The sequence below is a fragment of the Pseudarthrobacter sp. genome, from assembly GCF_036675385.1.
GTDB lineage: Bacteria > Actinomycetota > Actinomycetes > Actinomycetales > Micrococcaceae > Arthrobacter.
Genome location: NZ_JAKFFD010000146.1, coordinates 1 through 41525, shown reverse-complemented (window position 1 = coordinate 41525; position 41525 = coordinate 1). Strand labels below are relative to the sequence as shown.

The window sequence follows — 41525 nt, the reverse complement described above, 5'->3', positions numbered from 1 at the left end:
TACGGTTTCCAGACGTCATCGGCCATGGCTGAGCTCGCCGCCGCGCAGATCCTGGCCGGACAGGGCACCGGGCACCGGGCGGCCGCTCCGGCCCACGATCCGGCATCCCGGACAGTGGAGGCGCTGGCCGCCACACGCTGGTCCGTCCGGCGCTGAACAATGGAACCCATGAGCACCCTGATCACCAACATCGCCGAGCTGATGACCCAGGACCTGGAACACCGCGTCCTGAAGAATGCCGCCGTGGTGATCGAGGGCGAACGGATCGCCTGGGTCGGTTCCGCCGCGGATGCGCCGGCGGCCGACGACGCCGTGGACGCCGGCGGCCGGGCCGTATTGCCGGGCTGGGTGGATTCGCACACGCACCTGGTCTTCGCCGGCGACCGCACGGCGGAGTTCGAGGCGCGGATGGCAGGGGAGTCGTATTCGGCCGGGGGCATCGCCGTCACCATGGACGCCACCCGGCGCGCGTCCGATTTCGACCTCACCCGGCTGGCGATGGCACGTGTGTCCGAGGCCGTGTCGCAGGGCACCACCTACCTCGAAACCAAGACGGGCTACGGGCTGGATATTGAGCACGAGGCCCGGAGTGCCCGGATCGCCTCGACTGTCGTGGACGAGGTCACCTACCTGGGTGCCCACCTTGTCCCCGCGGGCACCGATGCGGAGGCCTACACCGATCTCGTCTGCGGGCCCATGCTTGACGCCGTCCGGCCGTACGTCCGGTGGGCGGACGTCTTCTGCGAGGAAGGCGCCTTCACGGCGGAGCAGTCCCGCCGTGTGCTGGAGGCGTGCCGGGCCGCCGGACTGGGGATCCGCGTCCACGGGAACCAGCTCGGCGAGGGTCCCGGCGTGGAGCTGGCGGTGGAACTCGGGGCAGCCAGCGTGGACCACGTGAACTACCTGTCGGCCCGTGATGTGGCGGTCCTGGCGGAAAGCTGGTCGGGCTGGAACCCGGGAACCGGCACTGGTGCCCGCGGCACCGTGGCAACGTGCCTCCCCGCGTGCGATCTCTCCACCCGGCAGCCGCTGGCCCCGGGGCGTGAACTGTTGGACGCGGGCGTGCAGGTGGCGCTGGCTTCCAATTGCAATCCGGGTACCTCCTACACCAGTTCCATGGCGTTCAACGTGGCGACGGCCGTGCTGCAGATGCGCCTGAGCGTCCATGAAGCGGTGCGCGCCGCAACGTATGGCGGCGCGCTGGCGCTGCACCGGGAGGCAGGGCGCGACGCCGACGGCGAACGGGCGGTGGGTTCGCTCGCCGTCGGGCATCGTGCGGACCTGCACATGCTGAACGCCCCCTCGGCAACGCATCTCGCTTACCGCCCGGGCATGCCGCTCACGTACGCCGTGTGGCGGGCCGGTGTACGGGCACGCTAAGTACAGACGCACTTAGTGATTGCGAGGTGATCATTTGTGCCTGTTATGATCAGATAACGTCATATATTGGTGACTGTTTGATCGCTGAGAGGCCCCCATGACCCGCACCGACCGCCTGACGGCCATCCTGGACATTCTCGCCAAGACCGGCCAGGTGGAGGTCGAGGAGATTGTCTCCCAGCTTGCGGTCTCGCCGGCCACGGCGCGGCGGGACCTGGACAGCCTGGCCAAGCGTCGGCTGCTGACCCGGACCCGGGGCGGGGCCACCACCGGCGCCCTGGCCTACGACCTCCCCGGGCGGTACAACCGTGACGACCACGCCGAAGCCAAGGAGCAGATCGCCCAGGCCGCCTCGGCGCTGATTTATCCCGGCGCGGTGATCGGTCTCTGCGGCGGCACCACCAGCACGGCCCTGGCTCAGATCCTGGCCACGCGCGAGGACCTCAACGCTCCCGGCCACCAGTCCACCCTGACGGTGGTCACCAACGCCATCAACATCGCTGCGCAGTTGGCTGTCCGCCCCAACATCAAAGTCATGGTGACCGGCGGCATCCTGAACCCCCGTTCGTACGAACTGGTGGGCCCGTACACCGACATCATCATGCAGAAGGTGGTCATGGACATCGCCTTCATCGGCGTGAACGGCATCGACGCCGAGGTCGGTCCCACCAATACGGGGGAGGGCGAAGCGTCAGTGAATGCCCTGCTGGCCAGCCGGGCCCGGATCTCGTACGTGCTGGCCGACTCCTCCAAGGTGGGCGTCAGAGCCTTCGCCACCATGGACGGTTACGCGTTCACCCGCCTGATCACTGACTCCGGGATCTCCGCCGAGGATAAGGCAGCGTTCGAAGCCAATGGCACCGAAGTGATCGTGGCCCCACACTAGGCGAGCAGCAACAACCCCTAGAAGATCACCGGCGGCGCATTCAGGACGGTCTCGTCCACCCGGCGGTCCACCCATTGGCTGAACGGAATGTCGAGTTCGTACTTGCCCAGGTCCGTGCGCAGGAGGGTCCGCACCGCGGCATTGTCCGGGTTGTTGAGCGATTCGAAATACTCCACCGACCAGTGGAACCAGCGCATGCAGAACAGGCGCATGGTGAGCCCGTGGGTGACCAGCATGGTGTTGGGGGCGTAGTCCGGTTTGGACCAGTGCCGGTACAGCGTCTCCATAAAGGATGAGATCCGGTCGTAGACGTCGGAGCCGGATTCGCCTTCCCTGAACCGGTAGAAGAAATGGCCGTAGGCGTTGCGGAGTTCCTTCTGGTCCTCGATGTCGCCGGTGATCTGGAAGTTGGCCCAGTCCTGCTCACGGAGGCGCGGCTCTTCGATCACCCGCTCCGTGAGATTGCCGAGGTTGAGTGCCTCCAGGGTCTGGTGAGCCCGCAGGTACGGGGAGACGTAGACGCAAACCTGCCGGCCGTCCAGCTCGCGGCGGATCCGTTCGCCGGCCGCCGTGGCCTGCGCCAGGCCCAGGGGTGTCAACGGAATCCGGTAGTCCGGGACCCTGTTGTAGATGGACGTATCGACATTGGCCGCGGACTGGCCGTGCCGGATCATGAAGATTTTCCCTGGCGCGCTCATAAGCCCCAAGCATAGGTGCCGCCCGAAGGACGCTCCCTCACTTTTGGTGCGTTTTCGGCGGACGCTCTCTCACTTTGGTCAGCCCCGGCGAGCTGGCCACCCCCGAATCAGCGAAGAACCAGAAACTACAGGCAAGATGGAACCATGTTGGTTCCCTCCCGCCGTCGGCTGCGGATTGAAGTCTGGATTGTGCTGGGTCTGTCCCTGGGGCAGTCCGCCGTCTACTCGGTGGTGCAGCTGCTGGACAAGATGACGCGTGCACCGCTGGCCGAGGGTACGTCCACGCTGAACCGGTCACAGAGCCCCCGCGAATACTTCGACCTCACCTACCAGCTGCTGGACATCATTTTCGCCCTTGTGCCCGTGCTGCTGGTCATCTACTTCCTCACGGACCAGCGGCAATCCGGCGCCGGAGTGAGCCCCCAAGGCTGGTCCGCCTTCCGGAAGCTGGGGTTCAACTTCGCCCGGCCGGGCCGTGACCTGCTGCAGGGCTTTGGCCTCGCGGCGCTGATCGGGATCCCGTCGCTGGGCCTCTACGCAGCGGGACGTGCCCTGGGGATCACCACCGCCATCATCCCCAGCGCGCTCGACTCGTATTGGTGGACGGTTCCCGTCCTGATCCTGTCCGCGCTGCGGCACGCCGTCGTGGAAGAAGTCATTGTGGTGGGCTACCTCCTGGACCGCTTCGGCAAGTTCGGCTGGAGCATGCCCCTGGCCATCTTCACCAGCTCGATGCTCCGCGGCAGCTACCACCTTTATCAAGGCTTCGGGCCGTTCATCGGCAACGCAGTGATGGGCGTGGTCTTCGCCTGGCTCTACACAAAGACCAAGCGGGTGATGCCGCTGGTTGTCGCACACGCGCTGCTGGACATCGTTGCCTTCGTTGGCTTCAGCCTCTTTGGCAGGGCTGTGGGCCTGGGGTAAGGCAGCCGTGGTTCCCGTGCCGCACAGGTGAACTGAACCGGGTCCGGCCTTAAAGGATTCGGCCACCATCGGTGGGTGGCATCATTGGCACCCGCTGATGGCGGCCGAAGCTATTGAACGTGCAATCAGATGGTGACTGCTCCGGTAGCGGTTTCGAAGGTTACGGACAGGATGCCCGGGGTTCCATGCGGAGCCACCCAGTCAACGGCCACATCCTCCAGCGGCTTCTCGACGGGCTCGCCCAGCCATTCCGTCACGCGTTCGGCGGAACCGGCTATGGTCAGGCAGCTCATCTTGACGTTGCTCTCATAGGCGTTGGACGGGTGCAGGGCGGGGTCACCCTCCCACTTGAGCATGTACGGGACCTGGGGGTCCGCGATCAGGCCCAGGATGCCGATCTGCTTCCAGACCAGCTCGCGGCCGTCCGGGAACTTGCGGTTGCCGTTGACGGCGGCGCGGCCCAGGCGGTTTTCGAACGGAGCGAGGTCGTCCACTTCGACGCACCAGCCCATCCAGCCGCCGCCGGCCTCGGACCGGGCCCGGACGGCCTGCCCGAAGGGAGCCTTGTCCGATGCCGGGTGGTTCAGGACCTCCACGACTTCCAGGTATTTATGGCCCGCGAGGGGAATAATCATGTTCCGGGTTCCAAACCGGGGGTGCACTCCACCCTTCACGGCTTCAACGCCGAGGGCGGACGAAATACGTTCGGTGGTGGCAACGAGGCCATCTTGTTCACAGGCGTAAGAGACGTGATCCATGCGCATGCCATCATCTTGGCACTTTGTGATCCGGCTCTCAGCTAAGGGTAGCCTTACCGGAATCCTGATGCGTCACGAGTGGACATTCCGCCGGGAAGCAGGAGAATAAACGGCCCGCTGACCACGTCCATCACAATCCTGTTCGCGTCAGGCAAGGCTTCCCGCACTGAACGCAACCGAGCAGCGCCACACCACATCAAGGAGCCTTGAACGTCGAACGGATGGTCTTTAGAAACCCGCCAGATCCACGCTGGCCAGGAGCCGGACAGCGCCACCGGCGCACGGGCGATCCAACCCCACGCAGGATGCCGTGGAGCAGAGGATTGCCAGCCGGGAGGGCGGACTCGCGGGGCCGCTGCTGAGCTCGGGACAGGCCGCTGGAACCTTTGCGATCCTGAACATTTCCCCCTGCAAGGACGCGGCCGGCCAGCCGCAGTAGGCCTCCCGCGAAGTCATAACCAGTCACACGCTTAGCAATAGACCGGGGCTGTTCGTACACTCAAAGCAGGTCATGAGTGCCAGCGACAGCCCCGGCTTGCTGGCCGGCAACCCTCTTTTGCGGTGGGGTGCCCCGGGTGAGGACCTGGCCTGCCGGTCAATTGACGGTGGGCAAGCGCATAGAAAAGGTCCTTCCATGACGATTACGATTTCCCGTACTGCAGCACCCGGAAACGGGGTGGTCCGTTACGCCAGCATCGGCGGACTCGAGCTCGAAGCCGGCGGTTACCTCCCGGAAGTCACCCTCGGCTATGAAACGTGGGGAACCCTCAACGCGGACGGCTCCAACGCCGTCCTGATTGAGCACGCCCTGACCGGAAGCACACACGTGACGCGCGGCGACAGCGACGAGCCAGGCTGGTGGGAACAGCTGGCCGGGCCCGGTGCGCCGGTGGACACGGACCGGTTCTTTGTGGTCTCCATCAACATCGTGGGCGGCTGCTACGGCTCCACTGGGCCGTCCTCGGATGCCCCGGACGGCAAGCCGTGGGGGTCCCGCTTTCCGTTGGTAACGCTGCGGGACACCACCGCGGCCGAGGCCAGGCTGGCTGACCAGCTGGGAATCCCGAGCTGGTACGCCGTGCTGGGCGGTTCCATGGGCGGCGCGCGGGCCCTGGAATGGGCGGTCACCTACCCGGAACGGGTTCAGCGGTGCGCCGTCATCTCGATCGGTGCCGCCAGCACGGCCGAACAGATCGCATTCGCCCAGGCGCAGACGCTCGCCATCCGCCAGGACAGCAATTTTAACGACGGCGACTACTACGGCGGTCCGCTGCCGGAGGACGGACTGGCCCTGGCACGGCGCATCGCGCACATCACCTACCGCTCCGCCGAGGAATTCCATGGCCGCTTCGGCCGGTCGGCCCAGCACCCCGAATCGCCGTTCCAGGCGGCAGCGCTGGGGGAGCGGGGCCGCTACCAGGTGGAAAGCTACCTGGACCACCAGGGCAAAAAGCTGGTGCGGCGCTTTGATGCCAACAGCTACATCGCCATCACCGACGCCCTGATGAGCCACGACGTCTGCCGCGGGCGGGGCTCGCTGAACGAGGCCTTGGGCCGGGCCACCGCCAGGTTCTTCGTGGCTGCGGTGAACAGTGACCGGCTGTACTTCCCGTCCCAGTCCCGTGAACTGGCTGACGCGCTCCCGGGCGACGTGGACGTGCACGTTATTGAGGCCCCGATCGGCCACGACGGCTTCCTTACCGAGATCGGCCAGCTCGGCGTTCAGCTCCGAGACACCTTCCTCATCTAAGCGACAGAGGACACTTGAGCCCCTGCCCTTAAACGCGAGAGGACACTTGAGGCCCTGGAATCAGTGCCTCAAGTGTCCTCTCGCGCTGACTAAGCGATCAGCCGTTCATGATGTCGGAGCGGCGCTTCATGTAGTCCTCCATGGCCAGCTCGCCGTTGCTGTACTGCTGGTCGAGTTCGGCCAGTTTCCGGGCACGGTATCCCTGCGGGCCCGACGGCGGCAGGGGAATGCCGGGGGCGGCAGGCTGCTGCGGTGCTTCCGCGCGCTGCTCCGGCATCCGCTGCTCCGGCACCGGCTGGCCGTTGGGTTGCGGCTGGCCGTACGGCGGGAACTGCTGATCCGCAGAAGGAATCGGCTGCATGGGCGGCAACGGCTGGCTCGGCGGCAGGGGCTCCGGGCTCATGATCTGCCGGAAGCCGCCACTCATGTAATCCTGCTGCGTGTAGCCGTCACGGGGCTGCTTGTTCTGCGGCCCCGGGTACTGATCGCTGCCCGGGTACTGCCCGCCGCCTGGAAACTGCTCGGGGTAGCGCCCGGAAAAGCTCTGCTCCTGGTTCCGTTTGTTCATGGATTTCCGGTACATCCGCATCGCCATCGGTATTACGAACGACAGAATGATGATCCAGAAAAACAAGCTGTTCACGGTGTAGCGCCTCTCATATGTGTCCTTCCAGCTTAACCCCGGAGCCCACACGGACGGCCGGGATGCCCAGGAAGGCCCCGTACCGGTCCACGGCGTCCTGCACGGCATCCTCCACAGCCGGCCCCGCGGCAGCGGACAGCCGGATATCCAGCTCACAGCGGCCGGAGAACATGGTGTGCCGCCAGCAGCCGGCCATCCGCCCGTCCAGCAGCACCACATGCATCGGATCCCCGGCGACCGGGAACGCCGGAGCGCTGCCGCCCAGGTAGTGCCGCGTTGCTGAATAGCCCATCACGTATTCGTCGTAGCACTGGATCAGGTCGATCCGGGGCCCGGCCGCGGCCGCGGCATTGCCGGGTTCCGAACCGCCCTCCGCGCGGGCGTCGAAATAATGCTCGACGCCGTCAATCACCGACGTTGCCAGCGTTTCGGGAGCAGCCGCCAGGGTCTGTTGGAGGCCGAGCCGCACGTCGGCCATGGTGAGCCCGGACCAATCGGCGCAGTCCTTGACCGTGGCCGGCCCGCGGCTGGTGAAGTAGCGCCGGACGAGCTCGCTGAGCGCTTCGGCCCGGGTGGGCGGCATGGCCGGACCGGCAGGTACACGCTCGTCAAAAAGGGCGTAGGTCTGCTTCAGGGCCCCGCCCCGACTGCGCACTGGCGACCCGCTGGTCAGGATCCCGCTGATCTCGGCGTGCATGATCAGGTAGGCCAGCCCGAAGCCGGTGGCTGCGAACCCTTCGTCCTGCAGCCGCGCAGCCAGCTGTTCGCGGGTCAGGTGTGGCCCGCCCCGGACGGCTTCGGCCAGGACCTGTCCGCTCCGGCCAGCGGCGGCGGCATCAATCCCGGACTGCCTGTACATGCCCGCGTTGCCCTGGTGAAGCCGCGGCGCGGACAAGGCCGTCAGCCAGCGAAGATCCTCGCGGTGCACAAAATGCCAGGTGGGCCGCAGGATATGGGTGCGCAGGATGCGCCCGTCGGACACCGCCTCCTCCACCTCCGGGGCTGTGGCCACCGCAGCCTCCGAAGCACCACGACGAGACGGGGCCCCGCCGGCAGGTCCAAGACTGCCGGTCCTTTGCGCCAGGCTCCAGCGGGCGTAAGGAAACTCCTGCGCCTGGACAGCCAGCAAGTGCCGGACGGCGTCCTCCGGGGCGCCCAGGCCGGGCCCGCGCAGCCGTTGGGCGTGAAGCCGCCGCCGCACCACCTCGTCCGGATCCATGGCTGTCCGGGAGAGCTGTCCCTGGCTCACGCCGGGCCGCCGCTAGTGCCGGGCGTCGGTGGTGCCCAGCGGCCCCTCGCCGGATCCCAACGGAACGCCCGGGCCGAACACGGGTCCCGGCGTCGGGCGTTTTGCGGTGATTCCGTCGCCGGAGGAGCGGTGGCGCAGCCGCCGCACCACCCACGGGACAAAGTACTCGCGGGCCCACACCAGGTCCTCGGAGCGGGCTGCCCGCCACGTGCGGGCGGGCAGGGGCTTGGGCCGGAGCGGCTCAAGCGTGTGGTCCACGTTCAGCGATTCCAGCACCATGGCGGCGATGGTGTGGTGTCCCAGCGGCGAAAAATGCAGGCGGTCCTCGTCCCACATCTGCGGATCGTTCAGCTGCTTAAGCGACCACATGTCGGCGATGATGGCGTCATGGCGGGCGGCCACGGTGCGGAGGTTCTCGTTGTAAATGGCCACCTTGCTGCGGATCCGTCCCAGGACCGAGGAACCGGTATCCGGACCGTTGAACAGCACCACCGTGGCGCCGCCCATGGCCAGGATCTGGACCACGGAATCAAGTTTTTCGGCGAGGGCGTCGGGGTCGCCGCCGGGCCTGATGAGATCGTTGCCGCCGGCGGAAAGGGTGATCAGGTCCGGCTTCAGCGCCAGGCACGGAGCAAGCTGCTGGTCCACGATCTGCTGCAGCAGCCGGCCGCGGACGGCCAGGTTGGCATAGGCGAAGTCGGCCTGGCCCCTGCCCAGTTCCTCGGCCACCCGGTCTGCCCAGCCGCGGAAGCCGCCGGGGCTTGTGGGGTCGGGGTCGCCGATGCCCTCGGTGAACGAATCCCCCATCGCCACATAGCGGCTCCAGGGGTGGGCTTCCGTGGCCCTGGGCGGGCTCTGCATGGCTTTTGCTTCATTCACGGTCCTATCCTGCCTCCTTGCTCACAAGCTACGCCACCGTAGGTAGTTACCGCTGGGTAACTGTAAGAATGGAAACCATGACTGACGCCCAAGTATTTCCCGCCCCCGTTGTTCTGTGGTCCCGGCCGGAGGACCAGCGCTCCGGAAAGCCGCTGCTGGTGCTGCTCCACGGCTACGGCGCCAACGAACAGGACCTGCTGAGCCTGGCGGATTTGCTTCCCGAAGACTTTGTTGTTGCCTCACTCCGGGCGCCACTGGCCACGGGCCCCGGGTTTATGTGGTTCCCCCTGACGGCCTCCATCGAGTACACGCTCGACGCCGTCAAGGCTGGAGCCGGTTACGTACAGCACTGGATCGACACCGTCAAAGCCGACCACCCGTCGGTGACGCTGCTCGGCTTCTCCATGGGAATGGCGATGGCCACCACGCTGCTCCGGCAGCGCCCCGCTGACTACGCCGCCGTCGTCGGGCTTTCCGGTTTTGTGGTCAACGCGGACGGGGACCCTACGTTCAAGGATGGCGAGCTGGACGGTACAGTGCCGCTCTTCTGGGGCCGCGACCAGCAGGACCCCGTGATCACGCCCGACAAGATCGAGTACACCATGGGCTGGGTGCGCGGACACGTCAAGCTCACCAAGGTGCTCTACACGGGCATGTGGCACGGCATCAACCAGCAGGAAATCGGGCACGTCTCCGAGTTCCTGACGCACGAGGTGCTGAACAAATAAACGTACGACGGCGGCCGGCGGCACAGTGCCGCCGGCCGCTTACGCTGTCCTCACCGTCTGAGGCTGAGCCAGGCCTGTTAAATCAGGCTTCCGGTGCCACAACCTGCACGGTCTGCCCGTTGACGGTGACGGTGTCGCCGTTGTGCAGCTGGCGTCCGCGGCGGTCCTCGATCTCGCCGTTGACCTTGACGAGTCCGTTTTTGATCAGTTCGGCGGCTTCCACGCCGTCCTCCACCAGGCTGGCGAGCTTCAGGAGCTGGCCAAGACGGATCATGCTGTCGCGGATGGGGATCTCTTGAATGTCCTGGTTGCTCATACAAGCAATAATGCCTGACGTAAGGTGAATCCAATGACCCCCACCCCACGGCTGCCGCGCTTCGCGGGGCTCCCGCTGGCCGTCGGCGCGGGACTGGCCATTCCCGTCCAGGGCCGGATCAACGGGGCCCTCGGGGTACGGCTCAACGACGGCATCGCCTCGGCCGTGGTGGGTTTCAGCACCGGACTGGTGGTGATGATCCTGATCTCCCTGATCCTGCCCAGCGGCCGCGCCGGCCTGGCCAGGATCCTGCCGGCGGTCCGGACCCGGGCTTTCCCGCCCGTGTACGTGCTGGCCGGCGGCATCGGTGCCCTATTTGTCTTCGCGCAGTCCTTCACCGTGGGCATCCTGGGCGTGGCACTGTTTACCGTGGCCGCCGTGACCGGGCAGACCCTGAGCGGGCTGCTGGTGGACCGGCTGGGCATCGGACCGGCCGGCAAGAGGGCCGTGACTCCCATGCGGATCATCGGCTGCGTGCTGACGGTCGCCGCCGTGGCGTGGGCGGTTTCGCCGCGGCTGGCTGTCTCGCCGGGCTCCCCGGGCGCTCCTGGCGCTCCTGCGGACGGAGCAGGCGGGCTGGAAACCTTGATTCTGCCGTTGATCCTCCCTGTCCTGGCCGGGTTCCTGATGAGCTTCCAACAGGCCATGAACGGGACCGCCACGGTCCACTACGGTTCGCCCGTCGCCGCCACGCTGGTGAACTTCGTGGCCGGCTCCGTGTTCCTGTGGATTGCCTTGGCCGTCAAGGTGGCTGTATTTGGGCCGGGCAATCCGTTGCCGGCCGAGTGGTGGTACTACCTGGGCGGGCCCATGGGCTGTGTGTTCATCGGTCTGGGTGCGCTGCTGGTCCGCAGCCTGGGAGTGCTGGTGACCGGGCTCGGCATGATCGCCGGACAGCTCCTTGGCTCCCTGGGGCTGGACCTCCTGGTGCCGGCCCCGGGAAGCATCGTGGCCCCGGCCACCGTCCTGGGCACACTGCTGACGCTGGCCGCCATCATCCTGGCCACACTGCCGTGGCCGAGGGGCGCCTTCCGGAGGCAGCGGCCGGTAGGCTAGGACACGCAGTTCTCTGCATCTCGTTCCTTCGCCCGCCCCGCCCGCACCCAGCGGTGATGCACCCACGTGCAGCGGGGCCAGATACCCGCGGACCGCACCCAGCGGCCCTGTAGAAATTGGAGTCCACCATGGCAGCAAAATCCGTACTCGACCAGGTCATTTCCCTTTCCAAGCGAAGGGGTTTTGTGTTCCAGGCCGGTGAAATCTACGGAGGCTCGCGCTCTGCCTGGGACTACGGACCCCTCGGCGCCGAGCTGAAGGAAAACATCAAGCGCCAGTGGTGGCAGTCCATGGTCCGCGGCCGCGAGGACGTGGTGGGCCTGGATTCCTCCGTCATCCTGCCCCGCCAGGTATGGGAAGCCTCCGGCCACGTTGATGTCTTCTCGGACCCGCTCGTGGAGTGCCTCTCCTGCCACAAGCGCTACCGTGCCGACCACCTCGAGGAAGAGTACGAGGAAAAGAAGGGCCGCCCCGCCGAGAACGGCCTGAAGGACATTGCCTGCGTCAACTGCGGCACGCGCGGCGAATGGACCGAACCCCAGGAGTTCTCCGGCCTGCTCAAGACCTTCCTCGGCCCGGTGGCCAGCGACGAAGGCATGCACTACCTGCGCCCCGAAACGGCCCAGGGCATTTTTGTGAACTTCAGCAACGTCCTGACCACCTCCCGCAAGAAGCCGCCCTTCGGCATCGGCCAGATCGGCAAGTCCTTCCGCAACGAGATCACACCGGGCAACTTCATCTTCCGCACCCGTGAGTTCGAGCAGATGGAAATGGAGTTCTTCGTCGAGCCCGGCACGGACGAAGAGTGGCACCAGTACTGGATGAAAGAGCGCATGTCCTGGTACACCGGCCTGGGCATCCGGGAAGAGAACCTGCGCTTCTTCGAGCACCCGCTGGACAAGCTCAGCCACTACTCCAAGGGCACCACGGACATCGAATACCGCTTCGGCTTCCAGGGCTCCGAATGGGGCGAGCTCGAAGGCATCGCCAACCGCACCGACTTCGACCTCACCACGCACTCCAAGGCCTCCGGCCAGGACCTGAGCTACTTCAACCAGGCCACCAACGAGCGCTACACCCCGTACGTGATCGAGCCGGCCGCGGGCCTCACACGCTCTTTCATGGCGTTCCTGGTGGACGCGTACACCGAGGACGAGGCACCCAATGCCAAGGGCGGCGTCGACGTCCGTACCGTCCTGCGCCTTGACCCGCGCCTGGCCCCCGTCAAGGCTGCGGTGCTGCCGCTGAGCCGCAACGAGGACCTCTCGCCGAAGGCCAAGGACCTGGGCGCGCAGCTGCGCAAGAACTGGAACATCGACTTCGACGACGCCGGCGCGATCGGCCGCCGCTACCGCCGCCAGGATGAGATCGGCACCCCGTTCTGCATCACCGTGGACTTCGACACCCTCGAGGACCAGGCCGTGACCATCCGCGAACGCGACACCATGAGCCAGGAACGCGTCTCGCTGGACAAGGTGGAAGGCTACCTGGCCGCCCGCCTGATCGGCGCCTGAGCATGGCCATCGAATACCGCGAATGGCTTGAGGGCGATGACCTGACGCTGCTGGAAGTCTGGGGCGGCCCGGAGACCGAGCAGGCCCGGCAGTTCCGCGGTGCCCTGGCCGTCTCCTCGGCCGGCACGGACGGCACCCCGTGGCGCCGCTGCATCGTGGCCGAGGACGTCATTGACGGCATTGGCATTCCGGTGGCGGCGGGCGTTGTCTACGAGGCCTCGCTGCACCCGGAGCGGCTGTGGACCTACATCGAGGTGGCGCGCGATCACCGCCGCGCCGGCATCGGTGCCACGCTCCTGACCATGCTGCGCCGTGAAGCCGAGCAGGCGCCGTCGGGCGTTACCAGGCTGCGCGCGAAAGTGCAGCCGGGCAGTCCGGGCGCCGCGTTCGCCGAGGCGTTCGGGCTCGCGCCCATCCAGCGTTCCCGGCTGGTGGTAGTGGAGCCGGGTGCCCTCAAGCTGCCCGTGTTCCCTGCGAAGAACGACGGCGGCGGGCTGGCCAACGACGAAAACGCCGGTTCCGACGTCGTGATGGACCTCGCCACCGGCTCGGTTGAGCTGACCGACGTCGTGGGGCGGTATTACACGTCGATCCACGGCTGGGATTCGCCGGGGGTGCTGTCGGTGGGGCAGGTGCAGAAGCTGTTCCTGGATGATCTCACCGGCGCCCACGGTGCGCTGGTGCTGCGCGCCGAACCGGGATCCGCCTTTGGCGCCGGGGTTTCCCCCAGCAAGAAGGGCCGGATCCGCGCCTTTGCGGTGAGCTACGCGGAGGCAGCCCAGGACCCGACGGCGGATGCGTCGGCCCAGGGCGCGAAGGCCACGGATGTGTTTGTGGGCCACGAGCCCGCGCTTGAGGCGGACGACGCCGCAGCCGCCGTCCGTGACCTGCTCTCACTCCTCGCGTACCAGCACCCGGTCATGCTGGAACTGGACGATTCGATGACAGCGCTGCGCGCCGCCGTCGAGCCCTTGCTGGAAACCGGCAAGGCGCGCCAGGCCGGTGCCGAAACGCTGATCGTCTCGGACTGACCCCACCACCCCCAACTGGGTCGCAGCAGGTGTCGTTATGAGCCGTCATAACGACACCTGCTGCGACCTAGTTTTGCTTGGGGAGGTCACCGGCGTTTGGGCAGCCACGGGATGAAGCCGCTGGTGGCCTCGACATATTCCCGGTAACCGGGCCGTCCGGACATCGCCTTTTCCGTCAGGGGCTTCCCGGTCTTCGCGGCGAGCGTCCACACCATCAGTGCCGGGGACAGGATGGTCAGGGTGCCCGGCCAGGAGTCCGCGGCAATGAAGAAAAGCCCCGTCCAGACGGCCGCATCGCCGAAATAGTTGGGATGCCGGGTGTACCGCCACAAACCGGTATCCAGCACTGTGCCGCGGCGGGACGGATCCTTCTTGAACCGGGCCAGCTGCCAGTCGCCCACAGTCTCGAACACAAACCCCGTGACCCACAGCAGGACGCCGAGCACGGCCACCCACCCCACAGGCCCGGTGGCGAACATCCCCACCTGCAGCGTCACGGACACAAAAAACATAACCACGCCCTGCGGCAGGTAGACACGGCGGAGCGCAAACGCGTTCCTGGATCCGGGCGCCGGGTCCAGCAGGGCCTTGTAGCGCGGGTCTTCATGTCCGTCGCGCGCCCGCCACCCAATGTGGGCTCCGAGCCGCAACCCCCAGACCGCCGTCAACAGAAGCAACAAGGCTCGGCGGGTGTCATCGCCCGATCCGGCCGACAGGAACCAGGACACCACGGCCACCGCAACGAAGCCGGGGCCCCACGCGACGTCCATCACCGAGTGCCGGCCTTGCCGGACGGCCACGCCGAACGTCAGCGCCAGGACCGCCAGGACTGCCAGTGCTGTCCAGGGTAATGACGCGGCGAATGCCGCCCAGGGAAAAGGGCTCACAGGGCCACTTCGGCGGCGGACCCGGGCACCAGTTCAGCCAGCGTGCGAGCGGCCTGGTGCGTGAATCCGGTGCGAACGGCGAAAGCCTTCATCACAAAACTGGTGGCCAACGTGTGCCACAGCCGGCCGCGGCGCACCATAAAATGCCCGGCACCGCGCAGCGAAACATACTGCATGGAAGCTGCTGTCCCGCTGGCCCGGCGCGCAAACGCCAAGGACTGGGACGGGCTGGTCATATGGTCTCCGGCACCGTGGACAATCAGGACCTTGCGTCCGGCGAGCGGGGTGGCGGGTGTCTCCGGGCTGAGCCACGGGGCCAGCGCCACCACGGCGTCCACCTGCGGATGGTCCGCGGCGGTCACAGCGGTGAGGCCGCCCATGGAATGCCCCACCAGATACACGGGAACCCCAGGGTGCTCCGCACTGATTTGCTGGAGGGCCCAGCGGGCATCCTGCAGTGCGGACCTGTCCGGCCCGTTCCAGCCACGCACGCTGTTCCGCAGGGACCACACCGCCAGCCCGTGGTCCTTCCCGGCACGGTGCAGGTGACGGGCGAACGTGACCATGCGCAGCGGGCTCAGGTGGCGTGCCTCCACGGGCTCAAAGCTGTGTGCCTTGCCCCCGTGCAGGACCAGGGCCACGCCCCGCGTTGTCCCGGGGGCCGCCAGCACAGTGAGTGCCGCCTCCCGCCTCGCAGCAGGTCCGTTGGTGTGGAATTCAGTGCTGCGGTCCGTCACGCGTGGTTCCTCCCGGTTCCTGCCATTTACCAACCCTAAGGCGCCGGACGTAGAGTTCAAGGTATGAGGTTCAACTGCTGATGGGCTCCGGTCACACCCACGTTTCAACAGATCATTCGGAGCCGACGGCCCAGGCGATTGCTGCACGCCGGAAGGCAAACCGCATCCTGGCCGCGGTGCTGGTGCCGCTGACGCTTCTGACCCTGGCGGGCATGGCCATGCTGTGGCCGTCCGGGTCCAAGGACGGCATCTCCCTCGCCAACCCCTATTCGGCGGCGCCCGGCGTCACGTTCGATACGGGCAAGGTCCAGAGTGTCGTGGAAGAAAGCTGCATGCAGGGCTCCACCGCCCCCGGCCAATCCTCGGACACCAGCGGCCAGCCCGCCCCCGCCGGTTCCGACTGCATGTTTGCCTTTACGGAACCGGACCAGGGCGGCAGCCCCGTCAAAGTGGTGGTCAACCCGGAAGTGGCACAATCCCATGGCGTGAAGCCGGGGGACCAGATCAGGTACCTGAACCTTTCCAACGCCCAGGGCGCCGCGGCGTCGCAGGGGTCCCCGGCCTACATCTTCGTTGACTTCGTCCGTACCCTCCCCATCGTGATCCTGGCGCTCCTCTATGCCCTGGTGGTCATCGCGGTGGCGCGCTGGCGCGGACTCCGGGCACTGCTGGGGCTGGTGGGCGCGTATTTCGTCCTTGCCAGCTTTATGTTGCCCGGGCTCGTGGAGGGCAAACCTCCGCTGCTGCTGGCCCTGGTGGGATCAACGGTGATCATGATCGGGGTCCTGTATTTTGCCCACGGATTCTCGGCCCGCACATCAACGGCGCTGCTGGGCACGATGTTCGGCCTGGCCATCACGGCGCTGTTGGCAGCCTGGGCCACCGACGCCGCCAACCTCGCCGGAGTGGGCAGCCATGACGCCACCACCCTGATCAATACCTCGGCCAACATCTCCATTTCCGGGGTGATCCTGTGCGGCCTCATCATCTCCGGCCTTGGTGTCCTGAACGACGTCACCATCACGCAATCGTCCGCCGTCTGGGAACTCTACGAATTGGCTCCCGGCACCAGCGCCCGCAAGCTCTTCACGTCCGCCATGCGGATCGGCCGGGACCACATCGCCTCCACGGTCTACACCATCGCGTTCGCCTACGCCGGCGCAGCCCTGCCCATCCTGATCATTGTGATGCTGTATGACCGGCCGCTGGGGGACACCCTGACCAGTGCCGAGCTGTCCGAAGAAGTCATCCGCACGCTCGTCGGCTCCATAGGCCTGGTCCTCGCCATCCCGGTGACCACCCTGATCGCCGTGCTGGTGGTCAAGGCCACCGGCGTCCGGACGGCCGGACAGTCCGCCATCGGCGTCCCGGACGAAGACCGCCGCCCCGACGGCACCTCGGGCGCCGCCGCCATCAACGCGGACGACGTCGACGATACCGGTGCGCTCGCGGCGGCCGCTTTCGAGAGGCGGTCACGGCAGTCCACGGAAGGTTCCGACGATCCCGCCACCACCCGGAGGGGACGCCGGGCAGACCGCGGCTGAACGGGCAGCTGAACGACGCCAGGGGACTCAAATGGGCCCGGCGCGCGGATTTGCCCGCCTTTGCGACAATGGACAAGTGACTGTTACCGCAACGCCTCCCGCCCCCAAGCTGGAACTCCCGCCCCTGAAGCTGGGCCCCATCACGGTGGACACCCCCGTGATCCTGGCTCCCATGGCGGGCATCACCAACTCCGCATTCCGTCGTTTGTGCCGTGAATACGGCGGCGGCCTGTACGTGGCGGAGATGGTCACCTCACGCGCCCTTGTTGAACGCACACCCGAATCACTGCGCATCATCTCGCACGACGACGACGAAAAAGTCCGCTCCGTCCAGCTGTACGGCGTGGACCCCGTTACGGTGGGCCAGGCAGTGCGCATGCTGGTCGAAGAGGACCGTGCGGACCACATCGACCTGAACTTCGGCTGCCCCGTTCCCAAGGTGACCCGGCGCGGCGGCGGGTCCGCCCTGCCCTGGAAGACCGACCTCTTCACGTCGATTGTCCAGACCGCGGTCAAGGAAGCGTCCAGGGGCAATGTCCCGCTCACCATCAAGATGCGCAAGGGCATCGACGATGACCACCTGACGTACCTCGACGCCGGCCGGATCGCCCGCGATGCCGGGGTCGCCGCCGTCGCGCTTCACGGCCGCACCGCGGCGCAGTTCTACTCCGGCCAGGCCGACTGGACCGCAATCGCCCGCCTGCGCGAGGCGCTGCCGGACATTCCCGTCCTGGGCAACGGCGACATCTGGTCCGCGGAAGATGCCGTCCGGATGGTCCGCGAAACCGGCGTCGACGGCGTGGTGGTGGGCCGCGGCTGCCAGGGACGCCCGTGGCTGTTCGGCGACCTCATGGCGGCCTTCGAGGGAAGCGATGTCCGCCACCAGCCGGACCTGGGCAAGGTGGCCGAGAGCGTCTACCGGCACGCTGAGCTGATGGTGGAAACCTTCGGTGATGAGGGCAAAGCCCTCCGCGAGATCCGCAAACACATGGCCTGGTACTTCAAGGGCTATGTGGTGGGCAGTGAACTGCGGACCAAACTGGCCATGGTGACCAGCCTGGAGGTGCTGCGCGACACGCTGGACCAGCTGGACCTGGGCTCGCCGTACCCCGGCGTGGATGCCGAAGGCCCGCGCGGCCGCGCAGGCTCGCCCAAAAAGCCGGCCCTGCCCAAGGACTGGCTGGAATCCCGTGCCCTGAACGCCGCGCAGTCCCAGGACATCTCCGCCGCGGAGCTGGATGTTTCCGGTGGCTGAGACGCGCACCACGGCACAGGCCCTGCCCGGCTACGAGGCCCACGATTCCGCCCGCTGGGTGGAGGAACCGCCCAAAAACAACTACCGCTCCGACTTTGAGCGGGACCGCGCCCGGGTGCTGCACTCTTCCGCCCTGCGCCGCCTCGGCGCGAAAACGCAGGTAGTTGCCCCGGACACCGACGACTTCGTCCGCACCCGGCTGACCCACAGCCTAGAGGTTGCCCAGGTGGGACGGGAACTGGGCCGCGCCCTGGGCTGCGACCCGGACGTGGTGGACACCGCCTGCCTGAGCCATGACCTGGGGCACCCGCCGTTCGGGCACAACGGCGAGTCCGCCCTGAACGAGGTGGCACATGCCATCGGCGGCTTCGAAGGCAACGCCCAGACCCTCCGGCTGCTTACCCGGCTGGAGCCCAAGGTCCTGGCCACCGACGGGCGCCCGGCCGGCCTGAACCTCACGAGGGCCAGCCTGGATGCGGCGGCGAAATACCCCTGGTCCGCGCTGAACGCGCCGGTCATCCATGGCCAGCGCACCAGCAAGTTCGGCGCCTACGAGGATGATCTTCCCATCTTCAACTGGATCCGGGAGGGTGCGCCGGAACGCCGCTCGTGCCTGGAGGCGCAGGTTATGGACCTGGCCGACGACATTTCCTATTCCGTGCACGACGTCGAGGACGCGATCGTGGCCGGGCACTTCCAGCTGCGCTGGATGGACAACCCGGACCACCGGGCCCGTGTGGTGGGCTACGCCAAGCAGTGGTACCTCCCACACAACGACCCCGCGGCGATCGATGCCGCCCTGGCCCGGTTGGAAGCCACCGACGTGTGGGTCCGCGAGGCCGACGGCAGCCGCAAGTCCATGGCCGCCCTGAAGGACATGACCAGCCAGCTGATCGGCCGGTTCTGCCAGAGCGCCCTGGAGGCCACCCGCGCCGTCTACGGCCCGGAAAACCTCACCCGGTACAGCGCTGAGCTGATGGTCCCGGACGAGACGGTCATGGAGATCGCGGTCATGAAGGGCCTGGCCACCACGTTTGTGATGACCACCGAACACCGCCAGCCCATCTACGAGCGCCAGCGCGAGGTGCTGCACGCGCTGGTCACCGCCCTGAGCGCCACGGGGGACCGCCACCTGGAGCCCATGTTCGCGGCTGACTGGCGGGACGCGCCCGACGACGGCGCACGGCTCAGGGTGGTCATCGACCAGGTGGCGTCGCTGACAGACGGCTCGGCGCTGGCTATGTACGAACGGCTCGTGGGGAGCCTTCCCTCGCTGTGGTGACAGACGCCATAGCGACGCGTCCGCTGTCGGACCCCGGGACTAGGATGGCTCTGTGGCTGGCCTGATCAAACGTGAAGACATAGACGAAGTACGCCAGCGCACGGACATCAAGGAAGTGGTTGACGGCTACGTCACGCTCAAGGGTGCCGGGCTGGGAACCTACAAGGGCCTGTGCCCCTTCCACGACGAACGGTCGCCGTCGTTCACCGTGCGCCCCCAGGTGGGCAGGTACCACTGCTTCGGGTGCGGCGAAGACGGGGACGTCATCGCCTTTGTGCAGAAACAGGACCACACCTCATTCCACGAGGCAGTGGAAAAGCTGGCTGCCCGCATCGGGTACGAACTGCGCTACGAAGACGGCGGCACCGGCCCCAACCGTGAGGAAGTGGGCAAGCGCCAGCGCCTCCTGGATGCCCACAAAATCGCCGATGAGTTCTTCCGCGCCCAGCTGCTGACGCCCGGGGCCGCCGAAGGCCGGAACTTCCTGTTCGGCCGCGGCTTCGACCGCGCCGCCTCGGAGCAGTTCGGCGTGGGCTACGCGCCGCAGGGCTGGGACGCGCTGCTGAAGCACCTCCGCGGCCGTGGCTTCACGGACCAGGAGCTGAAGCTGACGGGCATGTTCTCCGAAGGCAACCGGGGCATCTATGACCGGTTCCGTGGCAGGCTCATCTGGCCCATCCGCGACATCGCCGGCGACACCATCGGCTTCGGCGCCCGCAAACTCTACGAGGACGACCAGGGCCCCAAATACCTCAACACCCCCGAAACCACGCTCTACAAGAAGTCCCAGGTGCTCTACGGGATCGACCTCGCCAAGCGCAGCATCGCCAAAGACCGCCAGCTCGTGGTGGTGGAGGGATACACCGACGTGATGGCCTGCCACCTGGCGGGAATTCCGACGGCGGTGGCCACCTGCGGCACGGCATTCGGCACCGAGCACATCAAGATCGCCCGCCGTCTGCTGTCCGACGACGGCAGCGGGGGAGAGGTCATCTTTACCTTCGACGGTGACGCCGCCGGGCAGAAGGCGGCACTGCGCGCCTTCGAGGAAGACCAGCGCTTTACCGCCCAGACCTATGTGGCGGTGGAGCCCACCGGCGCCGACCCCTGCGACCTGCGCCAAAGCAGGGGCGACGCCGCCGTGCGGGACCTGATCGCCACGCGCCGGCCGCTGTTCGAGTTTGCCATCAAAGCCACGCTCAGGCGCCACAACCTGGACACCGTCGAGGGCCGGGTGGCCGCGCTGCGGGAATCCGCTCCGGTGGTGGCCCAGATCCGCGACGCAGCCATCAGGCCCGAGTATGCCCGGGAACTGGCCGGCTGGCTCGGCATCTCGGTTGAAGACGTCAGCCGGGCTGTGGGCGTCGCCATGAAGCGTGCCGCCCCGGGCGGGCCGGTTGCACCGGGGACGTCCGCCGGTGCCCCGGGTCAGATGGCGTCCGCTCCGGCGGGTTCCGCCCAGGCGGGCGGACCCGGCGTGGCTGCCGGGCCGACGTCGGGCGCTGTCCCTTCCTACCAGCGGCCCGACCCCCGGGACCCCGTGGCCTCCATGGAGCGGCAGGCGCTGGAAGTGGCGCTGCAGGAGTCCGCCCTCCTGGGCGGCGGCATCTGGGAGCGCTTCGCGGCCGCACGGTTCGTGACTCCGGCGTTCCAGGCTGTCCATGACGCCATGCGCGCCTCCGGTCCCGGATTGATCGGGGAGCCCCTGCGCTGGGTGGAGCAGGTGATGCACGAAGTCCCGGAACCCCTCCGGCCGCTGGTGTCCGAGCTTGCCGTGGTGCCGCTGCCCGCGAGCACCGCTGACGCCGTCCAGAAGTACTGCAAGGACATTCTGTCCCGGCTGTTCGAGCTCCAGATCACGCGGGTCAAGGCGGACAAGATGGGCCAGCTGCAACGGCTGGATCCGGCGGCGGACCCGGAGGATTTCCAGCGGCTCAACAGGGAACTGATGATGCTCGAAACGGAACGCCGGGCACTGCGCTCGGACGCCTGAATCGCGCCGATTTCACTCCTGATTTCGCTTCCAGCCGGTGTCTTTGCTAGGCTGATACCCGCTTCATTCCTCCTTAGCTCAATTGGCAGAGCATTCGACTGTTAATCGAAGGGTTGCTGGTTCAAGTCCAGCAGGAGGAGCGCACAATCCCCGTTCCGGGTCTCCGGAACGGGGATTTTTTTATACCCGGGGAGGGTATTTCGTGGTGCGCCGCCGCCGATTTCACATTCCCGGGAAACCTTTGCTAATGTCATACCTGCTTCATTCCTCCTTAGCTCAATTGGCAGAGCATTCGACTGTTAATCGAAGGGTTGCTGGTTCAAGTCCAGCAGGAGGAGCAAACAAACAAAAATCCCCGTCCTCTTCTGTGAGGGCGGGGATTTCTTGCATTCACACAAAGTCCATTTCCACCTGCAGGAACCGCTCAGCCTCGGCAATGGCCGCACGGAAGGCGTCCTGCTCGGTGGGGTACTTGCGGGGCTCGCGCGGATGCCATTCATGGGGTGCTGAGTACACGCGGACGAAGCCGGAGGCCGGTGGTGCGTAGAAGATCCCGAAGCGCTGCACAGGCCACTCAGGCGAGGTCTCCGGGGCCACCAGGAGGGCGGCGTTGAAGGCGGCGTTGAACCACTGCGCGATGGGCCGCCGCCGGTCGTCCGTGAAGAGTCCGGCGGCATAGAGGGCTGCGGACTGCTGGCCGGTTTGGGCGCACAGCCGGTCCCACCACATGGGCAAAATGCCTGAGTCGCAACGTTGCCATGTGGCCGAGGGCGGCGAGTGGAACTGCCAGCTGGGCACGGATTTATTTTATCGTGGGAAAGCTCCCGGGCGGCAGGGGTGGGCCCCTCCCCGGTGGACCGGGATTTGGCGCCACGTTCCCAGCAGCTAGGGACGGTTCCAGGGGCCCGGGTTGACCCGGTACAGCAGGGCAGCGCCTGCCAGCGCGCCGAGGATGATGCCGATGGCGCCACTGCCAAACACGCGCCCAAGGAAGTAACCGGCGACGGCGCCCAGCACCGCCCCGAGGAACAGTCCCCGGGGGTTGCGGTGCGGCTTGCGTTTTATGGGTTTCGTCATTGGGTCGACGGGTTCAGTGGATCGAGGGCACGGTGCGGGGTCTGACGACCAGCCAGAGGCCCGCAATCGCCACCAGTATGCACGCGGCCTGCACGGCGCCCATGGGGGTGGAGCTGGTGATGCCCAACCACCCCGCCACCGGTGAAACCAGGCCGGCCATCAGGAAGGTCGCGGCGCCCAGGAGGGACGCGGCCGTCCCGGCCTGCGCGCCGTGGCTGCTCAGGGCCAGCACCTGCACGCAGGGGAATGTAAAGCCTGCACCCATGATGTAGAACCAGAGCGGAACCATCACGCCCCAGAGCCCCAGGCCGGCCTGGTCAAAGACCACGATCAGCAGGGCCATAAGGAACATCCAGGCCGTGGAACAGGCAAGGATCCATTGCGGCGGGACAGTACGGATGAGCCTGGAGCTGGTCTGGACGCCGGCCACAATGCCCAGGGAATTGATGCCGAACAGCAGGCCGTACTCCTGCGGCGAGAACCCGAAAATGTCCTGGAACAGGAACGGCGACGCGGACAGGTAGGTGAAGAGGCCAGCGAAGTTCATGCCGCCCACCACCAGCAGGCCCACGAAGATCCGGTCCGTAAAAAGAACCTTGTAGCGCTGGCCGGCGGTCATTCCGGTCAGGCCGCGCTTCTCCGGTGGCAGTGTTTCGCGGACCAAAACGAGCGCGGCGATGATCACCAGGGTGCCGTAGCCGGCCAGGAACACGAAGATTCCCGGCCAGGGCATCACCAGGAGCAGCTGCGATCCGATCACCGGGGCCAGGATCGGTGCCAGCCCGTTCACCAGGGCCATGCGCGAGAACATCCGGACCATGGCATAGCCGGAGAACAGGTCCCGCACCATTGCCATCGCCACCACACCGCCGCCCGCAGCACCCACGCCCATGAGGACGCGGAAGAGGCCAAGCGTGGAGATATCAGTGGACAGGGCTGCTCCCACGGAGGAAGCGATGTGCAGGGCGGTGGCCAGGATCAGCGGGAGCCGCCGGCCGAACTTGTCGCTGAAGGGGCCCACCACCAACTGGCCGAGGGCAAAGCCGACGGTGGTGCCGGCCAGGGTCAGCTGGACCTGGGCCTCGGTGACCCCAAGGCTCGCTTCCAGTGCCGGGAACGCAGGCAGGTACAGGTCGATCGTGAACGGACCCAACGCCGTGAGGGCGCCGAGGAGGAGGATGTACAACAGTTTCCGGCGGCGGGTCAGCGAATCGCCCGGATTCGAGGGAGTGGTCACGGAGATCAATCCTAGGCCCGGAAGTTCCAGCTTTCCGGGGTTGCAGGCGCGCCGTGCGGCCAACCCGGAAGTTTGCCCTGAACCTGAATGATAGTTTTGGGGGCGGGACCGTGCTGCCGCGGGCTCTCACAGCCCACGGCAGCCGAACCGACCAGGCAGCAGACCACGCAACAAGTTAGGCGGGAACCGATGAGCGGACGTCACACCGGGCGCACCAGCCAGGGATTGCGGATCACCGCGCTGCCCAGGACGCTGAAACTTCTTTTCCGTCTGGCCCCTCGCCAACTCAACGATGAAATCGCCTTCGCCAAGATCGAGCTCAAGCGCAAGGGCATCCAGGTAGGCGTCGCCGCCGCCTTCTTCGGCGTTGCGCTTGTTTTTGTGGCGTTCCTGGTGGTTGGCCTGATCGTGGCCGCCATTATGGGCCTGGCCACCATCATGCCGGCGTGGCTCGCCGCGCTGCTCGTCTGCGCCCTGTTCCTGGTCATTGCCCTCATTGGCGGCCTGATCGGCGTCCGCAAATTCAAGCAGGCCATGCCCCTGGTCCCGGCCGAGACCATCCGCGGCTTCAAACACGATCTCGGAATCGTCAAGGAAGGCTCGGACTTCAACGCCGCGCTGCTCGATCCGGCCAGCCCGGAGGCCAAGGCCGCAAAGGCTGCCAAGGACGAGGCTGCCGCGAAGGCCAAGGCCGAGAAGGAAGCCAAGGCCGAGGCGCACAAAAAAGAGTTCCCGCAGGCGTCCGAGCCCGAGCTTCACCGCCGCCTGGAACAGCGCCGCCGCCACCTGGCCCAGGTCCGCGACGAACTGGATACCGAGCTCGACATCAAGCCGCAGGCCATGTTCCTGCTGGGCGCTGCCAGGGAAAAACTGGGGGAGGGCAAGGCTGCCGTTGAACATGGCGCTGCCAAGGCCAGCCAAAAGTTCACTGACTTCTCCGGATCCCCGGACGGCGCCGGCCTCCGCTGGAAGCCACTTGCCGCACTTGCAGCCTCCGCAACGATCTTTGTGGTGCTCCTGCGCAGGCTGCTGCGGAACCCCTAACAACACAACACGTCACACTGGGCCCTGAATTCACACCGGGCTCTAAGGAAGGGGGACGGATTGAGGTTCATCGGCGCTGGTGCGCGGCCCGGCCGCCCCCAGGTTGACCACGACCGCGTCTTCACCATCCCCAACGCCCTGACAGTGCTGCGCTTTATGGGCGTACCGCTTTTTGTCTGGCTCGTGCTGGCCCAGAAGGAATATGGGACCGCCGTGGTGGTCCTGGTGGTCATGGCGGGAACCGACTGGATTGACGGCTACGTTGCCCGCCGCTTCGACCAGGCGTCCAAGCTCGGCCGCGTCATGGATCCGCTGGCTGACCGGCTTGCCCTGATCGCGGTGGCGGTCACCCTGGTGATTGCCGGCGTCGTCCATTGGCTGTACCTGGCCGCACTCCTGGTGCCTGACGCCGTGCTCCTGGTGCTGACGCTCTCCTACTTCCGGGGCCATCCGGACCTGCCAGTGAGCCGTGTGGGCAAAATCCGCACGGGACTCCTGCTCCTGGGCACACCCTTGCTGGTCATGTCGGGATTGGACACCCCGATTGCCGGGCCGCTGTACATCGCAGCCTGGATCGTGCTGGGACTTGGGCTCACCGGCCACTGGATCGCCGCGTACAACTATTTCTGGGCCATTCTGCGGAAGGGCCGTCAGCAGTCCCATCACGACGGCGGCACCGCCTGATGGTATGGGTGGCGGTCCTGCTGGCGGTGCTTGGCGCATTCTGCCTTGCCCTGGGTGCGCAGAAGCAGGGGAGCGCCGTCAAAGCCGACACCGGCGGGCTGGCGCTGAGTTCAAACGGCTTCCTCCGCCTGCTCCGCAATCCGCGCTGGGTGGTGGGACTTCTCCTGCTGTGCCTCGGGATGGGAATGAACGCGGTGGCCCTGGTCTCCGCGCCGCTGACGGTGGTGCAGCCGATCGGCGCCATTGCGCTGGTCATTACCACCGTGGTGAACGCCCGCGACCAGGACATCACCATCAACCGGGCCACCATGGTGTCCATCGCGGCCTGCGTGACAGGTTCCGCACTCTTTGTCCTGCTCGCCGTCAACGTGACGCAGGAGAACCACCATGTGAGCCAGGAGGACGAGCTCACCATCGTGCTGCTGCTGGCACTGGCCGTCGGCTTGTTCGGCACCCTGGCGGTCATGTTCCGGCACCGGATGAGCGCGTTTGTCTACATCCTCGGCGCCGGCGTCTTGTTCGGCTTTGTCGCGGTGCTGACGCGCATCATCGGCAAGCACCTGCTGGACCCCAACGGGCTGGCGCTACTCAATGTCCAGTGGTATTCGGTGGTGGCCATCGCGGCGGCCGGCGGCCTGGGTTCCTGGTTTGTGCAGAGCGCCTACTCGGGCGGCCCGCCGGACCTTGTCATCGCCGGGCTGACAGTCATCGACCCGATCGTGGGCATCGCTATCGGCATCGTGATCCTGGGCGAGCTGCGCCCGGACGTCCACGCCGTGATGGCGATTGCCATGGCTACGGCTGCTTCCCTTGCTATCGTGGGGGTGATCGCCCTTTCCAGGCACCATCCCGAGGTCACCAAGCGCAGGAAAGATGCGCGGAAGGCGGCGGGCAGGGCGTCCCACTAGCTTGTTACCCAACTCGCGCACTTTCATGACCAGCCGATTTCAAGAGGCCCCGCGCTACTGTGCCGGCGGCCAACCGGTGCGGCCAGCGACAGCTGCCCGTGCCGTGACCTTCAGGAGCTCTTCACGTGACAACGCCCTCTGACCAGCCTCCCCTGACCATCCTGATCGCCGCGGATACGTATCCGCCCCACATCAACGGGGCCGCACAGTTCAGCTACCGTCTGGCCAACGGCATGAGCGGACGCGGCCACAACGTGCATGTGTTGGCTTGCCGGGCGGACGACGGCGCGAGCTTCACCGAGTTCCGCTCCGAGGCCACCGTGCACCGGCTCCGTTCCCACGGGGTCTTCACCCACGAGTACTTCCGTATCTGCTTCCCCTGGGAAATCAAGAAGGAGATCGGCCTCCTTTTCGATCGGATCAAGCCCGATGTGGTGCACATCCAAAGCCACTACATGATCGGCGAGCACGTCCTCTACGAAGCGGCGAAGCGGGGCATCAGGATCGTGGCCACCAACCACTTCATGCCCGAGAACCTGAACCCGTTCCTGCCGTTCCCGCAGTGGTTCAAGAACATCATCGGCAAGATCTCCTGGAAGGACATGGGCAAGGTCATGGGCCAGGCCGACGTCGTCACCACGCCCACACCCCTGGCCGCCAAGGCCATGCACCAGCACGCTTTCCTGCACAAGGTACTGCCACTCTCCAACGGCATTGACTCCGCAGCCTATGAGCTGCAGCCCGGCGAAGTGATCGAACCGCACGCCCACCCAACAGTGGTGTTTGTGGGGCGGCTGGCCGAGGAAAAGCATGTGGACGTGCTCATCAATGCCGTGTCCAAGACGCCCACAGAGCTCAACGTCCACCTGGAAATTGTGGGCGGCGGCGAAGTTCGCGCCGCACTTGAAGCGCAGGCGGAACGGCTCGGACTGGGGGAGCGGGTGAAATTCCTGGGACTGGCCAGCGATGAGGACCTCCGGGAGGCCTACATCAAGGCGGATCTGTTCTGCATGCCGGGGACCGCCGAGCTTCAGTCCCTGGTGACCCTTGAGGCGATGTCTGCCTCCACGCCCGTCCTGTTGGCTAATGCCATGGCCCTGCCGCACCTGGTGCGCGACGGCGAGAACGGCTACCTGTTCACACCCAACGACAGCGACGACCTCGCAGCCAAGATCACGCGGATCCTCCAGCTGCCAGCCGGGGAGCGGGCGGCAATGGGCCAGGCCAGCAGGCGGATGGTGGAACCGCACAGCATCGAGGGCACGCTGCAGACTTTCGAGGACCTCTACCGGGGTGCAAGCTACGACGACAAGGCCCTCTGACAGCGGTCCCGCAGGGGCCCGCTCCAGCCTGCCAGGCCCCGGCGCCCTGACTGCGTGGTCCTGATGCCCGCTACTGTTTGCTAGAGTGTTTTTGCCCTGCTGAAGCCGAAGTCCTCCGCGGACCACGCCGGCAAGGGCGGGGGGCTATAGCTCAGCTGGTTAGAGCGCGGGACTCATAATCCTAAGGTCCTCGGTTCAAGTCCGAGTAGCCCTACCCAAGCACCACACCGCAGGAACCAACCTTCGCGGAACCGCGGCTGACGAGAGATCGTCGGCCGCGGTTTCTTTCGTTTTCCCGCAATCTGCGATATGTTACTGACCAGTAACTTACCGTGCCGCTGAGTCCCGGCCTGGCCTGCCATGGCTGGCCTGTCCGCGCTGCTGATCTTTGCGAGGGAACCAAATGTCCAAAGCCTCTGTTGACATCAACAACCTTCCGTACGCCGACGGCGACTTCTTCGCCTTCGAGCAGCTTCTCACCGCCAAGGAGCAGGACCGGCTCGCCGAGATCCGGGGCTTCCTGGCCCGCGAAGTCCGGCCCATTGCCGTGGACTGCTGGAACCGCGGCGAGTTCCCCATGGAACTCATTCCCAAGCTGGCCGAGATCGACCTGGTGAGCCCTGTGCGGCGCCAGGGCTACTCCAACCTGTTTGCCGGCCTGGTCCACGCCGAGGCAACGCGCGCCGATACCTCCATCGCTACCTTCATGGGCGTGCACGACGGACTGTTTACCGGCTCCATCGAAGCCCTGGCCTCCCAGGAACAGCAGGACGCCTGGCTCCCGGATATCTACTCGCTGAAGAAGATTGGCGCGTTCGGGCTCACCGAACCGCTGGGCGGATCCGACGTGGCCGGCGGCACGCGCACCACGGCACAGCGCGACGGCGACACCTGGATCCTCAATGGCGCCAAGCGCTGGATCGGCAACGCTACCTTCTCGGATTGGGTGGTGGTCTACGCCCGGGACCTCGCCGACAACCAGGTCAAGGGTTTCCTCGTGGATACGGCGCTGCCCGGCTTCAGCGCCACCAAGATTGAAAACAAGATCTCCCTTCGGACGGTCCAGAACGCGGACATCGTCCTCGAGAACGTGGTGGTTCCGGACTTCTTCAAGCTGGCGGGCGCCAACAGCTTCCGCGACACGAACAAGGTCCTGAAGGTCACGCGGCTGTCCGTCGGCTGGCAGGCAGTCGGCCAGCAGCTGGCCGCCTTCGACGTGGCCCGCCGCTACGCCGTGGAACGCCACCAGTTCGGCCGCCCGCTGGCATCATTCCAGCTCGTCCAAAGCCAGCTTGTACAGATCCTCGGGAACGCAGTCAGCTCAATGGGCATGATGGTCCGGCTTTCCCAGCTGGAGGATGCCGGCCAGGCCAAGGACGAACAGTCCGCCCTGGCCAAGGCATTCACCACCGCCCGGATGCGCGAGAGCGTGGCGATCGGCCGTAGCCTCCTGGGCGGCAACGGCATCGTGACCGACTTCGAGATGGCCAAGATCTTTGCCGACGCGGAAGCCATCTACTCGTATGAGGGAACCCACGAGATCAACACCCTCGTGACCGGCCGCGCCATCACCGGGATCTCGGCGATCGTCTAGAGCCGTCAGCCGTCAGCCGTCAGCCGTCAGCCGTCAGCCGTCAGCCGTCGGCGCTCGGCGGTCAGCCAGTGTCCAGCCCCAGGGGAAGCAGGATGGACGGGCGGAGGTCGGTGACGAACTCCAGCGGATTGACGTAGGCGTCCCCCTGCCTGACGCCCCAGTGGACGCAGGCAAGAGCGCCGCAGTGCCCGGGCTGCAGGGTTCCGATAATCTCGCCTTTCGCCACCACAGCCCCGGCCGTGAGCGGGCTTTCGACTGGCTCAAAACTGCTGCGGAGACCGCCCCCGTGATCGATGGTGATCACGGGGCGGTCCACCACTACTCCTACGAAACTGACGGTGCCGGACTCCGGCGCGGTGACCGGGACGCCGTCGTGCGTTGCCTCGAGGTCCACGCCACGGTGCCCGCTCATCCACGGCTTGTCCGGCGGGTCAAAGGCGCGCAGCACCGCGGGCCTGGGGGCGAGCGGCCACTCCCAGGAAGCGCGCGGGGCTGTATCCGCTGGAGCCGCCGCGGCCGGCAGTAAGAGCACTGCCGCGAGGGCAACTATTGCTTTCATAAACCCAGCTTTGCGTGCCGGATCCCTCAGCGGGAGTGCGCACCTTGGCCATGTGGAAAACGCCCGTCGCAGGCCCTCGGGTTGTCCTTCGGCTATTGGCTCCTGTTGTACACTTGATGGAGCAGTTTGCTGTGCCCTCAACGCTTGCGTCGGCACGCCTCATTCAGGAATGCGGGGGAGCAGCAACTGACTACGCGTATCCAGCCCTCCAAATCTGAAGCCCCGGCTTTGTATGAGGAGGATTGTGTCTCTTGCGGTCAGGGCCTCGCGGTTCTGATGAGAGTCGCAATGGATGCCAGGAGCACGGCCCGCCTTGGGCCACGCTAATTAACCGTCAACTATTGGCAGGGTAAGAGGGCCTGAAAGGCTCTCTCATGAATGACCTGCCGGAAGGAGCGCCGGCATGCCCGTCGTAACTATGCGCCAGCTGCTTGACAGCGGCGTCCACTTTGGACACCAGACCCGCCGTTGGAACCCGAAGATGAAGCGATTCATCTTCACGGAGCGCAACGGCATCTACATCATTGACCTTCAGCAGTCGCTGTCCTACATCGACCGTGCCTACGAGTTCGTAAAGGCCACCGTTGCACACGGCGGCACCGTACTCTTCGTCGGCACCAAGAAGCAGGCCCAGGAATCCATCGCTGAGCAGGCTACCCGTGTTGGACAGCCTTACGTGAACCAGCGCTGGCTCGGCGGTATGCTGACCAACTTCCAGACCGTTTCCAAGCGCATCCAGCGCATGAAGGAACTGGAAGAGATCGACTTCGACGACGTCGCCGGTTCCGCGTACACCAAGAAGGAACTGCTGCTCCTTCGCCGTGAACTCACCAAGCTGGAAACCAACCTCGGCGGTATCCGCAACCTGACCAAGGCACCTTCCGTGCTCTGGATCGTGGACACCAAGAAGGAACACCTGGCCGTTGACGAAGCCAAGAAGCTGAACATCCCGGTTGTGGCCATCCTGGACACCAACTGCGATCCTGACGAAGTCGACTTCCCGATCCCGGGCAACGACGACGCCATCCGCTCCGTGAACCTGCTGACCCGCGTTGTCGCCGACGCCGTTGCTGAGGGCCTCATCGCCCGCCACAACCGCGCCACGGGCACCACGGAAGCTCCGGAAGAGCCGCTGGCTGAGTGGGAGCGCGAACTCCTCGAAGGCAGCAAGACTGAAGAAGCACCTGCCGCTGAGGCTGCTCCGGCTGCTGAAGAAGCTGCCGCTCCGGCAGTCGAAGAAGCTGCTCCGGTTGCCGAGGAAGCTCCGGCTGCTGCCGAGGCTCCCGCCGCCGACGCTGACAAGTAACACTAGTAAATCCGGATTCTCCGGCGCTGCCTGCAGCGCCGGAGCACCTGACAGGATGGCGGCTCACCCGGTGAGCCGCTGTCCTGTCGGTCCGTACACCACATACATTTTCTAGACAGAGGGGTTCACATGGCGAACTACACTGCCGCTGATATCAAGGCTCTGCGCGAGCGCACCGGCGCCGGCATGATGGATGTCAAGAAGGCTCTTGACGAAGCCAACGGTGACGCCGAAAAGGCCATCGAGATCATCCGCATCAAGGGACTCAAGGGCGCTACCAAGCGCGAAGGCCGCTCCACCGCCGAAGGCCTGGTGGCCGCAAAGGTCAGCAACGGCGTCGGCGTGATGATCGAGGTCAACTGCGAGACCGACTTCGTCGCCAAGGCTGACAAGTTCATCCAGCTGGCCGACAAGGTCCTGGCCGTGGCTGTGGAGTCCGGCGCTGCCGACCTCGACACCCTCCTGGCCATCGAAGTTGACGGCAAGCCGCTGTCCGAGGTTGTCGTCGAAGAAGGCGCAATCCTCGGCGAAAAGGTTGTTGTCCGCAAGCTGTCCCGCATTGAGGGCGGCACTGTTGACGCTTACCTGCACAAGACGTCCAAGGATCTCCCGGCCCAGGTCGGCGTCCTGTTCGCTGTTGAGGGTGAAGGCGAAGCCGCTGCCACCGCCGCGCACGATATTGCAGTGCACATCGCAGCGATGTCCCCGAACTACCTGACCCGCGAAGACGTTCCGTCTGACCTGGTCGAGTCCGAGCGTCGCATCGCCGAAGAGACCGCCAAGGCTGAAGGCAAGCCCGAGGCCGCAATGTCCAAGATTGTGGAAGGCCGCGTTACGGGCTTCTACAAGGGTGAGGTCCTGGTCGACCAGGCTTTCGCCAAGGACGCCAAGAAGTCTGTGGCGCAGGTCCTCGAAGAGGCCGGCGTCAAGGGCACGTCCTTCGCGCGTTTCCGCGTCGGCTCCTAGTCGAATCCGCAAAGGGGTGGCCACTTCGGTGGCCGCCCCTTTTGCATGCACCGGCTAAACGTCCGATGAGACCTTTGGCCACCCGGCACGATAACCTTTTTCAGAGTTCACAAACGGGAAGGCACCCATGGAAGCCGTCAATTCTTCAAGCCAGCCAGAGAAAAGCAGGCGCCGCGTCCTCCTGAAGTTGTCGGGCGAGGTCTTCGGCGGCGGCAAGCTGGGCGTTGATCCCGACACCGTGCGCGACGTCGCCAAGCAGATCGCCGCAGCGGTCCCCGAAGTGGAAGTTGCCATCGTCGTCGGCGGCGGCAACTTCTTCCGCGGTGCGGAACTGTCCCAGAGCGGCATGGACCGCTCGCGCGCCGACTACATGGGCATGCTCGGCACTGTCATGAACTGCCTGGCACTGCAGGACTTCCTGGAGCAGGCCGGCGTTGAAACCCGCGTCCAGAGCGCCATCACCATGGGCCAGGTCGCCGAGGCGTACATTCCCCGCCGGGCCATCCGCCACATGGAAAAGGGCCGCGTGGTCATCTTCGGCGCCGGAGCCGGCCTGCCGTACTTCTCGACGGACACAGTGGCCGCCCAGCGCGCCCTGGAGGTCCATGCGGACGTCGTCCTGATGGCCAAGAGCGGCGTGGACGCCGTCTACACCGCGGATCCCAAGAAGGACCCTGCTGCCGAGAAGCTGGACACGCTGAGCTACGACGACGCCCTGCGCCGCGACATCAGGGTCATGGACCAGACCGCAATGACCATGTGCAAGGACAACAACCTGTCCATGGTGGTTTTCGGGATGGAAGGCGAAGGGAACGTCACCCGCGCCATCCTGGGCGAAAAGCTCGGTACCCTGGTGACCCCGTAGCTGCAGCTAGGATGATCTGAGCACGGTTCCATGCCCGCAACCGGGCAACAATGGAACCAGGAACCATGAACCAAGATTGTGCAGGGAACCGGTACCCGGACTGCACTGATTTCTGAGGAGAGACAGTGATCGAAGAAACCTTGCTCGAAGCCGAAGAGAAGATGGACAAGGCGGTAGAGGTAGCCAAGGAAGACTTCGCCTCGATCCGCACCGGACGGGCAAACCCGGGCCTTTACAACAAGGTCCTGGTGGACTACTACGGTTCGCCCACCCCGCTGCAGCAGCTTGCCTCCTTCGCCATTCCGGACGCGCGCACCATCCTCATCACGCCGTTCGATAAGACCGCACTGCGCGACATCGAGCGGGCCCTGAGTGATTCCGAGGTGGGCGCCAACCCCTCCAACGACGGCAACGTCATCAGGATCACGATCCCGGACCTGACCCAGGAACGCCGCAAGGAATACGTCAAGATCGTCAAGACCAAGGGCGAGGACGCGAAGATCTCCATCCGCAACATCCGGCGCAAGGCCAAGGAAACGCTGGACAAGCTCGTCAAAGACGGCGAAGCCGGCGAGGACGAAGGCAGCCGCGCCGAAAAGGAACTGGATGGCCTGACCAAATCGCACGTGGACGGCATCGACGAGCTGCTCAAGCGCAAGGAAGCAGAGCTGCTCGAAGTCTGATGAGCCAGGCAGAGCAGGCCCCCAGCCAAAGGGCGCGCACCAGGGGGAAACAGTTGCGGAGCAATCCGACGCCCAAGGCCGGCCGGAATCTTCCGGCAGCCATTGTGGTGGGCCTGGCCATGCTGATCGGTGTGCTGGGCGGCCTGGTTTTCCTCCCGCTCGGATTCGTGGCTGTCACCACCGGGTTCGCGGTCTTCGGAGTCTGGGAGATCTTCCGTGCCCTGGAGGCGAACGGGACCAGGATGCCCATCGTCCCGGTCATGGTGGGTACAGTCGCCATGCCGTTCGCCGCTTATCTCGGCGGACTTGAGAGCCTGCTTTTCGCCATGCTCCTGAGCTGCGTGGCTGTCCTCCTCTGGCGTTCAGTGGAGAACCCCGCCGGATCAGCGAACAGCATCTTTGCCGGCGTGTTCACGCTGGGCTGGGTCCCGTTCTTCATCAGTTTCGCCACGTTGCCGCTGCACGCTGTCGGAGTCGCCACCCCGGTGGGTCTCTGGCCTGGCGGAACCGTGCCGCCCGGGGCCTGGCAGGTGGCCGTGATGCTCCTGCTGGTGGTTTCGAACGACACGTTCGGCTATCTCGTGGGCGCATCGCTGGGCAAACACCCCATGGCCCCGAAGATCAGCCCCAAGAAATCATGGGAAGGCTTCGCCGGCTCCATTGCCGGGGCCATGCTGATCGGCGTCCTTGCCAGCATTTTCCTGCTGGGAAAACCTTGGTGGGTGGGTGTGATCCTCGCCGTGGGCGTCGTTGCAGCGTCCACCGCAGGAGACCTGGCCGAGTCGATGGTCAAGCGTGAACTCGGGATCAAGGACATGAGCAGCATCCTGCCCGGACATGGGGGCGTCATGGACCGCCTGGACTCCATCGTCTTCGCCTGTCCCGTGGCCTTTGTGCTGTTCGCATTGGTTGCGGGCGTCTGACGCGACCCTCTCGGACTATCTTCGCCGGACCGCCGGCAGCGCCAATAGACTGGTGCGTAACCTGACCCAGCTGAAGCAACAAAGGATCAACAGTGGCATTGGACTTTCAACGGAAAATCCCCGCGTCGTTTGAGCGCGTGCGGGGCAACGAATTCGGGTACAACGCCAAACAGGTGGACCAGTTCCTCCAGCGGGCCAGGGTGGCACTGGAGACGCCGAAGGCCGCCATCCATGCCGTCACCAGCGCCGATGTCCGGAGCGTCTCCTTTGACCCGGTCAAGGGAGGTTACGCTGCCGCCGTCGTCGACGCAGCGCTGGACCGGCTCGAAGACGCCTTCGCCCGCCGCGAACGGGACGAACTGATTGCCGCCAAGGGCGAGGATGCCTGGCTGCGGGAGATCGGCAGCCTCTCCGGGATCCTCCGGGGCCGCCTCCACCGGCCTGACGGTGAGCGCTTCCGGCGCCCGTCAAAAAAGAAGGCCCGCAGTTACAACATCCTGGACGTGGACAATCTTTGCTACGACCTGATCGGCTACCTCGAAGAGGACAAGCCGCTCAGCGTGGACAATGTCCGCCGGGTGGTCTTCCGTCCCGCCGTGGGCAAGGACGGTTACGAAGAGACCCAGGTTGATGCCTTCCTGGACCGCGTGGTTGAACTCATGGCGGCCATCGACTGACTGCCCGTTAGCTGGTCACGGGACTCACCGTTCGGTCACCAACGGCCGTTCGGGAGTGTGCAGCCGCGTCATGACGCGGCTCATGGTCCGCGGAATCCGGTGTTTTGTCCCCCGGGAGACAAGCACTATCACGGCGAACGCGGCGGGAACCGTCCACGCCGCCGGCTGGGCCAGCCAGAAGGGCGTGCCGGCAGCGCCCAGGACCGTTCCCCACACCATGGCGCCGCCGCAGAGGACGCCGCCGGTCACCATTCCGGCAATGGCGCCGGCATCGGTGAGTCCCCGCCACCAGATGCCCAGCAGGAGCACCGGGCACACAGTGGAGGCGGTAAACGCAAACACCAGGCCCACACTGCCGGCCAGGGCCAGGGAATCAGTCATCACGGCAAATCCCAGCGGAACCACAGCGGAGACGACGGCGGCGAGCCGGAATCCCCGCACGCTGCCGCCCAGGACGTCCTGGCTGATCACGCCAGCCAGCGAGACCACCAGGCCGGAGGTGGTGGACAGAAACGCGGCGAAGGCCCCGGCCACCACCAACGCTGAGAGCAGGTCGCCCGCGGTTCCACCGATCAGCTGCCCCGGCAGCAGGAGAACCACCGCGTCCGCCTGCCCTGACCGGGCAAGTTCGGGCGCGAACATCCGCCCCACCAGCCCGTAGGCGGTGGGAAACAGGTAAAAAACGGAGAGCAGCCCGAGCACGATCAGCGTGGTCCGCCGTGCCGAGTGTCCGTCCGGATTCGTGTAGAAGCGGACCAGGACGTGGGGGAGCCCCAGCGTGCCGAACAGCAGTGCCACCAGCAGCGAGATGTTCTGGTACGGCCCGGCGGGGGCCAGCCCGGTGGGATTCACGACGGCGGGGGCCACGGCGGCACTCCCGTCACCGGCGAGCGTGAATACGATGAACAGGACGGGAACGGCAAGGGCGGTGAGCTTGAGCCAGAACTGGAACGCCTGCACAAACGTAATGGAGCGCATGCCTCCGGCCACAACGGTCAGGCACACCACAACCACCACGGCCACGGAGCCTACCCAGGCCGGCAGCCCGGTGGTGATCCGGATGGTCAAGGCCGCGCCGTGGAGCTGAGGCACAATGTACAGCCAGCCCACCACAACCACCACCACGCTGGTCACACGGCGGACTGCGCGCGAATCCAGCCTCGCCTCGGTGAAGTCCGGGATCGTGTAGGCGCCGGAGCGGCGCAGCGGTGCGGCCACAAACAGCAGCAGCATCAGGTAGCCGGCGGTGTAGCCCACGGGAAACCACAGCGCGTCGGTACCGGACAGCAGGATAAGCCCGGCCACGCCCAGGAAACTCGCCGCCGAGAGGTACTCCCCGCCGATGGCCGAGGCGTTCCACCATGGCTTGACGGTCCGGGAAGCCACGTAGAAATCGCCCGTGGTCCGGGAAATCCGCAGGCCGTAAAACCCGATAGCGGCCGTTGCCAGCGAAACCAACACGAGAGCGATCACACCCACTGCGGGATTCATGAGGTGATCACTCGTCCCCGGCCAGGTCCCGGTAGCGGGCCTCGTTCCGTGCGGCGGTCCGGATATACAGCCAGGCGCTGAGGCCGATGACGGGATAAATGCCTGCACCGAGCAGGATCCAGTCGAACGGGATCCCCGCGATCCGGGTCTCGGCGAGGCCCGGCAGGGCTGCCAGCAGCAACGGGAACGCGCACAGGATCAGCATAAAGCCGATGGCCACCACCAGGGCCAGCCGCAGCTGGGAACGGATCAGGGAGCGGACGAAGACCTGCCCCACCTCGGATTCCTCCGCCGCCTCGCGGGACTCCCGGGCCGGCCGGGGGGCCGAGCGCGGAGCGGTGACACGGACCCGGGTCATGCCTGCGGCCGGATGCGCGTGGCTTCCAGTTTTTCCCTGACCGTGGGAAGGTGGCGGCGGCTGATAGGCAGGCTGGCACCGGCCACCGAGACGCTGGGTTTGTCCGCCGTCAGCTTCATGGACTGCACATGCTTCAGCGCCACCAGGTAGGACCGGTGCGTCCGGATAAACCCGGCCTCGGCCCACTGCTGCTCCAGGTCTGCCAGCGGAACCCGGATGAGATAGCTGGCATCCGCGGTGTGCAGCCGGGCATAGTCGCCCTGCGCCTGGACGTACGTGACGTCGTCGCGCCTGATCATCCTGGTGGTGCCGCCCTGGTCAACGGTGATCATCTCGGGGGCGGGGCCGCCGCCGCCGTCGCGCAGCAGCTCGCTGATCCGTCCCACCGTCCGGGACAGCCGCTCGGCCCGGACGGGCTTAAGGAGGTAGTCCACGGCGGCAAGCTCGAACGCCTCCAGGGCGCAGTCCTCGTCCGCGGTGACAAACACCACCACCGGCGGTTTGCTGCTGCGCGCGATGGCGCGGGCAACATCAAGGCCGGACACGGCGGGCATGTGAATATCCAGGAAGACGGCGTCAACCGTTGCGGTGTTCAGGGCCCGCAACGCTTCTGTGCCCGAAATGGCCCGGTGGATGACCCCGATCCGGTCATCCTTGCCCAGGAGATAGGCCAACTCCTCCACGGCGGGTAACTCGTCGTCGGCGACGAGGACATTAATCATGGTCCTACATTAGCCGCCGCGGGCGGTTGGAATCAGGCGGCTGAGATCATAAAGCTGGCGTTCAGGCGTTCAGGCGTCGTGGCCGGGCTGGGACTTGGGCACGCGCATGGTGATCAGCGTTCCCTCGCCCGGGGCCGTCTCGATCACCAGGCCGTGCTGGTCCCCGTAAACCTGCCGGAGCCGGGCGTCCACGTTGCGCAGCCCCACGTGGTCGCCGTCGTGGTGCCCGGCCAGCATCGCCTGGAGCTCGGCAGGGTCCATCCCCACGCCGTCGTCCTCTATGGTCACTTCCGCATAGGCGCCCGAATCATTGGCCGTGATGGTGATGTGGCCCGCCCCTTCCTTGGCCTCCAGGCCGTGCCTGACGGCGTTCTCCACCAGCGGCTGCAGGCTCAGGAACGGGATGACGGTGCTGAGGACTTCCGGCGCGATCCGCAGGCTGACCTGGACGCGGTCACCGAAACGGGCGCGCTCCAGCAGCAGGTACCGGTCGATGCAGCGCAGTTCCTCCGCCAGCGTGGTGAAGTCACCGTGGCGCCGGAACGAGTATCTCGTAAAATCAGCGAACTCCACCACCAGCTCGCGCGCCCGCTCCGGATCCGTGTTGATGAACGACGCGATCGCGTTCAGCGAGTTGTAGATGAAATGCGGACTGATCTGGGCACGCAGCGCCCGCACTTCGGCTTCCATCAGCAGCGTCCGGGACGCGTCCAGCTCAGCCAACTCCACCTGGACGGCCACCCAGTCCGCCACTTCGCTGGTGGCACGGACCAGACCTGCGCCCGCCGCCGGGGCAAACGCCGCCACGACGCCCACCACCCGTGAGCCCGCACGGACCGGCGCGATGACGGCAGCGAAGCTTCCGGAGGCATGGCCCGTCCCCAGGTCCCGCGCCTGGAGCACGGCCGTCCGCCCGCCGATCAGGACGTCCGCAGCCAGTTCCATCAACCGGGGCTTCAGTTCCTCGGCGGCACCGTCCCAGGCCAGCACGCCGGCCGTATCGGTGATGGCCAGCGCATCACAGCCCAGCAAGTTCCTGAGCTGCCGGCTCGCCTTGGCGGCGCCCGCCGGATTGAGGCCCGTACGCAGGTGCTGGCCGGCACTCGATGCAGCGTGGAGGGTGTTGTACGTCGCGCGCTCGGCGTCGGTGCCCAGCTCACGGAAGGATCGGAGCAGCTTGATGCCAACGCCGACGACGACGGCGATCGCCAGCACAATCACCGCAACTGCGGCGGCGGTCAGGAGCGGGGAGTCCGGCATGGTGCCCAGCGTAGCGGCGGGTGCCGTTAGTCGCAGCATCGTAACCGTTGAGCGACCGTTCCGGCCATGGTTCTGGAATAGACGACTACCGCAGCGCAGAGTGATTGCAGTCACATTGTCCGCATCCTGTCCGCAGGCCGGTCCGTGTGAACCAGGCAAGTCTCAATGAGGAGGAACGATGGGTAACGATGCCCACACTCCGGACGCAGCGGCGTCCGTGGACTTCGAACAGGTCCAGTCGACAGCGCGGTTCCAGGAACTGCGCAAACGTCACCGCAGCTTTGTGTTCCCCATGGCCGTGGTATTTCTGCTGTGGTACTTCGCGTATGTCCTGCTGGCTGACTACGCCGTCGAGTTTATGTCCACCAAAGTGTGGGGCAACATCAACGTCGGCCTGATCCTGGGCCTGCTGCAGTTCGTCTCCACGTTCGCCATCACCGGCTGGTATGTCAGCTACTCCAACCGGAAACTGGACCCCATTGCCGCCGAAATCCGCCACGAAATCGAAGGCCACGAGTTCGACCAATCCGGTAACCGAGTGGATGGAGCGGCGCAGTGAGAGGGACCCGGTTCGCGTGTGAGAAGCCGTGTCTTACGGCTTGAGAGGCGGAATCCCGGCTTTTCCGGGAGGCTGTCATTTCGCCTTGGAGCCCCTCCATAGATGATGGGAGCGGTGGCTGCTTTCGGCATGCAGCACCAAGACGGGGCAGTCCGCGTGGGCAACACACGCAGAGCTCACGGAGCCGAGGTGCATGCCAAGGAAACCCCCGTGGCCCCGGCGTCCAACCACCAGCAATGAAGCGTCGGCCGCCGCTTCGACGAGCTTCGCCGCAGCCGGTCCGCGGACCAGTTGCGAGGTCAGTCTTTCCGGAGTCTCCTCACCGAACGCCTTTTCCAAGGCGTCCGCAAGAGTCTTCGCCGCAGCCGCTTCAAACCGGGCGAAATCGGGCGGAACATATCCGGCGTAGATCTCTGGAAAATCCCAACAGGCAATAGCGACAACGGTGGCGTTCAGGGCCGGCGCCAGCTGCGCCCCGAGACGGAGCGCCTGAATGGACGATTCCGAACCGTCCACACCGACAAGAACCTTTGTTTCCGCATCCATGATCATTCTCCCTCGAAGGTGAATCCCCTGGTTGTTCCTAGTTTGCAGCTCGCATTACCGGTAGCCGTGTGCCGAGCATATGCGCACTCGCAGGCGAACGGAACTGCCTACGGATGTTCCCCGGGTCTGTCCGGGAATCTGAGCTTTGGTAAAACCCTCGATCACGGTTTCTGCGTGGTTAATCAGGAGAACTGAAAGATGGCTCCGGCCGTCGCGCAACCGGTCCAAGGCAGTCTCCGGTGTGATCGTGCCGTCCGCTAGTTCTGCGGCCAGCGCTCGAGCTCGGGCAGGCTCGCGTCACGGAAGGATCTGAGGGCCGCGGCGGTGGCGGAGTCACCTTGCCCGTGACGGTTGCTGAGCAGTTGCTCCACGCCCGCCAGATCGCTGCGGAAGGGCGCCAGCTGCCGGTCCCAAGCTGTGGGCCAGGCAGTGAGCTTGTTGAGCAACGCGTTGCTGTCGGCAATGACGTCGTCCAGGGCGTCCAGTTCCGCCGCCGCATCTGCGTACTCCCACACCAGCTTGAGGTTCGACCGGCGGCCCAACGCCTTCGGTGTCAGGGCATGGACCCGGTTCGAGCCCGGTGGTGGCGTTGTACCGGTTGAGGAAATTGCGGTGCTTCTCCAGAACACTGCTACATAGGAAGAGGACTCGGGGATGGTGCGGGCATTCAGTTCAGTGACATCCAGGTCCGTGCTCACACTGGCATAGCTCCGGTCTCCGCGCGCCAAGTCCTTCCTGCTGCCCACCCTTGTCACCGAACCACCGTTGTCACCGCACCCACCGTTAGCCATGCCGCACTGCCCAGGGCGGCCAAGGCGCCGGTCATCCACGCAGCGACCTGGAATGCCGTGGACCGGTACCAGGGCAGGTTGATCAGTTCGGCACCGCGCCGGACTCCGGCGATGGTTCCGTCCGTCCATTGGGCGTCCCGCAGGAGGTCCTTTGCGGCATTTTGGATGTCATCCCGTTGTTCCAGCGAGACCTTGCGGTCCTCGCCCATATAGATGCCCACGTGCCGGCCGACCGGATCGAGCGCAAAGATGAAGAGCCCGTCGGCCCACTTCTGCCCGTCGGGACTGATCCAGTCCGGGTGTTCCGCGCGGGCGAACCTGAGAACCTCCTCGTTCAGGTTGTCCGCGGTGCTCCCGTTGTAGGTATACACAGCCACCTTGGTGGGCTCATGGAACTCGATCGCAGTGATGGCCGGGACGAGGGTGTTGCGGTCAAGAACTCC

At 65.9% G+C, this 41525-nt stretch carries 43 protein-coding genes, 3 tRNA genes, 2 pseudogenes and 1 riboswitch; of the genes and pseudogenes, 29 read left to right on the top strand and 19 right to left on the bottom strand.

The genetic code is table 11. The features are described 5' to 3' along the window. From V6M49_RS11540 to V6M49_RS11530, 3 genes and pseudogenes are all read left to right on the top strand, one after another. A pseudogene (locus V6M49_RS11540) lies at positions 1-156 on the top strand (NAD(P)/FAD-dependent oxidoreductase); the annotation flags it as partial. Between the two features lie 12 nt (positions 157-168). Further along, complete coding sequence (hutI, locus tag V6M49_RS11535) at positions 169-1380, top strand: imidazolonepropionase (protein ID WP_332761195.1); 1212 nt, start codon at positions 169-171, stop codon at positions 1378-1380. 97 nt (positions 1381-1477) lie between these two features. Then, positions 1478-2266, top strand: coding sequence for a DeoR/GlpR family DNA-binding transcription regulator (locus V6M49_RS11530; RefSeq protein ID WP_332761194.1), 789 nt, complete (start codon positions 1478-1480; stop codon positions 2264-2266). Between the two features lie 17 nt (positions 2267-2283). On the opposite strand, the gene V6M49_RS11525 is transcribed toward V6M49_RS11530, so the two are convergent. Continuing rightward, positions 2284-2940, bottom strand: coding sequence for a histidine phosphatase family protein (locus V6M49_RS11525; protein WP_210412414.1), 657 nt, complete (start codon positions 2938-2940; stop codon positions 2284-2286). Between the two features lie 168 nt (positions 2941-3108). Here V6M49_RS11525 and V6M49_RS11520 point away from each other — a divergent pair, with 168 nt between their 5' ends. Further along, positions 3109-3888 carry a CPBP family intramembrane glutamic endopeptidase gene (locus V6M49_RS11520; RefSeq protein ID WP_332761193.1) on the top strand — a complete coding sequence of 260 codons (780 nt, stop codon included), beginning with the start codon at positions 3109-3111 and terminating at the stop codon, positions 3886-3888. A gap of 125 nt (positions 3889-4013) precedes the next feature. Here the strand turns inward: V6M49_RS11520 and V6M49_RS11515 are convergent, their stop codons facing one another. Next, a complete protein-coding gene (locus V6M49_RS11515; protein ID WP_141139952.1) occupies positions 4014-4652 on the bottom strand; it encodes a VOC family protein in 639 nt (212 codons plus the stop codon). Positions 4653-4889: 237 nt separating this feature from the next. On the opposite strand from V6M49_RS11515, the pseudogene V6M49_RS11510 reads away from it, so the two are divergent. Both V6M49_RS11510 and metX read left to right on the top strand, forming a co-directional pair. Then, positions 4890-5064, top strand: a pseudogene (locus V6M49_RS11510) (O-acetylhomoserine aminocarboxypropyltransferase); the annotation flags it as partial. A gap of 89 nt (positions 5065-5153) precedes the next feature. Further along, a riboswitch (SAM riboswitch) is annotated at positions 5154-5268 on the top strand. 12 nt (positions 5269-5280) lie between these two features. Next, the gene (gene metX, locus V6M49_RS11505) at positions 5281-6396 is read left to right on the top strand and encodes a homoserine O-acetyltransferase MetX (protein WP_332761192.1); all 1116 of its coding nucleotides are present in this window, start codon (positions 5281-5283) and stop codon (positions 6394-6396) included. A gap of 97 nt (positions 6397-6493) precedes the next feature. Here the strand turns inward: metX and V6M49_RS11500 are convergent, their stop codons facing one another. Genes V6M49_RS11500 through V6M49_RS11490 form a run of 3 tightly spaced genes read right to left on the bottom strand, consistent with a single transcriptional unit; the run spans position 6494 to position 9149 of the window. After that, complete coding sequence (locus V6M49_RS11500; RefSeq protein WP_332761191.1) at positions 6494-7039, bottom strand: hypothetical protein; 546 nt, start codon at positions 7037-7039, stop codon at positions 6494-6496. A 13-nt stretch (positions 7040-7052) separates the two neighbouring features. Further along, on the bottom strand, positions 7053-8288 hold the full coding sequence (locus V6M49_RS11495) for a winged helix DNA-binding domain-containing protein (RefSeq protein WP_332761190.1): 1236 nt from the start codon (positions 8286-8288) through the stop codon (positions 7053-7055). Between the two features lie 12 nt (positions 8289-8300). Next, on the bottom strand, positions 8301-9149 hold the full coding sequence (locus V6M49_RS11490) for an SGNH/GDSL hydrolase family protein (protein ID WP_141142009.1): 849 nt from the start codon (positions 9147-9149) through the stop codon (positions 8301-8303). 95 nt (positions 9150-9244) lie between these two features. On the opposite strand from V6M49_RS11490, the gene V6M49_RS11485 reads away from it, so the two are divergent. Further along, positions 9245-9895, top strand: a complete 651-nt coding sequence (locus V6M49_RS11485; RefSeq protein ID WP_141139954.1) for an alpha/beta hydrolase — start codon at positions 9245-9247, stop codon at positions 9893-9895. Between the two features lie 82 nt (positions 9896-9977). On the opposite strand, the gene V6M49_RS11480 is transcribed toward V6M49_RS11485, so the two are convergent. Then, on the bottom strand, positions 9978-10211 hold the full coding sequence (locus tag V6M49_RS11480; protein WP_104063054.1) for an RNA-binding S4 domain-containing protein: 234 nt from the start codon (positions 10209-10211) through the stop codon (positions 9978-9980). Between the two features lie 33 nt (positions 10212-10244). On the opposite strand from V6M49_RS11480, the gene V6M49_RS11475 reads away from it, so the two are divergent. From V6M49_RS11475 to V6M49_RS11465, 3 genes are all read left to right on the top strand, one after another. Continuing rightward, entirely contained in the window at positions 10245-11267 is a 1023-nt protein-coding gene (locus tag V6M49_RS11475) for a DMT family transporter (protein ID WP_332761189.1), read from the top strand. A gap of 128 nt (positions 11268-11395) precedes the next feature. Continuing rightward, positions 11396-12781 (top strand): glycine--tRNA ligase, encoded by a 1386-nt coding sequence (locus V6M49_RS11470; protein ID WP_332761188.1) that lies wholly within the window; start codon positions 11396-11398, stop codon positions 12779-12781. Positions 12782-12783: 2 nt separating this feature from the next. Beyond that, a complete protein-coding gene (locus V6M49_RS11465; protein WP_141139957.1) occupies positions 12784-13812 on the top strand; it encodes a GNAT family N-acetyltransferase in 1029 nt (342 codons plus the stop codon). An 86-nt stretch (positions 13813-13898) separates the two neighbouring features. On the opposite strand, the gene V6M49_RS11460 is transcribed toward V6M49_RS11465, so the two are convergent. Both V6M49_RS11460 and V6M49_RS11455 read right to left on the bottom strand, forming a co-directional pair. Beyond that, a complete protein-coding gene (locus V6M49_RS11460; RefSeq protein WP_332761187.1) occupies positions 13899-14699 on the bottom strand; it encodes a DUF1295 domain-containing protein in 801 nt (266 codons plus the stop codon). Beyond that, a complete protein-coding gene (locus V6M49_RS11455) occupies positions 14696-15436 on the bottom strand; it encodes an alpha/beta hydrolase (RefSeq protein ID WP_332761186.1) in 741 nt (246 codons plus the stop codon). Before V6M49_RS11455 ends, V6M49_RS11460 begins: the two co-directional genes overlap by 4 nt. Before the next feature lie 80 nt (positions 15437-15516). On the opposite strand from V6M49_RS11455, the gene V6M49_RS11450 reads away from it, so the two are divergent. The 6 genes from V6M49_RS11450 (at position 15517) to V6M49_RS11425 (ending at position 21848) form a co-directional block, all read left to right on the top strand. Beyond that, positions 15517-16980, top strand: coding sequence for a YibE/F family protein (locus tag V6M49_RS11450; protein WP_141139960.1), 1464 nt, complete (start codon positions 15517-15519; stop codon positions 16978-16980). A 76-nt stretch (positions 16981-17056) separates the two neighbouring features. After that, the gene (gene dusB, locus V6M49_RS11445; RefSeq protein ID WP_332761185.1) at positions 17057-18235 is read left to right on the top strand and encodes a tRNA dihydrouridine synthase DusB; all 1179 of its coding nucleotides are present in this window, start codon (positions 17057-17059) and stop codon (positions 18233-18235) included. Next, positions 18219-19517, top strand: a complete 1299-nt coding sequence (locus tag V6M49_RS11440) for a deoxyguanosinetriphosphate triphosphohydrolase (RefSeq protein WP_442959717.1) — start codon at positions 18219-18221, stop codon at positions 19515-19517. Before dusB ends, V6M49_RS11440 begins: the two co-directional genes overlap by 17 nt. 52 nt (positions 19518-19569) lie before the next feature. Then, positions 19570-21510, top strand: a complete 1941-nt coding sequence (dnaG, locus tag V6M49_RS11435; RefSeq protein ID WP_332761183.1) for a DNA primase — start codon at positions 19570-19572, stop codon at positions 21508-21510. A gap of 67 nt (positions 21511-21577) precedes the next feature. Continuing rightward, a tRNA-Asn gene (locus tag V6M49_RS11430) sits at positions 21578-21650 on the top strand. Between the two features lie 125 nt (positions 21651-21775). Then, positions 21776-21848, top strand: a tRNA-Asn gene (locus tag V6M49_RS11425). A 52-nt stretch (positions 21849-21900) separates the two neighbouring features. On the opposite strand, the gene V6M49_RS11420 is transcribed toward V6M49_RS11425, so the two are convergent. The 3 genes from V6M49_RS11420 to V6M49_RS11410 form a co-directional block, all read right to left on the bottom strand. Beyond that, complete coding sequence (locus V6M49_RS11420; RefSeq protein WP_056348253.1) at positions 21901-22308, bottom strand: hypothetical protein; 408 nt, start codon at positions 22306-22308, stop codon at positions 21901-21903. An 87-nt stretch (positions 22309-22395) separates the two neighbouring features. Then, positions 22396-22587, bottom strand: a complete 192-nt coding sequence (locus V6M49_RS11415) for a hypothetical protein (protein WP_371706828.1) — start codon at positions 22585-22587, stop codon at positions 22396-22398. 13 nt (positions 22588-22600) lie between these two features. Then, the gene (locus V6M49_RS11410; protein ID WP_210412416.1) at positions 22601-23824 is read right to left on the bottom strand and encodes a multidrug effflux MFS transporter; all 1224 of its coding nucleotides are present in this window, start codon (positions 23822-23824) and stop codon (positions 22601-22603) included. Positions 23825-24013: 189 nt separating this feature from the next. On the opposite strand from V6M49_RS11410, the gene V6M49_RS11405 reads away from it, so the two are divergent. The 6 genes from V6M49_RS11405 to V6M49_RS11380 all read left to right on the top strand — a co-directional run bounded on the left by V6M49_RS11405 (position 24014) and on the right by V6M49_RS11380 (position 29376). Then, positions 24014-24868, top strand: coding sequence for a phage holin family protein (locus V6M49_RS11405; RefSeq protein WP_332761182.1), 855 nt, complete (start codon positions 24014-24016; stop codon positions 24866-24868). Between the two features lie 60 nt (positions 24869-24928). Then, positions 24929-25552 (top strand): CDP-alcohol phosphatidyltransferase family protein, encoded by a 624-nt coding sequence (locus V6M49_RS11400; RefSeq protein ID WP_332761181.1) that lies wholly within the window; start codon positions 24929-24931, stop codon positions 25550-25552. Beyond that, positions 25552-26460 (top strand): DMT family transporter, encoded by a 909-nt coding sequence (locus V6M49_RS11395; protein ID WP_141139966.1) that lies wholly within the window; start codon positions 25552-25554, stop codon positions 26458-26460. The genes V6M49_RS11400 and V6M49_RS11395 overlap by 1 nt, the downstream gene beginning before the upstream one ends. A 125-nt stretch (positions 26461-26585) precedes the next feature. After that, on the top strand, positions 26586-27782 hold the full coding sequence (locus V6M49_RS11390) for a glycosyltransferase (RefSeq protein WP_141139967.1): 1197 nt from the start codon (positions 26586-26588) through the stop codon (positions 27780-27782). 140 nt (positions 27783-27922) lie between these two features. Next, positions 27923-27996: transfer RNA gene (locus V6M49_RS11385), tRNA-Ile, on the top strand. A 189-nt stretch (positions 27997-28185) separates the two neighbouring features. Further along, a complete protein-coding gene (locus V6M49_RS11380) occupies positions 28186-29376 on the top strand; it encodes an acyl-CoA dehydrogenase family protein (protein WP_254747731.1) in 1191 nt (396 codons plus the stop codon). A 61-nt stretch (positions 29377-29437) separates the two neighbouring features. Here V6M49_RS11380 and V6M49_RS11375 read toward each other — a convergent pair whose 3' ends face one another. Beyond that, positions 29438-29935: a murein hydrolase activator EnvC family protein gene (locus tag V6M49_RS11375; RefSeq protein ID WP_332761180.1), complete on the bottom strand. Its 498-nt coding sequence runs from the start codon at positions 29933-29935 to the stop codon at positions 29438-29440. Between the two features lie 403 nt (positions 29936-30338). On the opposite strand from V6M49_RS11375, the gene rpsB reads away from it, so the two are divergent. The 6 genes from rpsB (at position 30339) to V6M49_RS11345 (ending at position 35355) form a co-directional block, all read left to right on the top strand. Further along, positions 30339-31241, top strand: coding sequence for a 30S ribosomal protein S2 (gene rpsB / locus V6M49_RS11370; protein ID WP_332761179.1), 903 nt, complete (start codon positions 30339-30341; stop codon positions 31239-31241). A gap of 129 nt (positions 31242-31370) precedes the next feature. Next, entirely contained in the window at positions 31371-32207 is an 837-nt protein-coding gene (gene tsf, locus V6M49_RS11365) for a translation elongation factor Ts (protein WP_141139971.1), read from the top strand. A 127-nt stretch (positions 32208-32334) separates the two neighbouring features. Next, complete coding sequence (gene pyrH / locus V6M49_RS11360; RefSeq protein ID WP_141139972.1) at positions 32335-33072, top strand: UMP kinase; 738 nt, start codon at positions 32335-32337, stop codon at positions 33070-33072. Positions 33073-33197: 125 nt separating this feature from the next. Beyond that, positions 33198-33755: a ribosome recycling factor gene (gene frr / locus V6M49_RS11355; RefSeq protein WP_056348274.1), complete on the top strand. Its 558-nt coding sequence runs from the start codon at positions 33198-33200 to the stop codon at positions 33753-33755. Then, positions 33755-34678 carry a phosphatidate cytidylyltransferase gene (locus V6M49_RS11350; RefSeq protein WP_104063073.1) on the top strand — a complete coding sequence of 308 codons (924 nt, stop codon included), beginning with the start codon at positions 33755-33757 and terminating at the stop codon, positions 34676-34678. Before frr ends, V6M49_RS11350 begins: the two co-directional genes overlap by 1 nt. A 92-nt stretch (positions 34679-34770) precedes the next feature. Next, positions 34771-35355, top strand: a complete 585-nt coding sequence (locus tag V6M49_RS11345) for a DivIVA domain-containing protein (RefSeq protein WP_056348278.1) — start codon at positions 34771-34773, stop codon at positions 35353-35355. A gap of 24 nt (positions 35356-35379) precedes the next feature. Here the strand turns inward: V6M49_RS11345 and V6M49_RS11340 are convergent, their stop codons facing one another. The 4 genes from V6M49_RS11340 to V6M49_RS11325 form a co-directional block, all read right to left on the bottom strand. Further along, a complete protein-coding gene (locus V6M49_RS11340) occupies positions 35380-36846 on the bottom strand; it encodes a sodium/solute symporter (protein WP_332761178.1) in 1467 nt (488 codons plus the stop codon). 7 nt (positions 36847-36853) lie between these two features. Continuing rightward, positions 36854-37204: a hypothetical protein gene (locus tag V6M49_RS11335; RefSeq protein WP_104063075.1), complete on the bottom strand. Its 351-nt coding sequence runs from the start codon at positions 37202-37204 to the stop codon at positions 36854-36856. Next, on the bottom strand, positions 37201-37926 hold the full coding sequence (locus V6M49_RS11330) for a LytR/AlgR family response regulator transcription factor (protein ID WP_141139974.1): 726 nt from the start codon (positions 37924-37926) through the stop codon (positions 37201-37203). Before V6M49_RS11330 ends, V6M49_RS11335 begins: the two co-directional genes overlap by 4 nt. Positions 37927-37995: 69 nt before the next feature. Then, the gene (locus tag V6M49_RS11325; RefSeq protein WP_141139975.1) at positions 37996-39186 is read right to left on the bottom strand and encodes a sensor histidine kinase; all 1191 of its coding nucleotides are present in this window, start codon (positions 39184-39186) and stop codon (positions 37996-37998) included. A 178-nt stretch (positions 39187-39364) separates the two neighbouring features. On the opposite strand from V6M49_RS11325, the gene V6M49_RS11320 reads away from it, so the two are divergent. Then, complete coding sequence (locus V6M49_RS11320; protein WP_332761177.1) at positions 39365-39745, top strand: DUF485 domain-containing protein; 381 nt, start codon at positions 39365-39367, stop codon at positions 39743-39745. Positions 39746-39820: 75 nt separating this feature from the next. On the opposite strand, the gene V6M49_RS11315 is transcribed toward V6M49_RS11320, so the two are convergent. From V6M49_RS11315 to V6M49_RS11305, 3 genes are all read right to left on the bottom strand, one after another. Further along, complete coding sequence (locus V6M49_RS11315; protein ID WP_332761176.1) at positions 39821-40291, bottom strand: universal stress protein; 471 nt, start codon at positions 40289-40291, stop codon at positions 39821-39823. A gap of 257 nt (positions 40292-40548) precedes the next feature. Further along, positions 40549-41082 carry a DUF5129 domain-containing protein gene (locus tag V6M49_RS11310; protein WP_332761175.1) on the bottom strand — a complete coding sequence of 178 codons (534 nt, stop codon included), beginning with the start codon at positions 41080-41082 and terminating at the stop codon, positions 40549-40551. Beyond that, positions 41043-41525: DUF5129 domain-containing protein (locus tag V6M49_RS11305; RefSeq protein WP_332761174.1), on the bottom strand; the 483-nt coding region annotated here is incomplete at its 5' end. The genes V6M49_RS11310 and V6M49_RS11305, both read right to left, overlap by 40 nt.

Excerpts from the sequence above, each read along its gene's own strand:
- V6M49_RS11440 (WP_442959717.1), top strand. The coding sequence starts at position 18,219 with ATGTTTCCGGTGGCTGAGACGCGCACCACGGCACAGGCCCTGCCCGGC.
- V6M49_RS11335 (WP_104063075.1), bottom strand. The coding sequence starts at position 37,204 with ATGACCCGGGTCCGTGTCACCGCTCCGCGCTCGGCCCCCCGGCCGGCC.
- V6M49_RS11350 (WP_104063073.1), top strand. The coding sequence starts at position 33,755 with ATGAGCCAGGCAGAGCAGGCCCCCAGCCAAAGGGCGCGCACCAGGGGG.
- V6M49_RS11310 (WP_332761175.1), bottom strand. The coding sequence starts at position 41,082 with ATGGCTAACGGTGGGTGCGGTGACAACGGTGGTTCGGTGACAAGGGTG.
- V6M49_RS11325 (WP_141139975.1), bottom strand. The coding sequence starts at position 39,186 with ATGCCGGACTCCCCGCTCCTGACCGCCGCCGCAGTTGCGGTGATTGTG.
- V6M49_RS11375 (WP_332761180.1), bottom strand. The coding sequence starts at position 29,935 with ATGAAAGCAATAGTTGCCCTCGCGGCAGTGCTCTTACTGCCGGCCGCG.
- V6M49_RS11340 (WP_332761178.1), bottom strand. The coding sequence starts at position 36,846 with ATGAATCCCGCAGTGGGTGTGATCGCTCTCGTGTTGGTTTCGCTGGCA.
- V6M49_RS11475 (WP_332761189.1), top strand. The coding sequence starts at position 10,245 with ATGACCCCCACCCCACGGCTGCCGCGCTTCGCGGGGCTCCCGCTGGCC.
- V6M49_RS11465 (WP_141139957.1), top strand. The coding sequence starts at position 12,784 with ATGGCCATCGAATACCGCGAATGGCTTGAGGGCGATGACCTGACGCTG.
- V6M49_RS11450 (WP_141139960.1), top strand. The coding sequence starts at position 15,517 with ATGGGCTCCGGTCACACCCACGTTTCAACAGATCATTCGGAGCCGACG.
- metX (WP_332761192.1), top strand. The coding sequence starts at position 5,281 with ATGACGATTACGATTTCCCGTACTGCAGCACCCGGAAACGGGGTGGTC.
- V6M49_RS11320 (WP_332761177.1), top strand. The coding sequence starts at position 39,365 with ATGGGTAACGATGCCCACACTCCGGACGCAGCGGCGTCCGTGGACTTC.
- V6M49_RS11380 (WP_254747731.1), top strand. The coding sequence starts at position 28,186 with ATGTCCAAAGCCTCTGTTGACATCAACAACCTTCCGTACGCCGACGGC.
- hutI (WP_332761195.1), top strand. The coding sequence starts at position 169 with ATGAGCACCCTGATCACCAACATCGCCGAGCTGATGACCCAGGACCTG.
- rpsB (WP_332761179.1), top strand. The coding sequence starts at position 30,339 with ATGCCCGTCGTAACTATGCGCCAGCTGCTTGACAGCGGCGTCCACTTT.
- V6M49_RS11330 (WP_141139974.1), bottom strand. The coding sequence starts at position 37,926 with ATGATTAATGTCCTCGTCGCCGACGACGAGTTACCCGCCGTGGAGGAG.
- V6M49_RS11490 (WP_141142009.1), bottom strand. The coding sequence starts at position 9,149 with ATGCAGAGCCCGCCCAGGGCCACGGAAGCCCACCCCTGGAGCCGCTAT.
- pyrH (WP_141139972.1), top strand. The coding sequence starts at position 32,335 with ATGGAAGCCGTCAATTCTTCAAGCCAGCCAGAGAAAAGCAGGCGCCGC.
- V6M49_RS11315 (WP_332761176.1), bottom strand. The coding sequence starts at position 40,291 with ATGGATGCGGAAACAAAGGTTCTTGTCGGTGTGGACGGTTCGGAATCG.
- tsf (WP_141139971.1), top strand. The coding sequence starts at position 31,371 with ATGGCGAACTACACTGCCGCTGATATCAAGGCTCTGCGCGAGCGCACC.
- V6M49_RS11395 (WP_141139966.1), top strand. The coding sequence starts at position 25,552 with ATGGTATGGGTGGCGGTCCTGCTGGCGGTGCTTGGCGCATTCTGCCTT.
- V6M49_RS11405 (WP_332761182.1), top strand. The coding sequence starts at position 24,014 with ATGAGCGGACGTCACACCGGGCGCACCAGCCAGGGATTGCGGATCACC.
- V6M49_RS11515 (WP_141139952.1), bottom strand. The coding sequence starts at position 4,652 with ATGCGCATGGATCACGTCTCTTACGCCTGTGAACAAGATGGCCTCGTT.
- V6M49_RS11415 (WP_371706828.1), bottom strand. The coding sequence starts at position 22,587 with ATGACGAAACCCATAAAACGCAAGCCGCACCGCAACCCCCGGGGACTG.
- V6M49_RS11525 (WP_210412414.1), bottom strand. The coding sequence starts at position 2,940 with ATGATCCGGCACGGCCAGTCCGCGGCCAATGTCGATACGTCCATCTAC.
- V6M49_RS11485 (WP_141139954.1), top strand. The coding sequence starts at position 9,245 with ATGACTGACGCCCAAGTATTTCCCGCCCCCGTTGTTCTGTGGTCCCGG.
- V6M49_RS11480 (WP_104063054.1), bottom strand. The coding sequence starts at position 10,211 with ATGAGCAACCAGGACATTCAAGAGATCCCCATCCGCGACAGCATGATC.
- V6M49_RS11530 (WP_332761194.1), top strand. The coding sequence starts at position 1,478 with ATGACCCGCACCGACCGCCTGACGGCCATCCTGGACATTCTCGCCAAG.
- V6M49_RS11520 (WP_332761193.1), top strand. The coding sequence starts at position 3,109 with ATGTTGGTTCCCTCCCGCCGTCGGCTGCGGATTGAAGTCTGGATTGTG.
- V6M49_RS11470 (WP_332761188.1), top strand. The coding sequence starts at position 11,396 with ATGGCAGCAAAATCCGTACTCGACCAGGTCATTTCCCTTTCCAAGCGA.